The sequence below is a fragment of the Lysinibacillus sp. NPDC097214 genome (assembly GCF_050277945.1).
GTDB lineage: Bacteria > Bacillota > Bacilli > Bacillales_A > Planococcaceae > Lysinibacillus > Lysinibacillus xylanilyticus_B.
Window position 1 is genome coordinate 57,672 of the sequence record NZ_JBNNSS010000011.1, and the last position, 57,671, is coordinate 115,342.

Here is a 57,671-nt window from a genome sequence, read left to right on the forward strand (position 1 = left end):
GAATGACTTTTTCTTATCTTACGCTGCGGTTCATCGAAACTAATATTAAATTGTATTACTTCTTTTCTTTGATCATCTATCTTTATTGTTTAATGATAAAACAAACACCTTATTAAACTAACCTGCCCCGTTAGCCATCCATGAAGCGCAAAAATCAGTACTTCACCACAGAAAATGAAAGATGATTAAAGTTCTTTCATGGGAGTTTAAGTAGAAAAAGGCTCTACTCCTTATTGAAGTAAAGCCCCCGTTAGTGAAATAAGACCATTTATAATAGTTCCTTATTCTTTGTATAAGAACGTTTTAATGAAATAACATTGATAAAAAAAATCCCTATCCCACTAAGTAATGATATACCTAAAGGTTCAAACCAATCATTTGGATTAGAGGGTATCTTAATAAATATCAAATAGAGCGACAAAAAAATAATAACAAACCCAATTGTTTTAAAAACAATGACTCTAAGTTCTTTTTTATATTCCTGTCCTGTTGCAGTATCCGTATATTCAATACCAGATATCGTATATTTACCTAATACATAAATAGGTAAGACAAAAATGGACGACAAAAGAACAGTGTCTATGCTAAAATTATAGAATTTATTGCCAATCAACATCACAATAAGAAAAAGGAACAGTAAAATTCCACCTTCAGAGAAAAAATATAACATCTTCTTTTCCTTATATTCATCGACTGGTATCAAAAAAGATATCCAAGATTTCATTAATCCTCTACCTCCCAAAATAATTCATCTAAAGTTTTATTAAGCTCTTTTGCTATTGCCACACAAAGATGAAGACTCGGATTATAATCTCCTTTTTCTATTAGTCCAATTGTCTGTCTGGTTATACCAACTTTTTTTGCTAATTGTTCTTGAGTAATGGAAGCTTTTATTCGTGTTATTTTTACATTATTTTTCATTATTAACCTCATGAGATGTAATATTTAGCTTGCATATGCAACTTATATATTACATTTATTGTGTGTTAAATGCAACATTTTCCAAAAATTAAAAGAGCCTACACAGCTTTTGTTAACTATTTCTCTTGTTTAACTAATCTGCCCCGTAAGTTGAATAGCAACAATCTTTTCGAAAACAGCCTTATTTTAAAACTTTAGACATAAAACCCTTCATTTCCATACTAAGTGCACTAAGTTCATCAATAATTTCACTAAAGTCCTGAACAAGTTGTGCCTGTTCGTTTGTGGCGCCATTTATTTGAGTCATGTTTTGCTTTAAATTTTCAAGATTATGATTGATGCTTCGAAGAGAGGATTCAATGTTATCGGTAGCAGTAGTTGTTTCAGTAGAAAGTTTGCGAACTTCTTGAGCTACTATATTAAATCCAGCACCATGTTGGCCTGCTCGTGCTGCCTCAATCGATGCATTTAATCCGAGTAGATTTGTTTGACGAGAAATATTTTTTATTAAATCGGTAATAGCATTTGTTTTTTCTGCATCCTCTAAAGCGAATTGGGTCTGTTTATTAATTTCCTCACTAGTTGCGGCTAGTTCCTCCGAATGAGAGGCAATTGTATGTACTTTATCCTGTAGGTTGTGGATAATATCATTCATCGTAAGAATATATTTTTCCATCTGGAGAGAATGATCAATAGGTAATCCAAAGGCTAGTGCGCCTACGATACGCCCATTTTCACGAACGGGAAAAGAAAATCCGTTAAAATCCACACCATAAACCTCTTTTGGTACAGGTGCATCAGTGCTTTTTCCTTTGAGTGGGAGATGTAAAATTGCATCAACCGAGTGAATTTTTTGTCCATTTTTATAACCAGCATCTAACCGTTTTCCAGGTAAATACACAACGATGCTCTCGCTCTCTTTATCTACTAATGCCATCATGGCTTCACCCTTCATAGCTAAATGAATGTAAGGCAATGACGCTGATAATGCTTCAATAATATTCATAATAACCTCCTCGGTATATGTAAGCTCTGTTAATTATAATCTCGTCTTAAAAAAACGTAATTTTTAGAAAGTAACACTTCTTTAATTGTATGAAAAAAAGAAAAGGATAAAAAGACTATCTTAATACCATTATCCTTTTAAATTGTACGAAATTAAGGTCTTATATGTTTAAAAGAGGATTAGATTTGCTTAGTAATGAATATTGCAGGTTTTTATAAAAGTGACAAGTTAATCATCTACCTATTCGCAAATGAATTAAGCAGCACCTGATGGAAATAAAAAAGTAAAGACTTTGTGAATGTTGAGGCGCTTTAAATGAGAGCGAAAGCGAAGCGGCAGCAACAACAAATGTTTTATCTGTGTGAAAGCGAAGCGGCAGCAACAACAAATGTTTTATCTGTGCGAAAGCGAAGCGGCAGCAACAAAGCGCCCAGCCGGAACGGAAATCAACCTCTCGTTTTGCAAAAGAGCATCCTCCATTTTTTTCAATAACATGAGCATCTGATGAAAAAAATTCATTAGGTGTTTTTCTTTCGCAAAAGCTTAACATAGCTTTCTCTTTTTTGGACAACCTAAACTAGAAATAATGGTATGAGGTGATGATCATGAAAATAGAAAGGTCGTCCGAATGGGAAGAAGGCTTTATAAATAAACTAAATCATCTTGAAAAGTGGGATAGTTGGACATTGTACAAGATGAATTATGACATTGTGAAAATGAAGTTAATTACTGATTTCACAGGTTTACAGGCGACAAAGTATTTACCAAACTTAAAGCCGCTTAAGCACCAGTTGGAAGCAGCAGAGACAGTCATTGAGCGTATGAATGGTAAAGCGATTTTAGCCGACGAGGTAGGTCTTGGTAAAACAATTGAAGCAGGTTTAGTTTTAAAAGAATACCTGATTCGAGGACTCGTTAAAAAAGCATTAATATTAGCCCCAGCATCTCTTATTAATCAGTGGGTTGAAGAATTAAATATAAAGTTCCACATTCCGGCAGTAGCTTATAAAAAAAATGTTCAGGTTGAGCGCCATGATGTTCTTATTATGAGTATGGATACGGCGAAGAAGAGTCCTCACAGAGAGCGCATTTATGAGCAGAATTATGACATGATTATAATCGATGAAGCGCATAAACTAAAAAATCATAAAACCCAAATTTATGAATTTGTACAAGGCTTAAAGAAAAAGTTTTGTTTATTATTAACGGCAACACCGATTCAAAACGATGTTTTTGAATTATTTTATCTAATTTCTTTACTTAAGCCTGGTCATCTTGGCAATTATGATACATTTCAATCTGCATTCTCGGCAAGTAAGCATGATTTAGAGCATAATGATTATTTAAAGGAATTAGTGAATCAGGTGATGGTGAGGAATAGGAGGGAGGACACGGGTATTGAATGGACAAATCGCCGTGTTCAAATTGTTCCTATTCGATTTACGAAGGAAGAAGAGGAAGTTTATAATCTGCTCGGAACGCTTCAAAATACAGGCTCTTTTTCAATGATTACATTGCAGAAGGAAATGTGTAGTAGCAAAGAGGCAACGGCTTTAACGTTAACTAAAATGCTTGAAGACAATGCTCAATCACAAGAAATTGAAGATATACTAGCAAAATTAATGGCCTTAGAAGTGAATTCAAAAGCGAAAAAGACACTTGAAATAGTTGAACAGGCCAAGGACAAAGTGATTATTTTTACAGAGTATAGAGCTACTCAAATTTATTTGCAATGGTATTTACATTCTAACGGTATTACGAGTGTTCTGTTCAACGGTAAATATAATAAAAGTAAACGGGATTATATGAAGCATCTTTTTAAGGAAAGGGTGCAGGTTCTAATCGCAACAGAGGCAGGCGGTGAGGGGATTAACCTTCAATTTTGTCATCATGTCATTAACTATGATTTGCCCTGGAATCCTATGAAGCTAGAGCAACGAATTGGTCGTGTACATCGATTAGGGCAAGAGCATGATGTTCATATTTATAATCTGGCTATTGCGAATACGATTGAAGAGAATATATTAGCATTACTTCATACGAAAATTGATGTTTTCGAAAAGGTAGTGGGCGACTTAGATGCGATTCTATCTAACTTTAAAGAATCTGTATAGTGTAAGGGAGAAGGACTATGTATCCACAGCAAGTTCATAGTTATTTACGACAATTTTTTACTGAAAATGATTGCCGTATTGTAGGAGAAGATCAGCATTATCTTACAGTACAATTAACAGTTGATATCGATAAAAGAATAATGAATCGTCCTTTTTATTGGCAATACGTAGAAGCTACAAATAGTGAGGCAAATCCAGCCCAAGTAACTTTCATTACCAATCAAACAGCATCAGCTGGGAGCCTTTATGGCGAAGGTATTCATTTCGGTTCTCCGAGAATGAACCAGCTTTTTCAAGCAACAAGGGAGCTAGGAGCTTATGTTCAGCTTTTTGAGAAGGTGGATTCCGCAATAGGGCAAGTTATCCTTACTCCATGGCTAGGTGTTAATTTTAAAGTGTCGTATTGCTGCGACCAAACGAAAGAAATGCTTTATTCATTTGGCATAAACTTGCTAACGGGGATCATAAATGAGGAATTTCAAGAGACAATATGTACAGCCGAATTTGACACTGTTCCAGCAGATAATGCTTTTCATGTGCAATTTATTATAAAGCCCCTTAGAGCACTTGAAAGATTAAATGCTACTATTGAAAAAATCATTGAACAAGATGACCATTCATGGGCTAATGAAGCAAAAAAACGATGGCAACGTGATCAGCGAGTTCTCGATTATTTTTATGAAGAGGAAGAAGACAAACCAGAATGTTATGAAATAGAAAAGAAGGCATTAGAGGAACAATACGATACGAAAATTAAAATAGAAATTATTAATGGTGGATTATTTTATCTTTATTAAACGAGGAGCTGTCCTAATAGTAGGGACAGCTCCTTGCCATTTTAACTTCTTTTAGCGGGTGTCCAAACACCTGCTGAAATAAAGGAACTCAGTCTAAGAGCGCCACGTCCTGTGGCAACGACTGAGTGACCAACATCACGTTGGCACAAAGCCGATTCGGGACGCAATAATGCCGAGGCATTATTGATTATTCTTCAAAAATACTTTGTAGCTGTGCCAACTTATTATCCCAAAATAAATCAAAGTACTGTAGCCAGTCTTCAATCTCTTTTAGTTTCTCGGCATGTAATGTGTATACTTTTTCTCGTCCCTTTTTCTGGGCAGAGACTAGCTCAGCCTGTTCTAAAATTTTTAAATGCTTCACGACAGCAGTTCGGCTTATAGAAAAATTCTCAGAAATAAGTGAGATCGGTTTATCACTTGAGGCAAGTAGCTGTAGGACATGACGTCTTGTTGGATCAGCGATAGCTTGAAAAACATCATACTTTACAGCAAGTGGTGTCATTGTGATTCCACAACTTCTTTTAATTTTTTGCCGACAAGCATAGTCCAGCCGCCTTCCATTGTTGTACGAATAGCTGCAGCAGGCATGTTCGCTTTAGGAATGATATGTGATGCTTCTTTCCAGCCACCATGAGTTAACGTGAATTCTGTTTGCTCACCAATTTCTTTCAGTTCAAAAGTGACAAACCATCCATCTGTATCCCATGCAAAACGAACAAAATGTGGAGCATCTACTTGTTCTACTCGACATGGTGAAGGGCCAAACGGTGATTGTATTGAAAATTCATGGCCTTCAATTGGCTTAAAATTATTTGGCATAAGCCAAGAAGCAATCTTTTCAGCGTCTGTTACTGTTTCCCATACTTTTTCAATCGGTGCATTGAGTGTAACTGTCTTAACAATATTCTCTAGTTTTTCAGTCATTTAAAATGAACTCCTTTTCAAAAAAATGTAACCTTAAGGTGTTATGAATATATAACACCTTAAGGTTACATGTCAATTATAAATACCTTGGATAAATTTTCATCACGTCTTTTTGTATAGCCTTACATATGTTAAAATTATTTTTATAATTTTCTGATTAAAAGGGAGGGTATTAAAGTGGTGAACATATCTGTCTTTTTATTAATGTGTATTTTATTAATTATTTTGCCTGGTCCGGATACGGCGATTGCAACAAAAAATACACTTACCGTAAGTAGAAAAGGGGGCTTACAGACTTTACTCGGTTCGTGCTGTGGATTATTGATTCATACTTTTGCAGCAGTTATTGGACTTTCCGCGATTATTGTAAAGTCAGCATATGTATTTGCCATTTTAAAATACGTCGGAGCGGTCTACTTATGTTATTTAGGTATCAAAACCTTATGGGCATTACGAGCAATACGTACGCAGCCTCCTGTAGTGCAAGACGAGACCCAAATGGATCATAAATATTCGAAGCAATCATGCTTTAAGCAAGGCTTCTTAACGAACGTTACAAACCCAAAGGTGGCTGTATTTTTTCTCACATTTTTACCTCAGTTTGTAGATGGCAAGAGCGGTACATTTATGCCGTTTCTTATCATGGGGCTTATTTATACTGCGTTAACAGGATTTTGGTTTGTATTTTATGTTTACTTGTTGGATAAAATTAGCGCATTTATGAAAAAGCCGACGACGAAAGCTGTTATCGAAGGATTGACAGGCGCAGTGTTAATTGGCTTTGGCATTAAATTGGCATTAGAAAAAGCCCACTAATTTGTCATTTGAAAAATGATAGAGCTACTTAAATAAGAAAAAATCCATACTATATAAAATGAAGATAAAGTTATTTAATTAACCCCGTTCTAAGTTTAGGACGGGGTTAAAGGTATGGTTTTATAAACAACACTAGAAAATATAAGTTATTTAAAATAATCTAAGCCTTTTTCAACAATAGCGTCCGTTACATGAATCATTTCTATCCTTATTTCCAATAAAGTGTATCCTTAAATTTCTCTGGCTTTTTTACATAGCTTTCGATAATAAATCCACAGTCTGTGCAAATAATGTATTCAACAACTGAACCTATACTAGGCTTATTATCTGGGTACATAACTGCAGGCCCAGTATGCTTACCTTTCCCTAACTCCTTCCCGCCACATTTTGGACATTCAATTACTTTCGTAGAATTCTTCAATTTGAAACCCTCCCCTTATGTATTTTCCTGATATATCCTATTATCTATTAGTACGAACTGTATGTAAAATAGTTCCATAAAATAGCTATTTATCATTTCCTTATTCCAATAGCATTGCATTGGTTGTGCAAGCCACTCCTCTTCTTCTGATGAAAGAGAGAAGGGAAGAGTGGAGTGTCCTGTTTTAATTCAATATTTTTCATTGTACAAGCTAACGTAACGTGAGAAGTAAGAGAAAAAATAATTTCTACAAAAGGGCAATGCATTAAATTTATACGAACGTTTTAACAGTCAATTCAGCTCATTCAAAAGGAAAATAAAAACTTCACGGATAAATATTCCGTGAAGTACTTTATATCCAACTAGAAGAACAGGAAGCCAATGCTAATAATAATGCCGGTGAAGAGTAAAATGAATAAACAGAAGCCCATTATATCTCTAGCCTTTAAGCCAGCAATTGCAAGGGCTGGTAGTGCCCAGAAAGGCTGAATCATATTCGTCCAAGCGTCACCCCATGCGATAGCCATAGCAGTTTTAGCATAGTCGGCACCTAAAGAGGTTGCGGCGTCTAGCATAATAGGAGCTTGCACCGCCCATTGTCCACCACCTGACGGTACAAAGAAGTTAACAAGTCCCGCAGAGAAAAATGTAAACAAATAGAAGGTATGTTCATTTGAAATAGTAACGAACCATTCTGAAAATACAGCAGCTAAACCAGAAGCGGTCATCATACCCATGATCCCTGCATAAAACGGAAATTGAAAAACGATGCCTGTCGTTGTTTTAATAGCATCTTGTGCAGCAGCAAGGAAACGCTGTGGTGTCCCGTGAAAAATGATACCCAACACAATAAAAATCGTATTGACAACATTTAAATCAAGGACAAAGCCTTTCGTCATAAAATGATGTACTAAATATACGAGTCCAATAATAGCAATTAAAATTGTTAAAATATAACTTCTTTCTGAGCGGCTAGCAAAGTTGTTTTCAGGCTTAGGCAACTCTGTTTTTTCTTCTACTAATAAAGCAGGGTCAACTTCTACTGTATCTTCTTCCTTTGGCATCATCCAGCGATTAAAGAACGGTAAAGTGAAGACGATAACAATAACTATAAATAAATTATACGTTGAAAATAATGTAATATTTGTTGGGATGATTCCCATAATATCAGCAAACTTATGACCTTCAGTAGCGATGGATAACGGAATTGAGCCAGCTAATCCACCATGCCAAATAACAAAGCCTGAATAGGCACTAGCAATTAATAAACGATAATCTACTTTTTTAACATGACGAGCAATTTCCTTTGCAAAGAGGGCCCCGATAACAAGCCCGAATCCCCAGTTAATCCAGCAAGCGATTAGCGATACGAATGTAACAATGATAATCGCCATGCCTGGTGTTTTGATTTTACTTGCAATGGATGATAATCCTTTTTTAAAGACAGGACTATTCGCTAAAATGTGACCTGCGGCTAAGACAATCACCATTTGCATTGTAAATGCTAATAGTTCCCAAAAACCATCTCCCCAATATATCACCATATCGAGCGGAGAAGAATCTGTTAATGTAACCCCTAAAAGTAATACTAATACTGTGAGTATAGTGACAAATATGTATGGGTCAGGTAAATATTTTTCCATAATAGCATTTGAAATTCTTGTTAACGTTTTCATGTTAGAAATCCCCCTTCATTTTCTGCCATCCTTTATTGCTAATTGTACATAGGAAAATGAATAAATAAAGATGAAATCGGAATTAAGAACAATAAATAGAACATAATGTAGAAATAAATTTACGATCACTATCGCGGAATATAAATATGATTGAAATTATAACAAAGCCTTATTGCTATTGTGTTTGGTCTACATATTTTTAAGAAGAAGGATAAGTAGAAAATGAGGAGAATTTATTACTAAATAGGGAGTTTTGGAATATTTTTTATACCAAATTAGAATAAATAGGGGGTATCTATATGGAGTTGCGAGATTTAAAAGCTTTTATGACCGTTGTCGAACATGGGAGTTTTTCAAAGGCAGCTAATGAGTGCTTTATGTCACAGCCTTCATTAAGTAAAAGCATTAAAAAGTTGGAGAATGCCCTTCATGTAGAGTTGTTAAACCGATCTACACGCAATATAGAATTAACAGATGCAGGTAGTATTGTCTATAAACAAGGACAAAAAATAATACGCTCAGTACACGATTTACATATATTATTGGATGATTTATCGAACATCAAAACAGGTACGATCAAATTAGGGATTCCGCCGCTAATCGGCACACTATTTTTCCCTGAAATTGCTCGGAAGTTTCATAAGCAATATCCAAAGGTGCATTTAGAGCTTGTGGAACGGGGAGCTAAAATGATCGGAACATTAGTAGAAAATGGCGATGTTGATATGGGAATTGTCGTTATACCTACTGATGATAGGAAATTTTCTGTCCAATCATTTGTAGAAGACCAATTTTTTGTTTTTATTAATGAATCCCATCCACTAGCTCGGCAAGAACATATTCGATTACAGGATTTAAAAAATGAAACATTCATTATCTTTACAGAGGAATTCACACTACATGATTATGTCATTAAATCATGTAAAAGCGTAGGATTTACACCAGTAGTCGGCTATAAAAGCTCGCAATGGGATTTAATAGTGGAGCTAGTATCCTCGAACTTAGGGGTGACACTTTTACCATACTCAATTGCCGCAAAGCAGACGAACAAAAATGTCAAAATTATTCCATTGCTTAACTTTGACATGCCATGGCGTTTAGGCGTTATTACGAAGAAAAATACTTATCAATCTTTTGCATTAAAGCAGCTACTCAGTACAATACGTTCTGACAATTGATTTATGCACTTTTAGAATAAATAGTATTCTAATTAATTCCTTTACTTATAAAATAGTGTTGAGGTAGAATTTTCCTTAATAAACGAGAAATTTTAGGGGGTTTCGATATGGGGAAGGGGAAAGTGTGGAATTCATTTGAGGAGGCCATCGCTGATATTAAGGATGGAGATACGTTAGCCGTAGGGGGCTTCGGGCTATGTGGTATCCCTGAAAAATCAATTGCAGCGCTAGTCCAAAGAGAAACAAAGGACTTAACAGTTGTAAGCAATAACTGCGGTGTGGATGATTGGGGTTTAGGGCTTTTATTAGCAAATAAACAAATCAAAAAAATGATCGCATCTTATGTAGGTGAAAATAAAATTTTTGAGCAGCAATTTTTAAGTGGGGAGCTTGAAGTAGAATTGACACCACAAGGTACGTTAGCGGAGCGCATGCGAGCTGGCGGAGCTGGGATTCCGGGTTTTTACACAGCTACTGGAGTGGGAACACCCATCGCTGAAGGGAAAGAAGTAAAGGTTTTTGATGGCAAGGAATATATTTTAGAAAAAGGTATTGTCGCAGATTTTGCACTTGTCAAAGCATGGAAGGCGGACAAGCTAGGAAATTTAGTTTTCAGAAAAACATCACGTAACTTTAATCCACTAGCTGCAATGGCAGGGAAAATTACGATTGCAGAAGTAGAGGAAATTGTTGAAGTTGGAGAGCTAGATCCAGATCATATTCATACACCTGGTGTGTTCGTGCAGCGCGTTTTGCTAGGTGGTAGTTATGAGAAGCGTATTGAGCGTTTGACGGTGAAAAAGGGGGATTCGTGATGGCTGATACAAGACAAAGAATAGTAAATAGAGCAGTAAAAGAAATACAAAATGGCATGAACGTCAATTTAGGTATTGGTATCCCAACGCTAGTAGCCAATGCAATCCCATCTGATTATGACGTCCTTTTACAATCAGAGAACGGACTTCTTGGCATTGGTCCATACCCAGCAGAAGACGCGGTCGATCCTGATTTAATTAATGCAGGTAAAGAAACAGTCACTGCAGTTCCAGGTGCCTCCTTCTTTGATAGTGCCGAATCATTTGCCATGATTCGCGGAGGTCATATCGATCTGGCTATTTTAGGTGGCATGGAAGTATCTGAAACGGGTGACCTTGCGAACTGGATGATTCCAGGGAAAATGGTGAAAGGTATGGGAGGCGCCATGGACCTTGTAGTCGGGGCGAAAAGAGTAGTCGTCGTGATGGAGCATGTCAATAAAAACGGTGAGTCAAAAATAAAAAAACAATGTGAGCTACCGTTAACTGGAAAGGGCGTTGTGCATAGACTAATTACAGATTTGGCTGTTTTCGATTTTACAGATGAGGGGATGCAGCTTATAGAATTAGCAGAGGGTGTCACGTTAGAAGAAGTAAAAGAGAAGACAGCTGCTTCTTTTAGTGTAACGTTAACTTCATAAATTAAATAAAAACCAGTTCTTTTGATAGAGCTGGTTATTTTTTATTAGGAGTATCGATAAATGGATATACATGAATTAAAGAACGATATTATAAAGCAATTTAGAAAGAAGTCTGTTAAAGAGAGACCATTCATTGTCGCGATTGATGGTTTAGGTGGTGCAGGAAAGTCCACTGTAGCTAACAAACTGGCGGAGGAGCTACAATCGATTTGTGCTGTAGAATCAATCCATATAGATAATCATATCGTTGAAAGCAGTAAACGTTATAATACTGGCCACGCTGAATGGTATGAATACTATTATTTACAATGGGATGTTGAATGGCTTAAAAATAATATGTTGTTACCATTACATAATAATAATTTACAACTCCAACTTCCGTTTTATAATCAATCATCAGATACCGTGAACGATAGAAAAATAAAATTAGAAACGAATAGTATTTTTATAATCGAGGGCGTTTTCCTTTTAAGGCATGAATGGAGAAACTTTTATGATTATCGTTTATTTCTAGATATCCCTCGAACAGTTCGTGAGGAAAGGGTATTACAAAGGGATACCTATATTGGAGATTTTCAAGCACGGCTAAATAAGTATCAAAGAAGATATTGGCCAGCTGAGGCGTATTATTTAGAAAAAGAAAATCCATTTGCAGCTGCAGATAAAATTTGTGATTTTTTAAAGTAGAATTGTCGCTTCGCGGGTATTTACATGGATTGCGCGGGTATTTGTCTCCAATTCGCGGGTATTTCTGAAGAGCATGAAGTTGATTGTGATTTTTCAGACTATTGGCTGTTCTCTAGCTCTATTTTGCCACTATACAATGATAGAAAAGGAGAAAATTAACTATGAGACAACAATGGCCAGATGAATTACAGGTGGCACAGGTACGTGTAGCAAGACCGACTGATAAAATAAAGGAAATTGAGAAATTTTATTGCGAAGGTGTAGGGTTAAAAAAAATCGGCTCTTTTTCAGGACATCGAGGCTACACTGGTATCATGATTGGTCTTCCGAATGCAAGCTATCATTTAGAATTTATAGAGCATATTGACGGAACTCCTTGCCCAGCACCAACAAAGGATAATTTGCTCGTACTATATATTCCAAAGCGTTCAACTATACAGCGTATTGCTGAACGCTTATTGCAAATGGGCTATCCTGAGGTGGAGCCAGAAAATTCATATTGGGCTGAAAAAGGCGTCACGATTGAAGATCCGGATGGCTGGCGTCTTGTATTAATGAACACAGAGGGGATATAAATTCTTTTCAGCAAATGTTTTAAGTACCGAAAGCGAAGTGGGAGGTACAAATTTTTCATTTCCGATACCCTATACGGTATTAAATGTAGCCTTTAAAAGCGGAGGATAGAAAAGGTGTTTATAAGGAAATATATTACAAAAACCTTTATCTGAAGCAATTAAAAAGATACCCCCTTCTGCATACATAAGGGGGTATCTTTTTGTTGAAATGTTCTATTGTCCTAAAGAAGCATCTTGATGATAATGAGTAGCAGTAGATTCAATATCTAGCTGGTTATAGTTCGCCCAATTAACCTTTCTAAAGTCTTCCTCACTAAAGTAAATATTTAATAGCTCTGTCATAGATTTGTTACCGTTAGGCTTCGTTAACGGAGCATACCAACTAATAGCTGGAGTTTTAACACTTGGTAGCTTAGATAGCTCTGCAAATATTTTTGTGGAATCCTTTAGCATTTGATTTTTCATACCTTTTGTCACATCAGTATCTTGTATAGAGATTGATACGATACCATTCTTTTCTTCTACAGTGAATTTATTTTTAACGATAGCTCCTACTATATCTTCAACGGAAGTATTTTTATCGACAGCAACTTCCTTTGGAGCAGTATTTTTCCCGCAAGCTGATAATAAAAGTGTGGCTAGTAAAAATAAATAAAATAACTTCTTCAATGTAATAACCTCCCTTGTTACTACCATATATGCGCAAAATGGAGGTGAATTATACAAAAAGAAGATAGGTTATAAATTCCTTTTTCAAGATTAACATGGAGTTACTTTCAATTGGATTCCAGAGGACAATCCCGACATGACAGTGCATTGAAATAGAATAATTTCTTTATGGATAATATTTATCTTTATTTTTTTCGTTTTAAGTGGGGTTGTAGATGAAGATCAGAAAAACTATTGGAGGCATTGAAAAATGAACTTTTCAAAGTTTAAAAACTGTCTTTTGAAAATAAGCGAAATAATATATTTTGATAACGATGAGTATCTTCGTGAAAAAACGTCTAATCCTTTGAGGTTAAAAGAAATGATAGACATTGCTGAAAATTTACTTGCAAATACAACGAATAAAGATGAGAAATATTTTTTAATGGGAACGCTGGGGAACTTATATAGAATTTATGGAGAACCACAAAAAGCCATTAACATCTTATCAGAATGCATTATAATTGCCTACAATCAGAACGACAGCAATCGAGAAATCGTGTCATTAATACGTCTAGGAGAGGCAATTAAATATAACGGTAATCCAATGGAAGCATTAACAATCTTCAACGATGTTTTAGATAAATGTAAGACACACAATAATTTGTTATATGTGGACTTTGCCATGCAACATAAAGGAAAGTGTTTATTAGAATTAGGGGAAATGGCAGAGGCAGAAAAATGCTTTAAAGAAGCATTAAAGTTAAGGGAACTTAAAGGTGATGTATCACTTATTGAATCTACCCGACAAGCATTAAATTTAACTTCTTTCAGCAAATGACTTTTGTACCGAAAGCGTAGCGACAGGTACAGGCGTTCAAACACCTAATATAAGTTCATTTAAATCAGTATAATTTGAATACAGTTTACAAAAACTTGTAGTAAACGGAGACCATCATTTATGAGGGTCTTTTTTTATACGATAATCTTGTAAGCGTATACACTTTTCGCAGAGTTTTTTCTTTTAACTATTGAATTGCTAGTGAAAACAATGTATAGTGAAGTGATTTGTCTGACGTCTGACCGTCTACATATTTTAAGTTTTAAGATCTATAGCTGTTATTCCAGTTCCAATAATGGAACATAATGAGTGAAACGGCTATCGAACGCGCAAAAATTATCAATATTATTTATGGAGGAACTCATGAGATACTTAATATCCTTTTGTGGATTGCTACTTGTTTTTGGTTTAGCTCTGTTAATGAGTAAAAACAAAAAAGAAATAAAATATAAAAACATAATTATTATGTTGATCATCCAATTTTTATTTGCAGCATTACTGCTAAATACAAAGTTTGGTTATGTTCTAATCAAAGGATTTACAAACGTATTTGATCATTTATTGTCTTACGCAAGTACGGGCATAACTTTTGTTTTTGGTGGTTTAGCGAATGAAGGGGAGTATTCCTTCTTCCTAAATGTGTTATTACCAATTGTATTTATATCTGCATTGATAGGGATCTTACAGCATTTTAAAATTCTTCCTTTCGTCATGAAATGGATAGGTTTACTTTTAAGTAAAGTAAATGGCATGGGGAAATTGGAATCATATAATGCTGTTGCTTCTGCAATGGTAGGTCAATCTGAAGTATTCATTACTGTAAAAAAACAATTAGATAAAATTAGTCCACAGCGAATGTACACATTATGCGCATCTGCAATGTCGACCGTTTCTATGTCAGTTGTTGGCGCATATATGACGATGATTGAACCCAAATATGTTGTAACGGCGATTGTGTTGAACTTGTTTGGCGGATTTATTATTGTTTCAATCATTAATCCGTATACAGTAGAAGATAGCGAAGATATTTTAAAAATTGAAGATGAGCATAAGCAATCTTTCTTCCAAATGCTTGGAGAATATATCATGGATGGCTTTAAAGTAGCCATCATTGTTGGGGCTATGCTGATCGGTTTCGTAGCATTAATGGATTTAATCAATTCACTATTTGATATGATTCTTGGTGTATCCTTCCAAGATATTTTAGGTTATATCTTTGCACCAATAGCTTTCCTAATGGGTATACCATGGGCAGATGCTATTACTGCCGGAGGAATTATGGCAACTAAATTAGTAACGAATGAATTTGTTGCAATGATAAGCCTAGGAGAAGCGGCTAAGTCTATGAGTGCGCACACAGTGGCGATTATTTCTGTCTTCCTTGTATCCTTTGCGAACTTTGCATCTATCGGTATTATTGCTGGAGCGGTAAAAGGTTTGAATGAAAGACAAGGGAATATAGTTGCTCGCTTTGGTTTAAAGTTGTTGTATGGAGCTACGCTCGTTAGTATCTTAACGGCCACAATTGTTGGTTTCGTTATTTAATTTATAAAAAAAGAAGCAGTTGACTGCACTCCAATTGATAGACACATCTATTGGAGTGCAGTTTTTTTATGATTAAAGTGTGTGGTTATTTGCACTTCATTTAAGTGACTTAGAAAATTACAAAGACCACCGTTGTTATGATAGTCTTTTTGTTGGAGAGGTTGTACCTTTTCTAACAAAATGAATAAAAATGAGTAGTATTAGTTGAAATAGTGCAACAATCAAAAATACAATACCCAAAACAATGAATGAGACCATTCTAACTTCAGGAGTTTGAACTACCCCTGTATAATCAACTTCTCTTATTCCAATGAATATGGCCACAGCAGCAAAAATGAATAGCCATACAATATTTATAGCCCACCATATTTTCATACTCAAAATAAATATCTCCTTTCTATTCATAATTGTATTTGTTTTACTACCATAAATTTAGGCTTCTTAATAAACGTCATCCCTACTTTTGGCGATGAATCTTAATGCTCCGATAAATGTTTTTTAATTGTAACACCTTTCCTTTTTACTGGAAAGGAACTTTAGGTGGTGCTACCTCTCAGCCTTAAGACTGATTTCCATATAATTTACAAAAATAAAAGACGAATTAAATATGAACAAAAAAACAGACAACAAATATTAGCTCATTTTGATTAAAAAAAATCACCCTCCAATAATGGAGAGTGGTTCATTCAAAAGCCTTGTGGCTGTATGATTAAAATGTCAGATGAGTGAAAAGAAATTGATTTAGATGTGTATATTCCCCGTATTAAAAGGCAAGTGGTAGCATTTATCAGGGAAAGAGTTAAAAGCGGCCACAGGAGACATATAGGGAGTATATCAAACCTCCCTGACATCTAAGATTTATTAAACAACATTTCTCCATTAAAAAAAGCGCCAGCTAACCGCAGTTAACCAACGCCTTATTTATTATTGTTAAGAAGGTTTTATTTCCATTCCTTCTTTATCTTTGAATTTGCCGATAATAATCATAATAAAATCGATCAATGTCCAGATACCTAGTCCACCCAAAGTTATAATCATTAAAATACCAGTACCTATTTTACCTGCGTAGAAGCGATGTATTCCTAGACTACCTAAAAAGAAACATAGTAAAATCATTGCTATATAGTTTTTTTCTGAAGTTTGTTGTTGCATTTTTATCAATCACCTTTCTTTATGTAGTAATAATTAACTACATTTCCATTCAAAAGTCTATCATTCTTTTACGTTTTTCTCTACTTGAAATAAGTTCCAACTATAGTTAACCAGAGTGTTATTCATTGCTGTTTATTAGGTACGGTAAATTTGCCGATAACAATCATAAACCAGTCGATATTGACCAATATTTTGCTACTCGTGAACCAATCGGTGAAGTGTTATCGGGAGAAGCGTTAGCTAAAGCAGCAATTAAATATATGGAAGAGTTTACTAGTGAAATTTCTCCTGAAGAAGAAGCTGCATTGAGAGGCAAAAGAGGCAAATAATATTAGGTGAGCTTCGTATAATTGCAATGCAAGGATTACTTAATGATGAGATTAAAAAATATGTAACAAGTAACTGCGTATTCATAATGGATATGCTTTTTCTTTTATAAATATTGCAAATAAATATAAGTACCGTGAGTAGATATAAACCATAGAATGGAAACGTTAGAAAACTTACTTCTCCCAACTTTCTCCCAAAGTTATTGCCCAAACAAAAAATCTCCCATAGTTTTCACTATGAGAGAAATGCTTCAAAGCCTTGTGGCTGTATGATTAAATTAAAAAGCCGCGTATGCCGTAGTTATTATAGAAAGTTTTAAACCACCACTCCTCAAAGTGGGTGTTCGCAGAAGCTTTCCTGCTTATCCTCATGCACCATGGTGTGAGGCCCGTCATTCCAACTCCAATAATAAAACTCCCTTTTACAGCTTAAAGGTTAAAACTTAATATTGTACGAACAATGCAGCCTTTAAGGATATAATAAGGCATGTTAAACAAACTTGCAAGTAAGATGGTTTGTACAAAAAAGTCAATGGGCAAGTGACCCAATTCATACATTTCCAAAATGAAATATCTCCAAAAACATGAAACCGATTCATACTTTATTCACAAATGCGAACGAAAAATACGAACAAACTTTACTTAGTAGGGCGGAGTATGTAAGATAAAGGAGCATATATAGGGTTTACCTTCATTCAGTAGAAGGCGCCACACCTCAACAGGTGGTGAGATGAATATGGTTGGATTCCTTTTCAGTGGGTATTCAAATCCCTACTGAAATAGTGGAACTCAGTCTAAGAACGCCACGTCCTGTGGCAACGACTGAGTGACCAACATCATGTTGGCCTAAAGCCTCCGGCGGATGTCACGGATTTTCAAAGGAATGAATTGTGCGAGCACAATTCAAAATCCAGACGCAATTACGCCAAGGCGAAATTGATCTAGAAAATAAGTAAAAGGAGGAAGCAGAAATGGCAGCTTATCCAAATTGTCCAAAATGTAATTCTGAATACACATATGAGGATGGAACGAACTTCGTGTGTCCAGAATGTGCGCATGAGTGGAGTACTGATGGAACGGAGCAAGAGGCAGATACGCTAATCGTAAAGGATGCTAATGGCAATCTACTTGCGGACGGCGATTCTGTTACAGTTATTAAGGATTTAAAGGTTAAAGGTAGTTCTTCAACATTAAAAATTGGGACAAAGGTGAAAAGCATTCGTCTCGTTGAAGGCGATCACAATATTGATTGTAAAATCGATGGCTTTGGTGCAATGAAATTAAAGTCAGAGTTCGTAAAAAAAGCATAATTACTGTAAAAAGAGTCGTGAAATGAAGCGTTCCAGATTGGAAGGCTATTCAAAATCGACTCTTTTTTATTTTTATTCAGTAGGTGTCTAAACACCTACTGAATAAAAATAGAGCCTCTGGATGCAATTACGCCAAGGCGAAATTGATTTTAATAAAAAAATTAGCAATTACTGTAACATTTAGCAAAGACATACGTTTTACTTGTGAAAAAACGAAATGAGGGAGATGACATGGACAGACAGCGGAAAAACGAGCTAGAGCAACTTTATGAAAAATACGCGAAATCGTTATATTATTTTCTGCTGAAGATGTCTGGATCAGTACATATAGCGGAAGATTTAGTTCAAGAAACATTTGTACGAGCCACGGTATCGTTATCGTTTTATAAAGAAGAGGATGTTAGAGCATGGTTATTCAAAGTAGCACGGAACACGTACCTAGATGAATGGCGTAAACAAAAGAGACGAAGGACAATTCCGTTCGCACACTTATTTTGGAAAGATGAAATGCTAAGTCCATATGGGTTACCAGAAGAGGATCTTTTAACGCAAGAAGTATCAGAAGATGTACAGGCGTTGCTGAAATTTTTGCCAGAAAATTACCGAACGATTTTATATTTACGTGAATATGAACAATTCACCTACTTAGAATTGCAGGAGGCACTAGAGCTTTCAGAGGGGCAGGTGAAAATACTTTTGCATCGTGCTCGCAAAAGGTTAGAAGAAATAGTAAAAAAGAATGGAGGTTTTCAACATGACTGAATGGTCGCAGAAGAATGAAAAAAAGATTTTAAGAAAATACCGTTTTACGTTAACATTTCGAGTACTACGTATATTGCTAATATGCTTCGTTATTTATGCTCTCTATTTAGCAGGAGTGTCCATCGCTTTTGATAAAACGCGTCCGGATCTTAAACATGCTTATAATTCTTTAATAGTACTTGAATGGCAACAACCGAATATTAAAGGTCAATATTCTATGGGATTGCCAGCAGAAATAACACCATTTCTAACACAAAAAATGAACTATCCTCTTGAGAAACAGGTAGGAAAGGAAAAAGTAGTAGTCGGCGAAATGCATGTTGAAAAATCTATATTGAATTCTAATTCATCTATGAGTATGGACTTAACGTCGACAAATACATCACAACAATTTAATTTTAATTTACCCGAAGATCCTGTAACGGGAAAAGCAACCGCAGCTCATCTTAATAATAATATATGGAAGACGTTAGAAAAATTACCTGAGGGAACTGTAGCAGAAATGGCATTTTCGACTTCAACATTTAAAGAACCTATAGAATTGGTAAAAATGCTTGCTCCGTACAATGTCCGTATCGTTTGGATGCCATTATATACAGGTGAGTTTAAAACCTTTGAACCAACTGCTTCTGGCCGCTCCAGTGGTTCAATTACAATTTATGATAGAATCGGGTTATCAGGAGGCTTAACAGTTACTGATGATTACTCACATATATCTGAAGCACAGGACTTAACAAGTAATGTTAAAAATAGCCAGCGTTGGATGGTAAGGAATATGGAAAAATTATTGAAAAATGAAAAGAAAAGCTATTATGAGGAATTTCTCGGTTTACACCATTTGCAAGAACGCTATGATTATATTAAAAAGAATGGATTTCAAGCTTATGGTGCTGTTGTAACAGGACCGACAAAAAGTTTATGGATGCTTCAAGATCTAGAAGGTATTTCTAATGAAATGCTAGGGGATGTTGAACTTTTGAATGGGGTTAATTGGTGATAAAGGAAGTTGTCTCAGATACTTGGGACAACTTCTTTCTGCAAGATATAACATTATTTTGTAAACCTACGAAACAAAATAGCAAAACCCGCACCGAATAGGGCAAAAATAGTATGTAAAAGTGCTATGTAGCTAGCTCCAATCAACAGTGTACCGATTTCTGCGAATGAGTAGTAGGTGACATAAAGTGGGTTATTGATATTGTCAATAATGGACCATACGAAAACAGGTACAGAGCTAATGGCAAAAACAATCCAAATATTTTTGTAAAAGAAATAAGTTAGGCAGCCAAAAATCGCGTAAGATATAGCGAAGCTTGTTTGATTACCAAGTAAGGATGAGTTAATGGCAAACATAAAGGATAGTACGATAAAAACAAGATGGAAAAATGTTATCGTTCTTTTCATTAATAAATGATAGCCGAGTGATTGCTTTGAAGTAGCGAGCTGTCGACAATGCTCACAAGTAGCTAAATGTTGTTCGATAAATTCTATAGTAGTTGCTTGGAGCGCTTGTTTTTTATACAAAGGTAACAAATCCTCTACAATTGAACATTCCTGTGACAAAAGCTTCCCTCCAATCGATCTCCTTCCATTATACGACTTTTTGGAGAAAATAAAAAAAGCCTTCCGCGAGTTCATTCGTTCGGAAAACTTGTACATGCACCTATTAATTTGATGTTAATACTTCATTTGTCAAAGCTTGAATATCAATATGTGTTTTTTCCTTCACAGCATCCTTCAGAATTTCAGTACGGAAATAGTGAACCGACGCTTCAAGAGGAATGGTTAAAATCTTAGAAAGGGCTGATTGATACATATGCACAAATTCTTTATCTGTGTTTCCGCGTTTTAATTCAGCAAAGGCCTCATAAAATTGGTCAAGCTTATCAGCAAACTCAAGTAGGCGACCTTCTGTAGTTTTATCCTTACCTTCTTTCATGCGATCAAAGAAGACAGCCTGAAACTCTTGTGGAATCTCATCAATAATAAATTTCTCCATCATTTTTTCTTCCACATGTGCAAGCATTTTTTTTAGCTCTGGGCTCGCATGCTTTACTGGAGTTTTAATATCGCCGATAAACACTTCAGCAAAATCGTGATTGATGGTTTTTTCATATAATGATTTCCAATTTATCGTAGCTCCATTCATTTCCTCAAGTGTGGCAAAAAACATCGCATACTGTGATACCTTCCATGAATGAGCAGCCACATTATGCTCTTCAAATTTGAAGCGTCCAGGGCATCGAATAATACGCTCTAAATCATTAAGACTTGTAAAAAATTGATGAATACCTATAAAAATCACTCCTTTTTGTTCTATATGTGCATGTTACTATAATCCATACCCTCTTTGTACAAATTTCAAACAATTTAACAAGGATTCAATTTGCCGTTTACAAAGGATTCACAATTGGCGATAAAGCGCGCTTAGGTTGAATGCTATAATGAGGGGGGACTGAATCAATTATGCCTCGGCATAATTGCGTCCGGAATCGGCTTTGTGCTAGCGCAAAGAAATCCTTTCTGATTCCGTGAAAAGGGGAGTACGCACCATGATTTCAATTTATACACTTCTTCTTTACATACATATTTTAAGTGCTGTTCTTTCGATTGGGCCTTTGTTCGTTGTTTTAACAATTGTTAAGAAAATGCGTACAGCATCTCATGGAGAAATGTCACCATATATTGAGGCATTTAAAGGAGCAATTACGATCGTCAAGCATTCGGGGCATGTTCTTGTTGCATCCGGTATTTTATTAATGTGGCATGCCGGCTATCAATGGAGTACTTCGTGGATTGTTCTTACATTTCTCGTGATGTTGGCCTCCATTGTTTTTTTAGCAAGGGCGTTCAAACCGACTTTACAGACATTTGATACACCTGCTTATGACCAGCAAAAATTTGCTTCATTGTTACATCGCAAAGCATGGATGTACATTTTGTTATTGCTAATTATGTTATGGCTAATGGTAGCAAAGCCTGTACTTTGGTAAAGAATAAAAATCGCACTCTGAGAGGAGTGCGATTTTTTGATATTTTTAATAAACTATTATGTCGATGAAATAAGGTAAGGTGCCATATTAAATAAAGGTATGACTCTTCGGCAAATCGAGGGGGTGATTTCCGTTCCGACTGAGCGCTTTGTAGCTGCCGCTTTGCTTTCGCTACAGAAAACATTTGTTGCTGTCGCTTCGCTTTCGCACAGAGCAAAGCTTCCTGGGGGCGTCCGATGAGCCGCTTCACTCGCGTTGCTCGCTCCAGGGTCGCGGGCCAACACGATGTTGGTCACGAAGGAGTCGCTCAGTCTCCACTCCAATCAACCACTTCACATAGCGAGTATCTTTTGGCGCGACACTCTAATATAAAACGAAACTACAGCACTCTTGTGCGAAACGAAACATTAGCAATGACGGTACAAATGCGTCACTGTTATAAGTCTTTACTATAGATTAAGGTAAGTAGCAATAGTGTTCACTTTTGAAATGAATAAAATTTATAAAAGTTCTACGCTATTGCTGATTGGAGTGGAAGGCTACTCGACTCCCGTGGGAAAGCGAGACAGGCGAGACCCTGCACGGAGCGCAGCGGAGGAAGCGGCTCGACGCTCGCCCACAGGAAAGCGAGTAGCCTGGAACGGAAATCACCTTCATTCAATGTGCCACAACATTCTCAAAGATCACCTTTAATTTTGTTTTTCATCAATTGCTAAGCAAGCGTTTGAAATAGCTTTTGCGAATAAATATATAACTACCGAAGAACAGGACAAAGAAGCATAAAGAGCTCACCATAGAGACTTGTAAAAATGCTGTTGAAACCATTGCTCGCATGGCAAATAGGGTAGCGAATAACATCGTAATGGCTATCGCGAATGGTACAAATATAAGGATGGCCAGCTCCTTAGAAACAACTGTGAATAACTCTTTTTTAGATAGACCAAGTTTTCGTATGCCTACATACTTTTCTTTTTCCTGAAGAAGTGTCGTTTGTAAATAAAAGTAGAGTATACTCATAGCCGCACTTAAGAAAATCAGACTCAACATAGAGCCGATAAAAAACATAACACTTTTTGTGAACATCTCTACGTCATACAATTCGATTTTTGAAGCTACATAACGCTCCCCATATATAGACGGCATATTCCCACTAACTTCTTTCGCAAGTTCTGTATGTGTTGTCCAATTGTCTAGTTCAAATAAATAAGTTTTATAAACAGGGGAATCTATACTGTTATAAAGATGATCTGGCACAATAAAATATGTTTGCTGGAAGCCAGTGGATAATAAGTTTCGCTCATCAACAGAAGTAAGTTTAAGGTTCTTGAGATAATGATCTTCAACTGTTTTCGTTATTGGCAATAGTTTACGATTGCCAGCAACAGCTATAAATTCATCGTTATTTAAGCTAACCTTTTGATTTTTCAACAGATTATAATTGGAAACTGACATATAACCGAGTCGTTTATCTATATTTGATTTAAATTCAATGAAATATTTTTCTGAATCCACTGTGGACAATTGTTTTTCAAGATATGCAATATCCGCAGCTACCTTGCTTGCGTCAGCTTTAGGATCTGCAATGTATTGAAAACTGTAAGGATAGTTTTCTTCACTATCCTTTTTAACATTATAGTAAGAGCTAAATAAAATGCTTGTACTTAAAAAGACACCGCTTAATAAGAGTGTGATTAAAAATAGCATATTTGCGTGCGATTTCATTTTCGCATTGAGATTGGAGGCCAGTAGCATATTTGTTTTTTGCATATAGGCTGACGATCTCTCAAAAGTTTTTAGCAGGAAGCGCATTCCCTGTGAGATGACTAAATAAATTGTAGAAAGAATACTAACGAAAAACACTGTATAGTAAAGAACTCCGAGGCTCTCTACAATGTCAGGATTGATTTTTAATAAATAAGCTAGAGCAGCAGAAATAATAATACTAATGAATAATAAAGGATAATGTGGTTTTATCGATTTTTCAATAGCAGCATCACTTTTTAATAGTTGAATGGACGCTTCTTTATTAATAAGTCTTGTCATTATTTTTGAAATCACAACGAATAATACAAGGAATAAACCAATCGTTAAACCAATTGCTTTAATAGGTAAATACATACTGAAAGTTTCTGCCTTTAAAACAACCTTGGCACCCATTAAGAAGAGAGGTGCAATGACAAGCCCGAGAATAATAGCTGTAATAATCGCCATGACACCGATTAGAATATTTTCACGAAAGACTAACGTACGAATTTGTTTCATTGACGCACCAGTAATCATAAAAATACCTAGTGTTTTTGTTTTTTTCTTTAAAAAGGCCATGATGGAATAGGCGATATAGATAAAAGAAAACAAATAAACGAGCAAACTCGCTAACATTAATGCAAGGCCAAGTGTTGAGTCGGGATCTAAACTTGCAAGACTCGGATGAAACACAATGACTGTAAATAAAAAGAAAATAATGATAGAGAACATACTGCTAAGGAAATACGAAATATAGGTCCATTTATCACGTAAAATGTTTTGAACAACGATATGATTAAAGCTCATGCTGTCCACCACCTAAAAAAGCAAGTGTGTCCATGATTCCCTGGTAAAATTGTTTGCGATTATGGCCACGATGAATTTCGTTATATAATATACCATCCTTAATGAATATAATACGATTGGCGAAGCTTGCTACATAAGGATCATGTGTAACCATTAAAATGGAAGTTTTCAGTTCAGTATGAATAGAACTAAATAAGTGCATGACATCATTTACTGCCTTTGAATCGAGATTTCCTGTAGGCTCATCTGCCAATAATAAACTTGGTTCATGAATAACCGCGCGAGCAATAGCTACACGTTGTTTTTGCCCACCGGAAATTTCGTAAATTCGCTTTGGCAGAAGTTCTTCAATTCCGAGAAATTGAGATACATGTTTAAGTCGTTGCTGCATTTTATCGGCAGGTAAGCTATCTAAAGTTAACGGTAATAAAATATTCTCTTTCACCGTTAATGTGTGGACAAGATTAAAATCTTGAAAGACAAAGCCTAATTCTGAACGACGGAACTTTGCAAGTTCTTCATCATCTAAAGAATAAGGATTTCTATTATTTATAAGAATTTCGCCAGTTGTAGGGCGATCGATTGTTGACACGCTATTTAAAAATGTAGTTTTCCCACTTCCTGAAGGCCCCATAACGGCTACGAATTCGTTCTCACCAAGCTGAAAATCTATACCTTTCAATGCCTTATATGTGATCTCGCCGATATATTCTTTTTGCAGATTGGTTACTTGTAGGATTGAGCTTCCCATCTTTGAACAACTCCCTTACTTCGATTGAATAGCTTAAGTATAAAGAAGGAGAGGCATTTTACCTATTTGGCTATATGACGTCAATATGACAGCTTTGTCATATTAGGGGCTTACAATTATGATTTTTTCGCGCTATTTGAAAAGTCTATAGAAAAGGTAGTGATGCACTCAGAGGATTGTAAAGTAAAAGGGTGCTCTAAAACAGTCAAAATCTTTTTCACTAAATACAAGCCTATACCTGTTGCTTCACCGCTCGTTCTTCCTTTCACCCCTGTATAAAATAAATCAAAGACACGCAAAATTTCACTCTCGGGAATCGTTTCTCCACAGTTTTTAATGCGTAAAGTAGCCTCATCATAAATGATTTGAATAGAGCTTTCAGACTCACTATATTTAATGGCGTTATTGATGATTTGATAAAGCACGACTTTTAACCATTTACGATCCGAATAAATAATAGTATTTTCAACAACCATCACTTTTGGAAAAACTTCTTTGGCAATGAAATAATCCTTTAAATCGTTAACAACTTCCTTCGTAAGCTCTTTTAATGAGAGTGCTTCTATTTTTAAATCAGCCACTAGATTGGATGTCCGTTCATAAGTTAGTAGCTGATTGAGGGTAAACGTCAGCTTTTCGCATTCATGATCAATTGTTTGCAAGTGCTCTGATTGGCTATTTGTATTAGATTGGACAATCAGTTGAATAACTGACAATGGCGTTTTCATTTGATGAGCAAAATGTGAAATCACAAGCTGCTTTTCCTTTCCTTGCTCCTCTAAATGTTGCTGCTGTGTTAAGTATAGATATTGCATTTGTCGTAGTTTTTGGCTATAGGCTTGCTCAATCATGGCCTGTGGTTCAAACAGATGGAGGTCATCGGTTGTTAATGTGTTTTTCTGTAAATGAGCATAGAGCTTTCTTCTGCGATAATAACGTCCAATCAACCAAACAGTAAATAGGAAGCAAACGAGAAAGATAAAATAAAGATAGTGTGCAGATAAATCGTCCAATGAATGAATGATCCAGGGTAATAATAAAAAGCTTACACAATAAAGAATGATTACACTTAGATGATCCCGAAAGAAAAGCTTCATTCTTCAGCCTCCACTAATTGATAACCAAGTCCACGGATTGTTTTAATTTCGAGTCTAGATTGGATCGCCTCGAATTTTTTGCGTAATCGGCCAATATTAACAGATAAAGTATTTTCTTCGACGAAGGATTCATCATCCCAAATGGCACTTAACAATTTTTGACGTGGAACAACATTAGGATAAGCTTCAAATAGTAATGTGCTAAGCTGCATCTCTTTTAACGTTAACAGGCTCTCGTGTTTCTCGGTGTAAAGACGAACTGTATTAGAATTTAATGTTGTATTAGCAATGGATATTGAATTAGATTCGGAGGAAGCATACTCTCCGTATGTACGACGAATAAGACCATTCACCTTTGCCATAAGCACATCTAGTGAGAAGGGCTTCGTGATAAAATCATCGGCACCATTTTCAATACCGTATACTTGATCGATATCGTTCACACGAGCAGATACAATGATAATAGGGCAGTTGGATAGCTGACGGATTTTGCGCGACCAAAAGTACCCATCGTAGGTTGGTAGGTTAATGTCCATAACAACGAGATGGGGATGAATAGCTTGAAATTCTTCTGCTATATGATTAAATTGTTGGACGGTATAGCATTCAAATTGATATTTTGATAAATGCTCCTCAATAATATTTGAAATATTGATATCGTCCTCTATTATGTAAATTTTGTACATAGTATCGACCTTTCTTTATTGAATATTATCGAAAAATGGATGCTTTATTATATATGACGACGTATATTAGTTGATTGGAGTGGAGACTGGGCGACTCCTTGGGGATCAGCAATAGAGGAACGGAGGCTAAAAGCATCACATCCTGTGATAACGCCTCCGTGACCAACATCCTGTTGGCCCGAGATCCTGCAGCGAAGCGAAGCGGCTCATCGGACGCCCCCAGGAAAGCGCCCAGTCGGAACGGAAATCAACCCCACGTTATGCTGAGTAGCCTTCTTCTTACTTTATATGTTTTTAATGTACCCTGATTTTAAAAAATCCATTAATATTCTGCATTGAATATAGTAATTGTAACTTGAAAGTATAAAAAAGAGCCACCACAAACCCAATTGGGAATGTGGTGACCTCTTTCATTTATTTTTTTGGAATGTGGAAGGTGATAGTTGTTCCTTCATTTAGAGTGCTGTTAATTTGTAACCTCTGTCCGTAAATCCTTTTAAGACGTAAATCCGTATTACGTAGACCTACGCCAGAGTTTGGCGAATGGCTACCGGATTGTAGTTCATCTAATATACTTGAATCGATCCCAACGCCATCATCTATAACACTTACTGCAACATGATCCGGAAAATCTTTTATACGGATACAAACTGTACCGCCTTCTTCCTGTTTTAATACACCATGACAAATTGCATTTTCCACTAAAGTTTGTAAGGAGATAGGGGGAATTTCAATATTGATAGTGTCATCAATATCCCATTCGATGTTTAGTAAGTCTCCAAAACGCTGCTGATTAATATAGAGATATGACCGTACTAGCTCTAACTCATCCTTAAGTGGTACTACTCGCTGTAAATTTCGCACATCGAAGCTTGCATGTAGATACTCACCAAAATGATGCATTAAGTCAATCATTCGATCTGTATCGATCGTACTAAGTGATGCAATTGAATTTAATGTATTAAATAAAAAATGAGGTTGTATTTGGGCCTGAAGCCAAGCTGTTTCCAAATGTAGTCGTTGATTGATGCTATATTTTAAATCGATTAAGGCTCTACTCCTTACCTTTAACTCTAAAGAATTAATAGGCTTCGTCACATAATCATTTGCACCATGGGCGAAACCAGTATAAACATCCTCGGAACAATTACGAGCCGTTAGTATTAAGACAGGTAATTCAAGCAATGAGTAGTGTTCTCGAATGATTTCAATTAATGCATAGCCAGATATATAAGGGAGCATCGCATCAATAATGACTAGATCCCAATCATCTTGCGGTAGCAATTCTAATGCCTTTTCGCTGCTAGTAACCGTAGTAACAGCATATTCTGTAGTTGCAAATAAGCTACGCATAATTGTTAAGTTAACAGGATCGTCATCGACCATTAAAATTTTAAATTGTTTTTCCATTGTCGGTGATGAATTATCTTCTTCAATAGGAAGATGCATGTCCTCTTCCTCTATATAGGCTTGCTCCTCATTAACGTTTTCCTCTGCTAGCGATAAGGTGAAAAAGACATCCGATCCTTTGTTAGGGATAGAATGGATTTGCAAAGTTCCACCATGTAATTCGATGAGCTTCTTTGAAATTAATAACCCGAGACCGATTCCATCATTATTGTCATTTCTCTGTTCGTAAGGGGAAAATAGACGACTTTGGATATCATCATCCATTCCTGACCCAGTATCATGAATATGGATAACCGCCATATTATTTTCTATATGGGCACTGATTTTTATAGATCCTGCACTCGTATATTTAATGGCATTGTGTAGGAGATTAAAAAGAATTTGAATCAATCGATTTTCATCGGCCACTACATTAGGGAATGACCTAGGAATCGTTGAATTCATTTGAATTTGTTTTTCACTTGTTATAAAGCGTAACATATCAAAAACGCCATAAACTATACTTTGGACGCTAACGTTCTTTTTATGGAGATGCAAATTACCTTCCTTTAAACGAGTGAAATCTAGTATGTCATTTAATGTAAAGGACATACTTCTCCCGATATCAATGAGATGCTTTAGGTTTTGTTTATCATCAGCCATAAGCTTATTGTTTGGATTATCATAAATGGACTGTCCTAACGTAACCATTTTATTCATAGGATCCCATAGCTTTTGTGAGCTACTGGATAAAAATTCATCTTTCAAAGCATCATCTTTTTGTAATTTAGCAATCAATTGATTAATCTGCTCTTTATTTTCAAAAAAACGTTTAAACCAATAACCTGAAAAACCGAGAATGATAAATAAATAATCGAAAGGATACATTGGTATATCAAAAGCGCAGATAAATTTGATATACCCCCATATGATGCCGTTCATTGTTCCGAGAGCCGTCAGTGCTATAAAAGCAGTACTCTGTTTTTGATTTTCAAGATACTCTCTTAAAGCGAGTACTACTACAGATAAAAATGGAATGACATAAAGTATAAAGTAAAGGGAAATTATTGTGTATAACCAATTTATCGGTAAGATGACAGTGAAAAATGCTGAAAGGGCGTAGAAAGCAAAGAGCCACTGAAAGCATTTAGCATGATGATATTTAACTAGTAAAACACGCATAAATTGAACAAAGAAAAAAGAAGCCCCGAGATAAATGATAGTAGATAGCTTAAATGTCCATACATAATCGAGATGTAACCAGTTGAGCATGGATTGATCATATGAAATTAATTCATCTGCTAAAGGTAAAAGAAAGCCTATCGTAAACAGTAAAACAATTGGTTTTAGATAAATAAACAAAAACACAAGGCTGCTAAAAAGTGCGAATAATAGTAGCGTTATTGAGATTGTGGCAAGGGATAAATTGTTAATCAATTGGTGATTTGCCATAGCTGCAGCAGAACCAAATAAAATTCTTTTATCAATGATAGGGCCTGCCGATGTATCGAAATTAGATACATGTAAAAGTAAGTCAATTTCAGGCTGCTCATTTGTAAAGTAAAACGTATAAGGTGCGGTTTGACCTTTATGACTATGTGGATCAGTAGCTACAGTTCCTGACTGTTCAACCAGCTTCCCGTTAATATATAATGCTGAAGCGGTTGATACTGAAGGGATCTCAACGGCATAACGATTATCTTTGGGAGCATTGTCATTGAGTAAGATTTTTAAACGATATGTACCGTATCGTTCTGCAGTTGCCTCATGATCTTGCATGGGAATCACCCGGGTAGCTTGTTCAAATGATTGGAGAGACTTGTTGTGATCAGTGTTTATCGGATCTATTAATAATCCGGGATAGTAGAGCCATTCCCCATCTAAGTTAAGAACTTCTTTATCGGATAGCTGATGTTCCCGTAAATCAAATACACCTTCCTGGGCAATCGATTGTTCACTGGAAGGGAGAAAATAGGCAAGCCATAGTAAACGAAGTGTAGTAAGAACTATAAAAATTAAAATAATGAAAAGCGAATGTCGTATAGTCGCTTTTTTTAACAGAGACATAAGAACCTCCAAAATTTTCTTCTTGTATTAAAAGGCCTATATTTACCATGCCATGAAATTTAGAAAATGGAAATAAGAAATTTAAAAAAAGAAAAGCTTTCAGACTGATCAGAAAAAGTTGAATTCCGCTCCGGGCTACTCGCCTTCCTACGCTTTGTTGTTGCTGTCGCTACGTTGCACTGCGCTTTCGCACAGAAAAAACAATGTTGCTGTCGCTACGTTGCACTGCGCTTTCGCACAGAAAACGTTCGCTCCGTGTAGGGGCTCGTCTGCCTCGCTTTCCCGCGGGAGTAGAGTAGCACTCTGCTACAACCAGCTGAAAATGTGCGCACATAGTAAAAAAACGAAAAAATCCTTATATCAATTAATAATAAATCTATATTTTCTAGTTTTAAGTTTTCTTTAAGAGGTGTGACGTATGATGATGGAATTAAATCTCATTGGGAGAAATGATCTATTGTGGGTAAATTCAAGTTGAAGTTATCGTTTGTTATTGTTAGTATGACGGTAATTGTTGTACTTGCGACTTCTAGTATTAGTATTTGGGGTAGCTATCGAAATTTTAATGACATTCTTATGCAAAATAAAATTGTTATGCAGGAAAATTATGTGAAGGAAATGTCCGTCATCACCGAGAGCTTCGTACAAGAAAAACTAAGAGAACCAAATCAAGATAAATCGATCGAGCCTGATGTGGCGCGAGTGATTGACAAGTTACTTGATGAAAGAGTAGTTTCACTTACCGCGTTGATAAAAAGTATAATCGTACCTTCATTAGTAGGATTAGTCATAGTATTTGTATTAGCTGTATGGCTTGCTTCTAAAATTGCACGACCTTTAAAAGAGCTTTCTACTAGCGTGGAGAGAGAAGAAATACAGAAGTTTGAAGAAATTAATGACTGGTTTTACGAAGCACATTCGTTAAAAAAAGTAGTGCAAAACATGGCGATTAGCTCAGAAAGCAAAATAGTTGATTTAACGAATCAGCTGAATGTAGACTCCTTAACAGGAATTCCTAACCGTAGAAGGATGGATCAAATTTTAAATGAGTTAATCATCAATAAAGTGCCACATGCAATTGTTTTAATAGATTTAGATGACTTTAAAAGTATTAATGATACTTATGGGCATATTGTAGGGGATGAAGTTTTAAAAGCTTTCGCCAATCATATGCAAGAGAATATTGAGCAACAGGGCTTGTGCTTTCGATACGGTGGGGAAGAGTTTATGGTGATATTGCCATGGACGACAATAGATGAAGCTTTAGCGTTAGCGGAGAATTTACGCATTAAGCAGGCAATGTTAGATACTGTAGATGGAAGGCATGTTACAATGTCTGCTGGAATTACAGCATTTACAGCAAATATCAAGACGGCTAATCAGATAATTAAAATTGCAGACCAGGCTCTATACAAGGCGAAGCAGTCAGGAAGGAATTGCGTCTGTGTCGTCGGAGAATTGTCTGAAAGAATCATTAAATAAAATATCAGCCAAATTCAAAAAAATAAATTTTTGCTTTTACAATTAATATCTCATCATCATAACGTGAGATTGATTTCCGTTCCGACTGGGCGCTTTGTCGCTGCCGCTTCGCTTTCGCGCAGCAACAGCAGCACCGAGGTTGGTCACGAAGGCGTTATCACAGGATGTGATGGTTTTAGCCTTCGTTCCTCTATTGCTAATCCCCAAGGAGTCGCCCAGCCGTAACGAAGATCAACTTATATACATGGCATAAATTTCAATAAAACTATTATCAATTAGGCTGAATCTTATTAGTATGTTAATCATAGCTATATTCTTTTGGTCAGATTGTGTCTACCCATATTAATGATGAAGAACAGTTGATTTTTCACGGAGAGTGGCGACTCCTGCGGGATGAGCTTGCGCTGAAAGCCCCGCAGGAACGTAGTGACGAGGAGATTGAAGCCAAGCCCGCGGAAAGCGCCAACTCGGAGTGGAAATCAACCTTTGTTATAGTGATACACCTTAGTTTATATTTATTCTTTTGCAATAAGCTGAGGCATTGAGAGTTATCTTCTCGATGCCTTTTATAGATTAAAATTATTCAACAGCTCGGTTGTTTCTTGCTCTGGTAAAATACCAAGATCCGCTATCAAGGTACTTTTAAAGGTATTGTAAACCTTTACTGCACCTGCTCGATTATCAACTTCTATATAGTGCCTCATTAGCTGTTGGATGGTTTTGTCAGAATATGGGTTATGTTCTACTGTTAAAAGTAATATATGCTCTCGTTTTTTTACATCATGAATTGCTGTATAGTGCTCTATTAAATCATAAAGTAAAAGAGTAAATTTGTTGTTCATAAAATTTGCTCTACTAGTAATCCAGGGATAATCTAATGAGGTCATAAATTCACCTTGGTAGTTTTGTATGAACGACTCAGCTCTTTCTACATCTATCTTTCCAGTCTCCGTTTTACCATTTAAAATATGCTCTAAGTCATGAACATCACATTGAAATTCCCCTAATTGCAAAATATAGCCGCCATTTGCATACTGTATGACTTCTGAATAGCCCAATGTTGAAAGCGTAGTGCGTAGATAGGAAACTGTTGTATGTAACTGCACTCTTGCTTTTTTACATTCTGTATCTGCCCATAAAGCTTCGATGATTGTATCACGAGGCACATGGTTATTAAGATTGGAAAGAAGAAAGGCAAATAATTCTTTTGTTTTAAGCGTTCTCCAATGGACTGCTTTGTCATTATGTAAAACAACGAATCCGCCAAAGCATTGTATTGTAAGTGCGGGTTTATTTCGTATTTCTATAGAATTCGGTTTGTTTTCTAGTTGAAGGAGTTCTTGGATTCTGTTAATAGTTGTCTCTAGACGAGCTTTTGAAATAGGCTTTAATAAATAGTCAGTGGAGTGAATTTCAAATGCTTGTACAGCATAGTCCCGATAAGCAGTGACAAATACGATATAAATGTTTTTGTTCCATTCTTTTAAAAGTTGTGCAATCTCTAAGCCGTTCATGCCAGGCATTTCAACATCTAAAAAGGCTACTTGGAAATCTAAGCTTGGCCCCTCTGAAAGCAAACCTTTTACAGTCGTAAAAGATTTAACGACCTCTATTGAATTAAATTCCTTTAACTTTTTCTCCATGTTTATAAGAGCTAATGGCTCATCATCCATTACTATCGCTCGAATCAAAATGGGCACCAACTTTCCAATGTTAAAATTTTCAGTGAAGTAGGTTAAATTGAAATATCAATGACTGACCCTTTATACGGATGTATGGTCGCTTGCTGTTGTGGCAGATCTTTTAATAGTTCAACCGCTGCTGCAGTATTTAGATTGAGCGCATTTTGCATAACACTCATTTGCACAGTATGTTGTAGCTCCATCATCTGAGAAGACATGATTGTATTAATTTCCACTCTACATTCCTCCTTTACCATATTATCGGATAAAAGCACTGATTTTCCAACATATAAAGATTGCAAATAGAGTTCTAATATTTCCTCCATAAAATTGTTTGTTTACCAAAAATATAATTGAACTTGTATATTTTTCCGAATTTTTAGCAATAATTCGTAATATCAGGTCTGTTGTCCTGAATTATTGCTTGTATTCTCTAGCATTAAAAGCCTAACTCTAGTGTGCTAGCAGAAGACTGCGAAATAATAATATGTGGAGGTTACAAAATATGAAAAAACAAGCTTTAGCTTTAGCTGTAACATTGACCTTGGGATTAAGTTTATTTGCCAGTCCGTCATCTGCAAAGGACAAACTCACTTTTACGCCATTCGACGCATTATGGGGAATCTCGAAAATTTACAATTTAACTTTAGAAGATTATGAGCCAATGATTGGTGCAGAAGCGAAATGGTTTTACCCAGAGCAAAGTTTAGATTTAGTCGAAACGAAAAAAGATAATTCAAAGCAAGACCAACATTTTGTCGAGGCCGGGGATACTTTATTTTCAATTGCACGTGTGAATGATGTGTCAGTGGCAGAATTGCAAGAATGGAATAACCTTGCATCTGATGTAATTTATGTAGGTGAATCATTGGCTATCAAAGCATCTGCGGCAAAACCTAAAACGTCCGAAAGCAAACCTAAAAAAGTTGCAACGACATCAAGTAAAAAGCAAGTAACAACTTCAAGTAATAATAAAGTAGCAACATCAAGCGCAAATGCAGTGAGTGCTCCAACGGGTTCGGGCAAAACGTTAACAATGCGGGCTACAGCCTATACAGCGTATTGTCCAGGATGTTCAGGGATTACTGCGAATGGAACAGATATAAGATCCAATCCAAACTTAAAGGTAATTGCTGTAGATCCACGTGTAATTCCTCTTGGTACTAGGGTTTGGGTAGAAGGTTATGGTGAAGCAATTGCAGCAGATACTGGCGGAGCGATAAAAGGCAATAAAATTGATGTATTTATTCCTACCGAGGGACAAGCTCGCCAGTGGGGCGTCAAAAATGTCACTGTAAAAATTTTAGATTAATGTAAGTTGGAGGATATCCCTTGAAATGGAGATATCCTTTTTTGTATTGTTTAAATTTTACAAAATTTACTCCTTAATCAATAATTCGCAAAATCCTCATTGAAATTGCATAAGTGGAAGGATTGTTGGAAACCATCAGAAAGAGGAGGGATTTTCATGAAAAAAATGAGCATAATAATGATTTCTTTATTAGTTTTTGTTGGTGGTTGTGGTTTCTTTGAAAAGAAAGAGCAAAAAGTGGCAGTAAATGCGAACTCTGCAGCAACGGCAACCGCGAAAGTAATTGGTAAAAATAATGAAAGCTATGGCAATGCATATTTTGAGGAAGAGGGTAATGGGGTTAAGATGACACTTGCACTATCAGGATTGCCAGCAGGAATACATGGCATTCATATTCATTCCGTTGGGAAATGTGAACCACCAACGTTTGAATCAGCAGGTCCTCATTTTAATCCAACGAGTAAAGAGCATGGGAAGCTTAATCCTAAAGGATATCATTTAGGAGATCTTCCAAATTTAGAAGTTGGAGAAGATGGTAAAGTGGATTTGACTTTTTTAGCTGAAGGGCTAACATTAGAAAAAAATGCTGCCAACTCATTGTTACGTGATGGGGGCACTACGTTAATCATTCATGAATCTGAGGATGATTATAAAACAGATCCTTCCGGTAATTCTGGTGCTAGAATGGCTTGTGGCATTATTCAATAAGGAAAATGAATCCACTGTATCTGAAGTAAATCACTTTAGATACAGTTTTTTTGTTTTAAGGGTAAAAATCGACAACAAATGATTAATGTCTGAAATAAATCGTCATCATAACGTAGGGTTGATTTCCGTTCCGGCTGGGCGCTTTGTTGTTGCTGTCGCTACGCTTTCGCACAGAGCAAAGCTTCCTGGGGGCGTCCGATGAGCCGCTTCGCTTCGCTGCAGGGTCTCGGGCCAACAGATGTTTTCTGCGCGAAAGCGTAGTGCTAACGTAGCGGCAGCAGCACCGAGGTTGGTCACGAAGGCGTTATCACAGGATGTGATGGTTTTAGCCTTCGTTCCTCTATTGCTGATCCCTGAGGAGTCGCCCAGCCTCCACTCCAATCAACTTGTATACATAGTATTCTTTTTAACAAAGCTAAAGAAGGAATAAATGGTTACTTCGACAACGAACATGCATTTTTTATACATTTGAAAATTAAAATTGTTTTCTTGGAAAAAGAATTTAATAGCTTAATGTAGAAAAAAATGGTGTTAAGAAGTTATTAATTTAACGCGGAAATGTTGGGTATTTGAGGAAAGTGGTATAATTATAAAAGACTGAATTTACAATAAATAGATTGACATTATTATACTATGTTTGCTAATTTTAAATAGATTATTATTTTTAACCAAGGGGGAAGGTTACTGTGAAGAAAAAACAATTCAGGCTATTAATGCTATTAAGTGCCTTTGCGCTATTGATTTTAGCTGCATGTGGGTCTGATAGCGGATCAGGTTCAAAGGACTCGGATAAGGGTGATTCGACAGCATCTGATAAGCCGAACTTTTTGAACTTATTAACAGGTGGAACACAAGGTACTTACTATGCACTAGGTGGAACGTTTGCTGATCTAATTTCTAAAGAAACAGACATTAAAACAACTGCTGAAGTATCTCAAGCATCTGCTGCCAACATGACGGCTTTGCAAGATGGTAAAGGTGAAATTGCCTTTGTACAATCAGATATTGCTTATTACGCTACTGAAGGAACAATGATGTTTGATGGTAAAAAAATCGATACAATTGCTGCGTTAGGTGCACTTTATCCAGAAACAGTACAATTAGTAACGACTGAAGCATCGGGCATTAAATCATACGCTGATTTAAAAGGGAAAAAGGTTTCTGTAGGTGCGCCAGGTTCTGGAACTTACGCAAATGCTGAACAATTACTTGAAATTCATGGTTTAACAATGGATGATATCAAAGCACAAAACCTTGATTTTGGTGAGTCTACTGACGGTCTTCAATCTGGCCAAATCGATGCAGCGTTTATTACTGCGGGTACGCCAACAGCTGCTGTCGAGGCATTGAATGCAACAACTAAAGTAAATATCATCGGTATGGACGCTGGTAAAGCGGATGAGTTAATTGCTAAATACCCTTATTATGCAAAAGATACAGTAAAAGCTGGTACCTATGGTCTTGCAAAAGATACTGAAACAGTTTCGGTACTCGCAATGCTAGCGGTGAAAAAAGATCTTTCAGAAGATGTTGTTTATTCAATGACAAAAGCTATTTATGATAACGCGGGTAAAATTTCTCATCCTAAAGGGGCATTTATCAAAGCTGAGACAGGTTTACAAGGTATTAGTATTGACGTTCACCCAGGTGCTCAAAAATACTTTGATGAAAAGAAATAACAGAACATTTGGAGCTTGAATGTAGGTTTTATCAGGCGGGTGAAAAGTTATTTTTTAAAAATACGAAGAGGCTCGGATTGCGTAAAGCTTCGAGTCTCTTTTCTTCCGTTAAGTCTAAATCGTGAGTAATAGCGAATAGCTTTTTAAGTGGGGGAACAGATGTAGTGCGAAAGAGAAAATTAATTATTGTGTTAGCTTTTTTATGTATTTGCTTTAGTATGGTCATTTTTCTTCCTCTTCAAAAGGTATTCGCATTTACGGAAACACGTATAAATGACCCGGTAGTGCATTATATACCACTTACAACTGAGGATACATTTGATATTAGATACACTCACTCTATTCATAAAACGGATGTACTCGAACATTATAAATGTGTAGATGGAACAAGTATTCAAATGCTAGGGATGGAGTATGAAAGTTTAGCGATCGGCATGCCAAGCTATGCAGAGGAAAATCAAACATTAACAGAACGAAATGGTAAATATTTTTTGCAGTTTGACAATGAGGTTATAGAAAATTTTACGATTTATATAGGCGATTTAGATTTAGATCTTGTATTAGATTACGAGAATTATGAATACGATTTAAAAAAAGATTTGCAAAGGGGAAAGTCCTATTTATTTGAGTTGAAGCGTTTATCGCTTTATGAACAATGGAAAGGAGTAAGGATGAAATGACAACACAGCATAAATCAAACGACGAAGTAAAAAAAGAAGAATTCGAACAAATATCAGCGGAAGAGCAGCAAGCCATACTTGAGAAATATGATATTGAATCCAATGTACGAACGGTATCGGGCGTTATGAAGCATATCATTTTCTTTGGACTTCTAGCATTTTCATTGTTTCAGCTTTACACAGCAATTTATGGCCAATTTGCAGCGCAAATTCAGCGTACGATACATTTAGGTTTTGGTTTAACTTTAATTTTCTTACTATTCCCAGCTCGAAAAAAAGCAGCAAAAAATAAGATCGCATGGTTTGATTATATTTTAGCGGTACTATCTATTGTAGTAGGTTCGTATTGGACGATGAACTATTCAGAGCTTGTTAATAGTAATGGTACCATTACACAAACAGATTTTATTGTAGGTCTCATAGCGGTTGTATTAGTGCTTGAAGCAGCTCGCCGTGCAGTAGGGTTACCGATTACCATCATTGCTATATGTTTCTTAATCTATGCGTATTTCGGACCATACTTCCCAGATTTTATGGCACATAGAGGACAAGATTTTGAGAGTATTGTCAATCTCATGTATTTCACGACAGATGGTATTTTTGGAACACCAATTAGTGTTTCTGCCACATTCATTTTTGTGTTTTTACTCTTTGGTTCATTCCTTGTTAAAACAGGTGTTGGTCAATACTTTAATGATTTAGCGGTATCTCTTGCGGGTAAATTAATTGGTGGTCCTGCAAAAGTGGCGGTATTTTCTAGTGCACTTCAAGGTACGATTTCGGGAAGCTCCGTAGCGAATGTTGTAACATCTGGATCCTATACAATCCCGATGATGAAAAAACTGGGCTATCGTAAAGAGTTTGCGGGTGCAGTTGAGGCGGCGGCATCTACAGGTGGTCAGTTAATGCCTCCGATTATGGGTGCAGCAGCGTTTTTAATGGTTGAATTTATCGGTCGCGGAATTACGTATTGGGATATTGCCAAGGCGGCGGCGATACCTGCATTGCTTTATTTTACAGGTATTTGGATTATGACTCACTTCGAAGCGAAGCGCGTAGGTTTAAAAGGTTTACGTGATGATCAGATGCCAAATCGTCGAGAGGTATTTAAGAAAATTTACCTTCTATTACCAATCGTTGCAATTATCATTTTAATGTTAACGGGTACACCGGTAATGCATGCAGCGCTTTACGGTATTATTATTTCTATTGGTGTTGCGATGTTTAATAAGGAAACACGTTTAAAACCAAAAGATATTATTGATGCATTAGTTGAAGGGGCTCGTACGGCACTTGGTGTCGTAGCAGCAACAGCTTGTGCGGGTATTATCGTCGGTGTTGTTGTGAAAACAGGTCTAGGCTTAAGTTTAGCGAATAGTTTAGTAGAATTAGCGGGTGGTAGTATTATTTTAACGCTAGTTTTTGTAATGATTGCTTCCTTAATTCTTGGGATGGGGGCACCGACAACAGCTAATTATGTAATTACATCAACAATTGCTGCTCCGGCAATCGTGGCATTATTATCACCGAATACACCACAGGAATTAGTACCAGTAGTCGTTTTATTATCGGCACACTTCTTTGTATTCTACTTTGGTATTATTGCTGATATAACACCACCTGTTGCACTTGCTGCTTTTGCGGCTTCAGGAATCTCTGGTGGAGATCCGATTAAAACAGGGGTAAACTCAGCAAAGCTTGCTATTGCGGCGTTTATTATTCCGTATATGATTGTATTCTCACCTGCATTGTTAATGATAGATACAACTATACCTGAAATTATATGGGTAGTCTTCACGGCCATTACGGGAATGGTAGCTATAGGTGCGGGAGTAATCGGTTACTGGTATCGCAAAATGCTTTGGTTTGAACGCATTATTGCGATTGCAGCTGGTTTACTTCTTATCTATCCAGAAAAATTCTCGGATTGGGCAGGTTTAGCCATCTTTATTGCAATGTTTGTTATCCAATACGTAACACAAAATAAAGGTAACGATGATGACAATCAAAATAGTAAAACAAGTGTTACAGCGTAAGTAAGAAGTAAAAGGGCTTAGGACCGACATAATATTAAAAGAATCTGCTCATTTTCTGAGTTAGTAAGTGCATGTCTTGTAGTGTCTACAGGAATTTGCTTAACTTACAAGCTGCAGGAACGAGCAGATTCTTTTTCTTTTGTAGTTGAAACACGAAAGTGGAATAAAAAGCTTATACATAACTGTGCACTTAATTGTCAATAAAATCGATTATCAAAATTTGTTCAAAAACCAGAAAAAGTTGATTTGCATGCCTTTGTGAGGATTGTTAGTGTTGATAATTGTAATAAAGGTTAGCTATTTAAAGGTAGCTAACTTTTATTATATTAAATGAGTTGAAAGGAGATTTCGAAATGAAAAAAGCGAGTTTACTTTTAATGATCATACTTTTAGTCTTTTCTCAATTGTCATTGGGTAATCTATCTGTTCATGCAATAAGCAATAATGAAACTGATTTTGTACAATCGAGAAATTTAAAAGATGAAAATGTTCTAAAGGATGATGAAAATAAACCACCACCAGAAGATGCTTTTATAATAAAGGATCTTGGCGATGGTGTTGCTATTATAAAGCATTATTTTGGTATATCAAAGGATTATATTAATATTCCTGATGAACTCGGGGGCAAACCCGTTATAGAAATAGGGAATGGTGCATTTTCTGGTAAGAGTCTAGCGAGTGTAAAGATTCCGCCGAGTGTGATAACGATTGAGGAACTTGCATTTTCTAGTAATAAATTAACGAATGTGGATATTCCATCGAACGTTAGAACGATAGGGCAAAGTGCGTTTTTTAATAATCAATTAACAAGTGTAAAAATTCCTGAAGGCGTTAAGACGATAGAGTCGGCCGCGTTTTTAAATAATCAATTAACAAACGTAGAGATTCCATCTAGCGTAACAACTATAAAGGACTTTGCGTTTAATAATAATAAGTTAACAAGTATAGAGATTCCGATGGGTGTTACATCGGTAGGATATTCAGCTTTCAATGGAAATCCAATAACGAGAGTAGAAATTCCAGAAAGTGTTACAGAGATTAAAAGTAATGCTTTTTATAATAACAGTCTTGATTTTGTAACGTTTAATGGTTCACATAATTTCCAATGGACTGAAAAAAACTCTCCATTCAATCCACAAAAAAAGGAAGGAAGAACGTTTTTGGGTTGGTTTGAAGATGAGGATTTTACAAAAGGTTGGAGTTACTCAGTAGTAGAACCAATGACAATTTATGCAAAGTGGAGCCATTATGATGTTGCTTTTGATGCCAATGGAGGAAGTGAAGTTCTGTCGATAGTGGTAGCATATAACGAAAAAATGGAAGCTCCGTCGAATCCGATGAAGGAGGGCTACTTATTTGAAGGTTGGTATAAGGATAAAGAACTGAAAGAGTTATGGGATTTCGATCAAGATGTAGTGAAAAAAGATATCACACTTTATGCTAAATGGAAGAAAACAAGCTATGTCGTTACATTTGATGCCAATGGCGGAAGTGAAGTTCCATCCCAATCTGTAGGATTTGGTGAATTAATAAAAGCCACATCCACTTCAGTAAAAGCGGGATACACATTCGGGGGTTGGTATAAAGACAACGGTCTAACAGAGGCGTGGGATTTTGCAAAAGACGTAGTGACAAAAAATGTTACGTTGTTTGCGAAATGGACAAAGGATAACACGTCGGGTGGTGGTTCAGGAGGTTCAGGAGGCTCTGGCGGAGGTTCATCCAATTATAAAATTACCTTTGACTCCAATGGTGGAAGCAAAGTGCCGTCACAAACAGTCGGTTATAACGACCTCGTGAAAGCCCCATCTACTCTAGTGAAAGAAGGCTATCAATTTGATGGCTGGTATAAGGAGGTAGGGCTTAACAATGCATGGGACTTTGCGAAAGGTAAGGTAACTGAAGACACCACGTTGTATGCGAAGTGGACAAAGGACTATATAGTTACGTTTGATTCAAACGGAGGTAGTGAAATTCCTTCGCAAACAGTGCCGTATAAAGCTTTAGTGAAAGCCCCTTCTAATCCGAAGAAGGAAGGCTACCTATTTATCGGCTGGTATAAAAATAAAAAATTCACAAAAGCATGGGATTTTGCAAAAGATGTCGTTACAGAAGACCTCACACTGTATGCACGATGGATGAAGGAAAGCCATGGCTGTGACATTACTTTCAAGGATATTGATCAAAACTGGGCACAAGATATGATTAAAGAAGTTGCCGAGCGATGCATTATTATAGGTTTTCCAGATGGCACTTTCCGACCAAATGATATGATTCAACGTCAACACGTAGTGCTTATGATTGACCGTGCATTACAACCAGCACCAATTCGAGACGTTGAATCCTTTTCGGATGTCCCTAAAAACCATGTGAATTATGAACAAATTACGCGTCTACAACGAGCGGGTATCGTGGATGGTTCAAATGGAGCATTCCGACCAAATGCTTCTATAACACGCGCCGAAATGGCAAAAGTGATAGTGTTTGCATTTGGCTTAACGCCAGAAGGCAATAGTACATTCAAGGATGTCGACCCATCACACTGGGCGAATAGTTATATTGCCGCTTTAGCAGACCATAACATTGCACTAGGTGATGAAAACGGAAATTTTAGACCGAATGAAAACTTAACACGCGCAGAATTTACGGCGATTATGTACCGAGCACTTGGTTTATAAGCTTTACTATGAGGGGAGATGTATCATAATTTGATACATCTCTTTTTTTGATGGAATTTTAATCTAAAAAGTAGATTGGTTTTATGTTTTTTATGCATAATGAGCATCGTTTATTGCTTTTTTTACAAAGATCATTATATAATTAATTTATCAGAAAATTCAATTAAATAAACCAAGGAGGTGATTACATGAAAAAAATTTTTAACTCAAAATTTGAAACGTATTTAATGGATCAGGAAATGGAGCTAAATATGGAAGAGGAAAAAAATGGGGAGCAACTAACAATGGTACATTATGAAGAATATCCAGAAGGTTTTTTTACAAGTTTATAATATTTATTTGAGGGGCTGTGCTAAAGGTAGAAATTACTTTTAACACAGTCCTTTTTTTGAATATATTACCAAAAAATAAGTAAAAAATAATGAGGCTAATCACCAAAATTTGTGGATGACATTTGCTAAAACTGCCATATATAAGTTGATCTTCGTTACGACTGGGCGACTCCTTGGGGATCAGCGATAGAGGAACGAAGGCTAAAACCATCACATCCTGTGATAACGCCTTCGTGACCAACATCGAAGAGCCCAGTCGGAACGGAAATCAACCACACGCTATGGTGGATCCAAAGATGATCGGTATGAAGTTATATTAATAAAATATCTTTATTTTTCATATATATAGGTCTAAATCCATATGTACTTTTAAGAAATCGTTTCATGTATAATGGGAAACAAAAATGCGTATAGAGGTGTCGTTATGTCAAATGCAGTGTTAGAGAAAACAATTTACCAATGGTTTGAACATTTTCATAAATACCCAGAGGTAAGTTGGAAGGAATTTGAGACTACAAAAAAGATCGCATCGATTTTAGATGAGTTTGGCGTATCCTATCGGTTGTTAGGAGATGTTCCAGGGCTAATTGCTGAAATTGGTACAGGTGATGAAATTGTTGCTGTACGTGCAGATATAGATGCTTTATGGCAGGAAGTGGATGGGGAGTGGCGAGCAAACCACTCATGTGGGCACGATGCCAATATAACGATGGTACTTGGCGCTTTATTACTGCTGAAAGATCGACCATTGCAACATCGCGTTCGATTTATTTTCCAGCCTGCTGAAGAGCTTGGAAATGGAGCTTGTGCAGCCTTCGAGCGCGGAGCTGTTGATGGGGTATCGCATTTGTTTGGTGTTCATTTAAGACCAATTGAAGAGCTACCACTTGGCAAGGTTTCGCCTGCTATCCATCATGGGGCAGCTTATTTTTTAGAAGGAACAATACGAGGCACTGATGCCCATGGTGCTAGACCTCATCAAGGGAAAAATGCAATCGATGTGATTATGGCCGTCCAACAAATGCTCAATAGCATACATTTATCACCTTTCGAGCCTCATTCTGCAAAGCTAACGAAGATTGTTGCTGATGGTGGTAGTACAAATATTATTCCAGGAACTGCGAGCTTCTCGATGGATATTCGAGCGCAACATAATAACCAACTAGAATTGCTTCGTAGTCGGATTGAGTTTGGCTTAAACTCGATCCAACAGCAGTTTGAGATTGATATGGACTGGAAATGGATAGATTTCACACCTGGTGCTGAGGTTTCTTCAGTTGCCGCGCGTATGGCTAAAGACGCGATTATTGAAACACTTGGGGAAGAGCATCTAGCAGGGGAAATTACAACGCCTGGAAGTGATGATTTCCATTTTTACACAGTTAGAAAGCCTGAATTAAAAGCAACGATGGTTGGTATTGGTGCGAACTTAACGCCCGGATTACACCATCCAAAAATGACTTTTGAACGAAGTGCATTAATGGATGCTGCGAAAGTACTTGCTTGTGTGTTAGAGAAAAAACCTGAATACGAATAATGATCGCGAGAGAGCTATGTCAAAATTTCTTTGATATAGTTCTTTTTTTATTTTATTTTTTAGCGAAATGTATGAATATTTTGGATTGTCCCTAATAGCTATTTGAAAGCGTTTTTATACGCAAAAATAGTCAAAATTGCTCGAGAAGCATAATTTTTTTGCGTTGACTTTTAATTTTTCGAATATTATGCTAAAAAACATATAAAAATATTTGCGTCTTTGACAACCGAGATTGGCTACTGGTGCAAAAAAGGGGATGGAATATATGAAAAAGGAAATTAGTGCTCGTTGGGCAGTTCTGACTTTTGCAATAATGATTATAGCTATGCTAATAACAGTAGTTGTGTTAGAGCAAAGTCCTCACGTACCACTTATTGTTGGAACAACTGTAGCAGCAATTGTGGCCAAGATGCATGGATTTAAGTGGATGGAAATTGAGGAAATGATGTATAAGGGGATACGTCTAGCTTTACCAGCAATTGTTATTATTATTTTAGTAGGTTTGACAATCGGCGCATGGATTGGCGGCGGTGTCGTAGCGACAATGATTTACTTTGGTTTAAAATTAATTTCTCCAGCTTGGTTTTTAGTAACAATCATGCTGTTATGTTCAATTGTTTCCTTGGCAATTGGTAGCTCATGGTCGACGATGGCAACAATCGGCGTTGCTGGTATGGGGATTGGTTTAAGTATGGGAATTCCTGCAGCAATGATTGCTGGCGCAGTTATTTCGGGTTCATATTTTGGTGATAAGATGTCACCGTTATCGGATACTACTAATCTCGCAGCAGGTTTAACAGGTACCGACTTATTTGATCATATTAAGCACATGCTTTATACGACAATTCCAGCTTTAGTCATTGCAATCGTTGTATTTGGCATTATGGGAAGAAGCTTCGCAGATATCTCAATGAAATCAGAAAGCATTTTAACAACATTAAAAGTAATGGAGGAAAGTTTCGTTATTTCTCCTTGGTTATTGCTTGTACCAGTTGGTGTAATTGTATTGGTAGCGAAAAAAGTACCTGCGATTCCAGCTTTAGTTGTCGGAATTATCTCAGGATTCTTACTACAAATCTTCGTACAAGGCGGCACACCTACAATGGCTGTACATGCTTTACAAGAAGGATTTGTTATTTCAACTGGCAATGACATGGTGGACAACCTATTTAACCGTGGTGGCTTAGATTCGATGATGAATACGGTTTCAATGACAATTGTGGCTATGACATTCGGTGGGGTGTTAGAATATTCCGGCATGTTAAAAGCACTTATGGATGTCATTGTAAAATTTGCAAAATCTACAGGAAGCCTAGTTGCTTCAACGATTGCTGCATGTATTACAACAAATGCTACATGTTCTGAGCAGTATATTTCGATTGTTGTTCCATCACGTATGTTTGCGAATGTGTATCGAGAGCGTGGCTTGCATTCGAAAAACTTATCTCGTGCGTTAGAAGATGGAGGAACACTAACTTCTGTATTCTTCCCATGGAATACTTGTGGAGTCTTTATTTTAGCGACGTTAGGTGTAGGAGCCATGGAATACGCACCATATGCAATTATTAACTTCCTAGTACCTATTATTTCAATTTTTTATGCATATATCGGATTTGCGATTGTTAAGCTGACACCTGAAGAAATGGAAGCAGCAGAGCAGCGCAAAAAAGAGCAAGAGATAGATGATGCTAATATGGTCATGGCTGACTAAATCCAAGAGTTAAAAGTTCACTTTTCTCTGATGATAAGCTCTCGCGGACGGAAAAACATCTGCGAGAGCTTATCAATTTTCAATAGACGGCAAAGTTCAATTCATATATTGTACGTGGGCGACCTTGTTGGTGTGTCATTTCTTCACCAACTACTTTAGCATAGCCGTTATCCACTAATTTTTTAATAATGCGTTCTGTTGTGCGGCGTGTAACCTGTAAATATTCTGCAAGATTATGGGATGTAAATTGAGCTGATTGCCGCTCCCGGCTAAAATGAATGATCTTAGAAATATTTAATGGACTTAAGCTTGTCTGCTTTGCCATTTGTAAAACGTAGGGATCATCGGTTTTTAAAGCTAGTCTTACTTCTGATTTAGGAAATGGACCTAGCAAGTTTTTATGTTCATCAAGTATATAAATTTCACAAGGTTTAGCAAATGTTAATGCATTCTTTGCATTTTGGTTAGCCTCAACTATTGAATGACCATACCCAAATGCTAGCTTAAATGACTGATCGGCTTGTTGTAATAAGTTCTGTAAGTTCTCTTTTTCGAGTGCCTTTTGCAAATGCCCGGCTGTCGTATATAGCTCAAAAGAATACGGTGAAATTTCTTTATAAGTTGAATGTGTAGCTGCGGTGATTTGCGTTAACACGTTATCGTCTATAGGTTTATTTTCAGGAGCTTCCAATAGTCCAACGACAGCTTTCACAGATTCGGATTTTGTAAGAAGGGATTGGGATTTCGTCTCCTCTAAGCATTGTATAATGGAGTTAGTTGCATCTAACATGCGCATTGCCGGTATTTGAAGAGCCTGTAATTCATCAAACACACTATGAATACTCGTTATGACAAAGTCAATGCTTTTGGCATTCCATAAAGCTACATGCTGTTGCAATATAGATTGAGTAGACTCGGTAATAGAAATAGGCTGAATAAATGGTTTTGTACCGGAATACTCTATTTCTGTTAGAACGTTTTCCACAAAAGCTGGATTCATAACATCGATAGAAACTCTGTTTAAATGTATTCCTTGATTTGCTATCAGGGACAGTAAAGTTGTAGAAATGGCCGTCTCATCTTGTTTTATATAATTCCAAGGTATTGGCAGTTCGGACAGTGCAGGCTGGGCATGTAAATAGGGTAACGTTCCACCGAATAAAAGTGCATCACATGGCTTAATTTCCTTTAACAAAACGGGTGCCTCTGTAGGTTGCTTGTAAAGATAAAAATCTATTTGAATATTCTCTATGTTTTGTGCGATACTATTTATACGCTTCATAAATGCTTTAGAGCAGATAACCGCTATTTTAGTAGGCATAGGCAAAGTTCCTTTTCTATATTTTTTCGATAATTAGCGACGTATTAGCGACAACTATATTATACAGGAGACTGATCAAAATGAAAATCCAACAAGTAGAAATTTTTGCAATCCATTTACCACTTACTGATCCATTTATCATCAGTTATGCTACATATGATACGATGCCTTCTATTATTTTGAAGGTTACGACAGACACAGGTATTGTAGGCTACGGTGAAGCTGTACCGGATGAACACGTAACAGGGGAGACGTGGGAAAGCACGTACGCGCTATTAAAGAACCAGCTTGCGCCTGCAATCATTGGAGAAAATCCAATGGCCTTTGAAAAGCTTCACGATAAAATGAACAAAGTAGTGAAGGATGTCCCAGCAGCGAAAGCAGCGATTGACATTGCTTGTTTTGATATTGCAGGGAAAGCGTTACAAGTTCCAGTATATCAACTACTAGGTGGACGTTATCATGAGAAATTCCCGATTACTCATGTATTGAGCATTGGAACACCTGAGGCGATGGCAGAAGAGGCAGCTAATCGTGTAGAAATGGGCTATCAATCATTTAAAATGAAGGTAGGAACAGAGGTAACTCATGATGTTGCTCGTATCAAAGCGGTACGTGAACGTGTTGGTGAGGACATTGCTATTCGTGTAGATGTAAACCAAGGGTGGGTCAATGCGTCAACTACATTACAAGGTTTACGTGCATTGAAAGATCTAAATATCGATTGGTTAGAGCAGCCAGTAGATAGTGAAGATATTGATGGAATGGTAGAGGTGAAGTCAAAATCTGATGTTCCGTTAATGATTGATGAAGGTCTTCGTGGTGTACGTGAAATGCGTGAAATTATTGCAAAGCGTGCTGCAGATAAAGTAAATATTAAATTAATGAAATGCGGTGGAATTTATCCTGCTATGAAACTAGCAGTTATGGCTGAAATGGCAGGCATTGAATGCCAAATCGGTTCAATGGTTGAATCATCAGTTGGTTCAGCAGCTGGCTTCCATGTAGCATTCTCTAAAAAAATAATGACAAGTGTAGAATTAACAGGTCCATTAAAATTCTCTAAGGATGTCGGAAACTTACACTATGAAGTTCCATTTATCTGTTTAAATGAAAAATCAGGATTAGGTGTCGACGTAGATGAAGAAATCCTTAAAGAATTATGTAAGTTCTCAACAATTGTAACAGCCTAAGGAGGCGGCGAAATGGAGAAAATTTATGAAGGTATGCTTGGGGAAACGCCGTTTTTTGTGACACCATTAAATCTTCAGCATTTGCAAGATATTGAAACATTACAGCTTGAGGTTTATGAATCATTAGCAGACCAAAGTATATTACAGCCATTAAGCACGGAGGAATTTGACTATATTTTAAGTGGCAATGGCATGATGATAGGTGCTTACGTAGGGGATGAGTTAATGGCCTTTCGCGCACTATTGAACCCTCCTGTTGACGACGAGCACCTTGGCTATGATTGTGGGATTGGCGAGGATGAATTTCATAAAGTTTTGTATCAAGAAATATCGAATGTCTCACCGACATATCGTGGCTACGGATTACAAAAAACATTAGCCCAAGTTGTCATGGGTCATATCGATTTAACAAAATATGATTATGTATGCTCGACGGTCAAGCCTTATAATATCCCTAGTTTAAAAGATAAATTTTCTCAAGGATTAGTCGTAAAGGGATTAAAAATTAAGTATGTAGATAAGCTACGATATATTTTCTATAAAGACTTGCGACAAGAGCTACCAATCTTTACAGAGAAGAAGTCGATATCGATGGGGGATACAGTTGGTCAGCAACAGCTTTTGAAGCAGGGGTATACAGGTACTTCTATGTATGAGGATCAAAATGATTGGTTCGTCGTTTATGAAAAATAAATAACAGAAAAAAGCCTTACCTTTTACTTATTGTGGGGGTAAGGCTTAACTTGTCGACAAAAGAATAATATATAAATTAAGGTGTATCAATAAACAATGGTTGATTTTCACTCCGAGTTGGCGCTTTCCGCGGGCTTGGCTGTAACTTCTTTCAGCAGGTGTTTGGACACCTGCTGAAAGAAGTTACAGCCTTCGGCGGATGTCACGGAATCGGAAAGGAATTCTTTGTGCAAGAACAAAGCCGATTCCGGACGCAATTATGCCGAGGCATAATTGATTATCCTCGTCACTACGTTCCTGCGGGGCTTTCAGCTCAAGCTAATCCCGCAGGAGTCGCCACTCTCCGTGAAAAATCAACAGCTCCTCATCACTAGTAGGAGTGACAAGCTGATCCAAAATAGAATTATAGCCATGATTAAAAAACAAAGCCATTAATAACAATAAAGTTATTTAATTTTAAAAGCTCAAACAAGCACAACCCCGTTCTAAATTTAGACGGGGTTAAAAATATAGTTGTTTAATTTTTGATGTAAGGTATTTAACTGCACTAACAAGAGCCCCCTGATTGTTTAATAAGGTATACAGTTACAATTTACATTAAAGCAGTTTTTTTAGTTATTAGATTTAGAATTGATTATCTCTCCATCAGTTGTTTGGACCACTAGCGGCTCAACAATTTTATCTAGACCTATCTCTATAAATGGGAGCCCCTCTTTTGCATCTCCCTTATCGACGACCTTAACTGTAATTTCAGTGTTCCCTATGGTCTTTACATCTTTTATTTCCAGATGCTTTCCTTCATGTCTCTCGCCTAATTGAATATGAATTTGTTTCATTCCTTCAGAAATTGTAGATACCTCGTAGTAGGAGGGAGTATCATTGCCAGCCGTTATAACGCCCTCTTCATTGATCCAATAACCTTTATTTAAAGTAATCATCCAACCAATAATAGCAAAAATAAGGACTGGGATTATCAATAAGATTGATTTATCTACTTTGTTAAATTCAGACTTTTTTATGCCTTTCATAAAAGGAAGTAACAACGTCCCGACTATGGCTGCTAACAAAATGCATGCCCCAAGAATGCCGAAGCCCATCCCTTCGAACCCTCCTACTTTGAACAATCCGTATAGGACGATGAGCACAGCAATTAAAAATGTCACAATCGGAGCCAAGTAGAACTTTCCTGTTTTTTTCAATGCTATTAAAGTAAAAAGGAAAATACTTGCCCCTAAAATGAAACCAACTAAAATTATCATTCCCAATTTATTCACCCCATGTATTCGTAGAAAATCGATATCAATGTGTCTAAAAAAAATATAATCCCTAAATCAAAGAGAATTGAAGGTATAATCCACCTTTTAGTAAAAAATACAATCGTGAATACTGATAAAAAAATAGCTACTGGGAAATAGAATATAAAAGTGACACTTTTGATATATTCAAGGGCCGCATCTGCAGACAGTTCCCAGTTGTAAAAATGAAAAGAAGAATATAGGATATAAAATAAAATGAGAGCTCTAATGGAAATAAACAACCATTTAAGACCATGATTAAACTGAACTAATTTCTTTAATGGCTTAATTTCTACTTCTTCATTCCGTTCTAACATCGGATAATTTCCCTCAGCTAATTCATTAAATAATTGTCTACACTCACTACAGTCTTGAATATGTTCCAAAATCACTTCTCGTGTTTCTTGTTCTAACTCATCAAATACAGAGATTAACTCCCGCGAAAGAATATGAATCTTTTGGGAATCCTCCATCTTTTTCACCTCTTTCTAGCCATCTGCTTTCTCATCCTAAATATCTTGGACTTTAATGTAGGGATAGGTATATCCAAAAGTGTACTAATTTCTTGATAATCATAACCATAATGAAACTTAGCTAAAAAAATGGCTTTATCACTCGTCGATAAATAACCTAAGGTAGTTGTAATTTGGGAATTTATGATTGCTTTTGATTCGGGTGTTTGATTATCAATTAATATGCTTTCAATTACACTTTCATCATGAAACAGCGCTGGTTTTCTTTTTTTGTAATGATCGAGGAGTGTATTTTTGGCTACCTTTACTAACCAACTTTTCATATAAGTAACTTCTTGAACTTTCGATGGATCTGTTAAGATTTTTGCAAATAACTCTTGAATGATGTCATCGGCTACGTCATAACTTTTAGTTAATCCAATTAAAAAATTCCGCAAATATGTGTAATGCTCCTCGTAAATCTCTTCAATCACCTCAAATGGATTTTGATTAATCATTTTTATCCTCCGTAAGATATCGCGCACTAAAGAGACGACTCAACTTGGAAAAAGTTTTAATTTTTTTTAGTAATAGAAAAAAAATAAAAAGAATCCAGTTTGAATAAAAGATTGATCAAAATGGATTCTTTTTCATATGAGAGGTAAGGCTTTTTTATTTTATCGGGCAAAATCCACAAGCCATTAAACCAGGTATGTCTTTAGAAAAACAACATGATTTTCGTACTGGGACGTTCACTAAAGTAGTGGGGCTTTGACCTTCTGTATATTGTGCCCACCAAGATTTGTTGGAGAAACGAGCCCATGTTTTAGGATCCTCTAAAGTTTCAATATCCTCCATTGCTTGATCGGCTAGTCCGGGATTAGAAAGCAATACATGATAGTGCCACAGTAAATATCCAAAGAAATTTTCCCAAATAGTGAGAGGGGAAATAGATGTTACTTTACGAAGCTGTTGAACAATAACATGGCCATCATATAGAATCTTCTCAATAACGGCTTGGCGTTCTTTCTCCTCGACATAGCGCCAATCGTTTGGGTTAACAAACATTGCCACTGTAAAACTGTCGAATTCTTTTGCTGCATCAAAGCGAAGCTCGATCGGTTTACCGTCCCACACCTCGTCATAGGCGGCAAGCATGTAGAGTTGCATAGCGAAAAACATACCGTAGCGGCGTGCAAAATGAGAAATAGCCGCTGTTTCCGTTGCTGCATCTGTAATGCCCATCATCAGGTTTAAAAAATCAGGATGGTAAAAGTCTTTATGTATATCAGCTAATGTAAATAATGTCCGCTTTGGTTCTGTCGTATAAATGCTATAGGAATTCAATTGTCGAACTTGATCCATCGTTAATGCTGGCATTGTCATCACCTTTTCTTTCAATCATCTGTTACGTTTATTATAAATTAATCATTTTCGCTTCACAAATGGAAGGCAATATAGTAAAATACATTAAACATATCTGAAAGGTAGGTTTTTAAATGTCACAGCCTCATGCAATTCCAAGGCCGCTCGTTCGACTCAATCAATGGACGATTCTTGTAAGTGTCATTCTAACGTGGATAACAGGTGTCTTTTGGATTTTAGCAATTCCTTTAATAGCAAATTTACTTGGTGTTTTATGCAATTTTAACCCTATTATTCGAGTAGGGAAGCTGTTTCTAAAAAAGGCGCCATCTACATATATACCAGAGGATGCGCAGCAGCAAAAATTCAATTCCAGTATTGCTAGCTTATGTTTAGCAGGTGGAATATTAGGTTACTGGCTTAAATGGCAGGTGGTTGGCTATATCTTTACGGGAATGGTTGCTGTAGCTTCATCGGTAGCAATTGCAGGCTTTTGTGTAGGTTGTTTCCTACATTTTCAGCTAAAGCAATGGCAATATCGTCGCTCGCTGAAGAAGGCATTGTGACATTAATTTCTTTCAGTGGAAAGAAATTAAAAAAACTTTGAGAAATTTTCAGATTAATGTTGACTTTATAATTGATAATGATTATCATTATCGTATAAAGATTATTCCTCGTCTACAATACAGTGTAGAGAGGATGGACTTTAGCTACTTTTCTCCAGAAGTTTGCTAGTTCATGATAACGCTCCTAAAACCCCCCTCATTTTTTGGGAACGTAAAATCTCTAGACGACTCATTCCGTTGTGACTGAGTCGTCTTTTTTTGATTGAAACAGATGGGGATGATTTCATTTTTATAGGAATACTTCGGAGATTTATCGGAATATAATCGCATTTTATCGGAATAATTTGGTGCAGAGATCGAAAGTTAAATATTTTTAAATGTACGCTACATATATTAGTGTTGATTGGAGTGGAGGCTGGGCGACTCCTCGGGGATCAGCAATAGAGGAACGAAGGCTAAAACCATCACATCCTGTGATAACGCCTTCGTGACCAACATCGTGTTGGCCCGAGACCCTAGAGCGAGCAACTAGGGGAACGATGGCTAAGAGCATCACGTCCTGTGATAACGCCTTCGTGACCAACATCCTGTTGCCCTAAGCGGCTCATCGGACGCCCCTAGGAAAGCGCCCAGCCGGAACGGAAATCAACTCCACGTTATGGTGAAGGGGTGATTATGCCATGTTTACTATTAGAAATTTCGAAAACGAGTTGGAGTTCTTTCAAGATATGTTATATGAATCTATCCATATTCTTGAGAATAAACCATCAAAAGAAGTTTTACTCAACTCGCCTGACATAAGAAAATATCATGAAGGTTGGGGGAGAAAGGGAGACAAAGCGTTGATTGCTGTTGACGCAGAAAATAAAACTGTTGGTGCAGTTTGGTACAGATTGTTTGATGACAATAATAAAAGCTATGGTTATATTGATGGCAATACGCCTGAAATAGGAATGGCTGTTTCAAAAGAAGTAAGAGGAAGAGGAGTGGGAACTTTACTGATGCAAAACATAATTCAACAAGCAAGGGATGAAGGATACAATGCCATTTCACTTAGCGTAGACCTTGAAAATAGTTCTGCCATTCATATTTATCAAAAACTAGGCTTTAAAGATTATGAAGTAGTAGGGACATCTAAAACAATGATTTATAAATTTTAGTGTTCTCTAGAATAAAAAAATGTACACTACTAAAAAGTAATTTAGTAATGTACATTTTTACATTTCTTGTCTTTCATATGACTAAGTAGAACTGCTACTAGGAACAGCACTCTTTTTCCCTAGTATCATCGTATAGTAGCTATGTAATAGCATGCCAACAATGATGACACCTAGACCCGCGAGAGCAATTGGATTTGGGAATGCGATGCCGAGCAACAATACTTCACCAATAATGACAAAGAGTATTTCAGTCGATTGTGTTGCTTCAACTGCTGCAAGCTTGCCTTGATGATTGCGAACACGGTCGGTCGCAATGAAAAATAAAGTTGTGGCGATGACGCCGGAGCTTATACCTACAAGCAACGATTGCATCACTTGGTTGATTGAAGGGAGCCCGACCGTTGCCATTGCATAAATGGCTAGAATAACCCATGCGGGCATCGAGGCGATGGTCATCCCAAGAACTCGTTGATATGTATCGATGCGTCCGCCACAGATTTCCATCATTTTGCGGTTACCAAGAGGGTACGCAAAAGCAGCGATGACAACAGGTAAAATGCCAAGCATTAAACTTTCAAATGGAACAGATTGTGCTTGTGGTACTTGGATCAGTAAAATACCGACTAAAATGACACATGAAATTAGTAATGAAATAAGCGGTATTTTTTGACGTACTGTTTTCCCTGCTACTACTGAAACAAATAGGGGAGCTAATAATACGCCTGCGACAATTGTAAATTGCCACGTTCCGGAAACGAGCCATCCAGGACCGAATGCTGCTGCAAATGTCAGTGGGGCATAGAACAATACGAACCCAATAAAGCTCCATAGCAGCCAAGCTACAGGCTGTGCTTTCATTTCACCTGATAGTTGGGAAAAGCCTTTTCGATAGAAGACGATCACAAGTAAAAACGGGAGCATAAAGAAATAGCGTAGGGATGCACTCCATAGCCAGCTACCACCTTGCATTTCCATTGCATGATTCAAGATAAATGTAACAGCAAAAAAAAGCGAGGCTATTATGCCTAATGCAATTTCTTTCATTAAAGTCACCTCAATACCTTTACGTAATTTGAAAATTCAGTCATTACCTCTGAAAAAATTACGAAGAAGGGGTAAACCCTTCTTCGTTACTATTTTCCTTGTTGTTCAAAGAGCTGTACGATTTCAATAATAACTTGTGTTGCTTTTTCCATTGTTTCTGCAGATACATATTCAAATTTACCGTGCATATTTTCGCCGCCTGCAAAAATGTTTGGTGTTGGTAAGCCCATGTAAGAAAGCTGTGAACCATCAGTACCGCCACGGATTGGTAATGTAATCGGAGTAATATCTAACTGTTCCATTGCTGTGCGTGCAACGTCAACGATTTCTTTTACAGGCTCAATTTTTTCACCCATATTATAATATTGATCTTCTATTGTAATGCTTAAAGCATCCTCGCCATATTGGGCTTTAATTTTTGCCGCAGCCTCAAGCATTAATTGTTTTTTCGCCTCGAACTTTTGACGGTCATGGTCACGGACGATATAAGAAAGCTCAGTATGTTCAATCGCACCGTTAAAGCCCATTAAGTGAATAAAGCCCTCATAGCCTTCCGTTTTTTCTGGTACGGCATCAGTAGGCATTTCATTTTGGAAGGCGATCGCCATTGTGATAGCATTGACCATTTTATTTTTCGCAGAACCAGGGTGTACACTCGTACCTTTTGTCACAACCTTTACACCTGCTGCGTTAAAGCTTTCGTATTGTAGCTCGCCAAGTGGTCCACCATCCATCGTATAAGCATAGTCTGCTCCAAAGGCAGCCACATCAAATTTATGAGGACCGCGACCAATTTCTTCATCAGGCGTAAACGCTACACGTAATTTACCATGTTTAATAGAAGGAGTTTTAACTAGGTATTCCATGGCAGTCATAATTTCTGCGATACCAGCTTTGTCGTCAGCACCTAATAATGTCGTACCATCCGTTGTGATTAACGTTTGACCTACATAATTTTTAAGCTCAGGGAAATCTGCTGGCGACATCGCTAGATTTTCATTTAGCTGGATCGTTCCACCATCATAATTGTTAATGAGCTGTGGATTAACGTTTGTTCCAGTAAAATCTGTTGTAGTGTCCACGTGCGCTAAAAAACCAATAGTAGGCACTTTTTTATCTGTATTTGCTTCGAGTGTTGCAAATAAATAACCATTTTCATCTAATGTAATATCTGTTAAGCCTATTTCAGTAAGTTCATCTTTTAGAATATGCAATAAGTCAAATTGCTTTTGAGTTGAAGGAGTTGTTTCGCTTGTGAAATCAGATTGTGTATCAATTTTTGCATAACGAATTAAACGCTCGATTACTTGTTCTTTCATAAGTATGGCCTCCTAATGTGTATGTTTAACTTCTTTCAGAGGGTGTCTAAACACCCACTAGCCTCTGGCGATTCCAGACGCAATTATGCCGAGGCATAATTGATATTATTGTAACACTTTACTTCGGATTTCGGAATATTGAAGGATGCTTAACGCAATTAATATTTGAGCACCGTAATAGGTTAACATAATAACCTCATGTGAAAATGGTAAAGGCATTACAAACTTGTTAATAGATAAATAGGAATCTGATGATATAAATAGTAGAGCTCCAATCGTTGCAAATGTAGAACCTGTTCGAATCGCAGTCCAACCCATCGTTAATATGACCGAAATATAGGCAATGACCGCGATACCAAGCACGACTTCTCCTGATGAAAACACTGTACCTGCAATCCACACGGCCATACTTACCCCGTAAACGAGTAAGACAATCTTCGCCCAAGTAGGTACTTGTCGTTCATTAGTAGAAAAGAAGGCGAAGATATAAAAAATATGCCCGATTAAGAAACTTGTTAGCCCAATTAGAAACCACTGTAGTGTATAATCACCAACCATACAAAAGACAAGTCCGATGACGATCAGTAGTTGATACTTTTTAATGCCTAAATTTTTTGGTGTAGCGGCTAAAATAATGATTAAAAGCATTGGAATGACTTTAAAGATAAGTATCAGGCTTTCTGTAATATGGGAAAAGAAAAAAATATAATAAAGACCAAACAAAATAATACA

General features: G+C 36.7%; 57 protein-coding genes and 1 other RNA gene (1 of these 58 only partly in view). 30 read left to right on the forward strand and 28 right to left on the reverse strand.

Annotation, left to right across the window (positions count from 1 at the left end; genetic code table 11):
• Nucleotides 1–268 precede the first annotated feature (268 nt).
• From ACQKMI_RS20740 to ACQKMI_RS20750, 3 genes are all read right to left on the reverse strand, one after another.
• Nucleotides 269–724, reverse strand: a complete 456-nt coding sequence (locus ACQKMI_RS20740; RefSeq protein ID WP_427491971.1) for a DUF3278 domain-containing protein — start codon at nt 722–724, stop codon at nt 269–271.
• Nucleotides 724–921 carry a helix-turn-helix transcriptional regulator gene (locus ACQKMI_RS20745; RefSeq protein WP_427491973.1) on the reverse strand — a complete coding sequence of 66 codons (198 nt, stop codon included), beginning with the start codon at nt 919–921 and terminating at the stop codon, nt 724–726. The genes ACQKMI_RS20740 and ACQKMI_RS20745 overlap by 1 nt, the downstream gene beginning before the upstream one ends.
• Nucleotides 922–1,102: 181 nt before the next feature.
• Complete coding sequence (locus ACQKMI_RS20750) at nt 1,103–1,927, reverse strand: methyl-accepting chemotaxis protein (RefSeq protein WP_427491975.1); 825 nt, start codon at nt 1,925–1,927, stop codon at nt 1,103–1,105.
• A 315-nt stretch (nt 1,928–2,242) separates the two neighbouring features.
• Here ACQKMI_RS20750 and ACQKMI_RS20755 point away from each other — a divergent pair, with 315 nt between their 5' ends.
• The 3 genes from ACQKMI_RS20755 to ACQKMI_RS20765 all read left to right on the forward strand — a co-directional run bounded on the left by ACQKMI_RS20755 (nt 2,243) and on the right by ACQKMI_RS20765 (nt 4,838).
• Nucleotides 2,243–2,419: a hypothetical protein gene (locus tag ACQKMI_RS20755; protein ID WP_427491978.1), complete on the forward strand. Its 177-nt coding sequence runs from the start codon at nt 2,243–2,245 to the stop codon at nt 2,417–2,419.
• Nucleotides 2,420–2,526: 107 nt separating this feature from the next.
• The gene (locus ACQKMI_RS20760) at nt 2,527–4,041 is read left to right on the forward strand and encodes a DEAD/DEAH box helicase (protein WP_427491980.1); all 1,515 of its coding nucleotides are present in this window, start codon (nt 2,527–2,529) and stop codon (nt 4,039–4,041) included.
• A 17-nt stretch (nt 4,042–4,058) separates the two neighbouring features.
• Nucleotides 4,059–4,838, forward strand: a complete 780-nt coding sequence (locus tag ACQKMI_RS20765; RefSeq protein WP_427491983.1) for a YqhG family protein — start codon at nt 4,059–4,061, stop codon at nt 4,836–4,838.
• Between the two features lie 187 nt (nt 4,839–5,025).
• Here the strand turns inward: ACQKMI_RS20765 and ACQKMI_RS20770 are convergent, their stop codons facing one another.
• Together ACQKMI_RS20770 and ACQKMI_RS20775 are read right to left on the reverse strand one after the other, a co-directional pair.
• The gene (locus tag ACQKMI_RS20770; RefSeq protein WP_427491985.1) at nt 5,026–5,343 is read right to left on the reverse strand and encodes an ArsR/SmtB family transcription factor; all 318 of its coding nucleotides are present in this window, start codon (nt 5,341–5,343) and stop codon (nt 5,026–5,028) included.
• On the reverse strand, nt 5,340–5,765 hold the full coding sequence (locus ACQKMI_RS20775; protein WP_427415116.1) for an SRPBCC family protein: 426 nt from the start codon (nt 5,763–5,765) through the stop codon (nt 5,340–5,342). Before ACQKMI_RS20775 ends, ACQKMI_RS20770 begins: the two co-directional genes overlap by 4 nt.
• A gap of 177 nt (nt 5,766–5,942) precedes the next feature.
• Here ACQKMI_RS20775 and ACQKMI_RS20780 point away from each other — a divergent pair, with 177 nt between their 5' ends.
• Nucleotides 5,943–6,581, forward strand: coding sequence for a LysE family translocator (locus tag ACQKMI_RS20780; protein ID WP_427491988.1), 639 nt, complete (start codon nt 5,943–5,945; stop codon nt 6,579–6,581).
• A 208-nt stretch (nt 6,582–6,789) separates the two neighbouring features.
• Here the strand turns inward: ACQKMI_RS20780 and ACQKMI_RS20785 are convergent, their stop codons facing one another.
• Both ACQKMI_RS20785 and ACQKMI_RS20790 read right to left on the reverse strand, forming a co-directional pair.
• Entirely contained in the window at nt 6,790–7,002 is a 213-nt protein-coding gene (locus tag ACQKMI_RS20785; RefSeq protein ID WP_427491990.1) for a transcription initiation factor TFIIIB, read from the reverse strand.
• Nucleotides 7,003–7,364: 362 nt separating this feature from the next.
• Complete coding sequence (locus ACQKMI_RS20790; RefSeq protein ID WP_427491993.1) at nt 7,365–8,678, reverse strand: short-chain fatty acid transporter; 1,314 nt, start codon at nt 8,676–8,678, stop codon at nt 7,365–7,367.
• A 299-nt stretch (nt 8,679–8,977) separates the two neighbouring features.
• Here ACQKMI_RS20790 and ACQKMI_RS20795 point away from each other — a divergent pair, with 299 nt between their 5' ends.
• The 5 genes from ACQKMI_RS20795 (at nt 8,978) to ACQKMI_RS20815 (ending at nt 12,574) form a co-directional block, all read left to right on the forward strand.
• Nucleotides 8,978–9,856 carry a LysR family transcriptional regulator gene (locus ACQKMI_RS20795; protein WP_427491995.1) on the forward strand — a complete coding sequence of 293 codons (879 nt, stop codon included), beginning with the start codon at nt 8,978–8,980 and terminating at the stop codon, nt 9,854–9,856.
• 107 nt (nt 9,857–9,963) lie between these two features.
• Nucleotides 9,964–10,671 carry a CoA transferase subunit A gene (locus ACQKMI_RS20800; protein ID WP_427491997.1) on the forward strand — a complete coding sequence of 236 codons (708 nt, stop codon included), beginning with the start codon at nt 9,964–9,966 and terminating at the stop codon, nt 10,669–10,671.
• Complete coding sequence (locus ACQKMI_RS20805; RefSeq protein ID WP_427491999.1) at nt 10,671–11,312, forward strand: 3-oxoacid CoA-transferase subunit B; 642 nt, start codon at nt 10,671–10,673, stop codon at nt 11,310–11,312. The genes ACQKMI_RS20800 and ACQKMI_RS20805 overlap by 1 nt, the downstream gene beginning before the upstream one ends.
• Before the next feature lie 60 nt (nt 11,313–11,372).
• Nucleotides 11,373–11,999 (forward strand): kinase, encoded by a 627-nt coding sequence (locus ACQKMI_RS20810; RefSeq protein ID WP_427492001.1) that lies wholly within the window; start codon nt 11,373–11,375, stop codon nt 11,997–11,999.
• 161 nt (nt 12,000–12,160) lie between these two features.
• A complete protein-coding gene (locus ACQKMI_RS20815) occupies nt 12,161–12,574 on the forward strand; it encodes a VOC family protein (RefSeq protein WP_427492003.1) in 414 nt (137 codons plus the stop codon).
• Between the two features lie 213 nt (nt 12,575–12,787).
• On the opposite strand, the gene ACQKMI_RS20820 is transcribed toward ACQKMI_RS20815, so the two are convergent.
• On the reverse strand, nt 12,788–13,243 hold the full coding sequence (locus ACQKMI_RS20820) for a hypothetical protein (RefSeq protein WP_427492005.1): 456 nt from the start codon (nt 13,241–13,243) through the stop codon (nt 12,788–12,790).
• A gap of 250 nt (nt 13,244–13,493) precedes the next feature.
• Here ACQKMI_RS20820 and ACQKMI_RS20825 point away from each other — a divergent pair, with 250 nt between their 5' ends.
• Together ACQKMI_RS20825 and ACQKMI_RS20830 are read left to right on the forward strand one after the other, a co-directional pair.
• Nucleotides 13,494–14,063 (forward strand): tetratricopeptide repeat protein, encoded by a 570-nt coding sequence (locus tag ACQKMI_RS20825; RefSeq protein ID WP_427492008.1) that lies wholly within the window; start codon nt 13,494–13,496, stop codon nt 14,061–14,063.
• 363 nt (nt 14,064–14,426) lie between these two features.
• A complete protein-coding gene (locus ACQKMI_RS20830) occupies nt 14,427–15,608 on the forward strand; it encodes a NupC/NupG family nucleoside CNT transporter (protein WP_323651085.1) in 1,182 nt (393 codons plus the stop codon).
• A 135-nt stretch (nt 15,609–15,743) separates the two neighbouring features.
• Here the strand turns inward: ACQKMI_RS20830 and ACQKMI_RS20835 are convergent, their stop codons facing one another.
• On the reverse strand, nt 15,744–15,983 hold the full coding sequence (locus ACQKMI_RS20835; RefSeq protein ID WP_427492077.1) for a DUF3923 family protein: 240 nt from the start codon (nt 15,981–15,983) through the stop codon (nt 15,744–15,746).
• A 555-nt stretch (nt 15,984–16,538) separates the two neighbouring features.
• A complete protein-coding gene (locus ACQKMI_RS20840; RefSeq protein ID WP_427492011.1) occupies nt 16,539–16,760 on the reverse strand; it encodes a TM2 domain-containing protein in 222 nt (73 codons plus the stop codon).
• A 125-nt stretch (nt 16,761–16,885) separates the two neighbouring features.
• Here ACQKMI_RS20840 and ACQKMI_RS20845 point away from each other — a divergent pair, with 125 nt between their 5' ends.
• Complete coding sequence (locus ACQKMI_RS20845; RefSeq protein WP_427492013.1) at nt 16,886–17,089, forward strand: hypothetical protein; 204 nt, start codon at nt 16,886–16,888, stop codon at nt 17,087–17,089.
• A 279-nt stretch (nt 17,090–17,368) separates the two neighbouring features.
• Here the strand turns inward: ACQKMI_RS20845 and ssrS are convergent.
• Nucleotides 17,369–17,561: non-coding RNA, 6S RNA (gene ssrS / locus ACQKMI_RS20850), on the reverse strand.
• Nucleotides 17,562–18,060: 499 nt separating this feature from the next.
• On the opposite strand from ssrS, the gene ACQKMI_RS20855 reads away from it, so the two are divergent.
• From ACQKMI_RS20855 to ACQKMI_RS20865, 3 genes are all read left to right on the forward strand, one after another.
• Nucleotides 18,061–18,399, forward strand: coding sequence for a zinc ribbon domain-containing protein YjdM (locus ACQKMI_RS20855; protein WP_079563050.1), 339 nt, complete (start codon nt 18,061–18,063; stop codon nt 18,397–18,399).
• A gap of 231 nt (nt 18,400–18,630) precedes the next feature.
• Nucleotides 18,631–19,161, forward strand: coding sequence for a sigma-70 family RNA polymerase sigma factor (locus tag ACQKMI_RS20860; RefSeq protein ID WP_427492015.1), 531 nt, complete (start codon nt 18,631–18,633; stop codon nt 19,159–19,161).
• Nucleotides 19,154–20,158, forward strand: coding sequence for an anti sigma factor C-terminal domain-containing protein (locus tag ACQKMI_RS20865; RefSeq protein ID WP_427492017.1), 1,005 nt, complete (start codon nt 19,154–19,156; stop codon nt 20,156–20,158). Before ACQKMI_RS20860 ends, ACQKMI_RS20865 begins: the two co-directional genes overlap by 8 nt.
• Before the next feature lie 53 nt (nt 20,159–20,211).
• Here the strand turns inward: ACQKMI_RS20865 and ACQKMI_RS20870 are convergent, their stop codons facing one another.
• Together ACQKMI_RS20870 and ACQKMI_RS20875 are read right to left on the reverse strand one after the other, a co-directional pair.
• Nucleotides 20,212–20,724 carry a zf-HC2 domain-containing protein gene (locus ACQKMI_RS20870; protein WP_427492019.1) on the reverse strand — a complete coding sequence of 171 codons (513 nt, stop codon included), beginning with the start codon at nt 20,722–20,724 and terminating at the stop codon, nt 20,212–20,214.
• 103 nt (nt 20,725–20,827) lie between these two features.
• Nucleotides 20,828–21,466 carry a YfbR-like 5'-deoxynucleotidase gene (locus ACQKMI_RS20875; protein ID WP_427415099.1) on the reverse strand — a complete coding sequence of 213 codons (639 nt, stop codon included), beginning with the start codon at nt 21,464–21,466 and terminating at the stop codon, nt 20,828–20,830.
• 247 nt (nt 21,467–21,713) lie between these two features.
• Between ACQKMI_RS20875 and ACQKMI_RS20880 the strand changes: the two genes are divergently transcribed.
• Nucleotides 21,714–22,154, forward strand: coding sequence for a hypothetical protein (locus ACQKMI_RS20880; RefSeq protein ID WP_427492021.1), 441 nt, complete (start codon nt 21,714–21,716; stop codon nt 22,152–22,154).
• 705 nt (nt 22,155–22,859) lie between these two features.
• Here ACQKMI_RS20880 and ACQKMI_RS20885 read toward each other — a convergent pair.
• From ACQKMI_RS20885 to ACQKMI_RS20905, 5 genes are all read right to left on the reverse strand, one after another.
• A complete protein-coding gene (locus ACQKMI_RS20885; protein ID WP_427492023.1) occupies nt 22,860–24,704 on the reverse strand; it encodes an FtsX-like permease family protein in 1,845 nt (614 codons plus the stop codon).
• The gene (locus ACQKMI_RS20890) at nt 24,694–25,455 is read right to left on the reverse strand and encodes an ABC transporter ATP-binding protein (protein WP_427492025.1); all 762 of its coding nucleotides are present in this window, start codon (nt 25,453–25,455) and stop codon (nt 24,694–24,696) included. The genes ACQKMI_RS20885 and ACQKMI_RS20890 overlap by 11 nt, the downstream gene beginning before the upstream one ends.
• A 116-nt stretch (nt 25,456–25,571) precedes the next feature.
• Nucleotides 25,572–26,552, reverse strand: coding sequence for a sensor histidine kinase (locus tag ACQKMI_RS20895; protein ID WP_427492027.1), 981 nt, complete (start codon nt 26,550–26,552; stop codon nt 25,572–25,574).
• Entirely contained in the window at nt 26,549–27,238 is a 690-nt protein-coding gene (locus ACQKMI_RS20900) for a response regulator (protein ID WP_427492029.1), read from the reverse strand. The genes ACQKMI_RS20895 and ACQKMI_RS20900 overlap by 4 nt, the downstream gene beginning before the upstream one ends.
• A 414-nt stretch (nt 27,239–27,652) precedes the next feature.
• Nucleotides 27,653–30,694 (reverse strand): ATP-binding protein, encoded by a 3,042-nt coding sequence (locus tag ACQKMI_RS20905; protein WP_427492031.1) that lies wholly within the window; start codon nt 30,692–30,694, stop codon nt 27,653–27,655.
• Between the two features lie 501 nt (nt 30,695–31,195).
• On the opposite strand from ACQKMI_RS20905, the gene ACQKMI_RS20910 reads away from it, so the two are divergent.
• Complete coding sequence (locus tag ACQKMI_RS20910; RefSeq protein ID WP_427492032.1) at nt 31,196–32,176, forward strand: diguanylate cyclase; 981 nt, start codon at nt 31,196–31,198, stop codon at nt 32,174–32,176.
• A gap of 566 nt (nt 32,177–32,742) precedes the next feature.
• Here ACQKMI_RS20910 and ACQKMI_RS20915 read toward each other — a convergent pair.
• Both ACQKMI_RS20915 and ACQKMI_RS20920 read right to left on the reverse strand, forming a co-directional pair.
• Nucleotides 32,743–33,867, reverse strand: coding sequence for a response regulator (locus tag ACQKMI_RS20915; RefSeq protein WP_427492034.1), 1,125 nt, complete (start codon nt 33,865–33,867; stop codon nt 32,743–32,745).
• 44 nt (nt 33,868–33,911) lie between these two features.
• Nucleotides 33,912–34,094 carry a putative motility protein gene (locus ACQKMI_RS20920; protein ID WP_427415091.1) on the reverse strand — a complete coding sequence of 61 codons (183 nt, stop codon included), beginning with the start codon at nt 34,092–34,094 and terminating at the stop codon, nt 33,912–33,914.
• Between the two features lie 269 nt (nt 34,095–34,363).
• Here ACQKMI_RS20920 and ACQKMI_RS20925 point away from each other — a divergent pair, with 269 nt between their 5' ends.
• The 9 genes from ACQKMI_RS20925 to nhaC all read left to right on the forward strand — a co-directional run bounded on the left by ACQKMI_RS20925 (nt 34,364) and on the right by nhaC (nt 46,531).
• The gene (locus ACQKMI_RS20925; protein WP_427492036.1) at nt 34,364–35,170 is read left to right on the forward strand and encodes a 3D domain-containing protein; all 807 of its coding nucleotides are present in this window, start codon (nt 34,364–34,366) and stop codon (nt 35,168–35,170) included.
• Between the two features lie 156 nt (nt 35,171–35,326).
• Entirely contained in the window at nt 35,327–35,878 is a 552-nt protein-coding gene (locus tag ACQKMI_RS20930) for a superoxide dismutase family protein (RefSeq protein WP_427492038.1), read from the forward strand.
• Between the two features lie 686 nt (nt 35,879–36,564).
• On the forward strand, nt 36,565–37,557 hold the full coding sequence (locus ACQKMI_RS20935; protein WP_427492039.1) for a TAXI family TRAP transporter solute-binding subunit: 993 nt from the start codon (nt 36,565–36,567) through the stop codon (nt 37,555–37,557).
• A 164-nt stretch (nt 37,558–37,721) separates the two neighbouring features.
• The gene (locus tag ACQKMI_RS20940) at nt 37,722–38,237 is read left to right on the forward strand and encodes a DUF1850 domain-containing protein (protein ID WP_427492041.1); all 516 of its coding nucleotides are present in this window, start codon (nt 37,722–37,724) and stop codon (nt 38,235–38,237) included.
• A complete protein-coding gene (locus ACQKMI_RS20945; RefSeq protein ID WP_427492043.1) occupies nt 38,234–40,273 on the forward strand; it encodes a TRAP transporter permease in 2,040 nt (679 codons plus the stop codon). The genes ACQKMI_RS20940 and ACQKMI_RS20945 overlap by 4 nt, the downstream gene beginning before the upstream one ends.
• A gap of 353 nt (nt 40,274–40,626) precedes the next feature.
• Nucleotides 40,627–42,951, forward strand: coding sequence for an InlB B-repeat-containing protein (locus ACQKMI_RS20950; protein ID WP_427492045.1), 2,325 nt, complete (start codon nt 40,627–40,629; stop codon nt 42,949–42,951).
• Nucleotides 42,952–43,139: 188 nt separating this feature from the next.
• A complete protein-coding gene (locus ACQKMI_RS20955; RefSeq protein ID WP_427415084.1) occupies nt 43,140–43,283 on the forward strand; it encodes a hypothetical protein in 144 nt (47 codons plus the stop codon).
• A gap of 424 nt (nt 43,284–43,707) precedes the next feature.
• Nucleotides 43,708–44,820 carry an amidohydrolase gene (locus tag ACQKMI_RS20960; protein ID WP_427492047.1) on the forward strand — a complete coding sequence of 371 codons (1,113 nt, stop codon included), beginning with the start codon at nt 43,708–43,710 and terminating at the stop codon, nt 44,818–44,820.
• A gap of 265 nt (nt 44,821–45,085) precedes the next feature.
• Nucleotides 45,086–46,531 carry a Na+/H+ antiporter NhaC gene (gene nhaC / locus ACQKMI_RS20965; RefSeq protein ID WP_427492049.1) on the forward strand — a complete coding sequence of 482 codons (1,446 nt, stop codon included), beginning with the start codon at nt 45,086–45,088 and terminating at the stop codon, nt 46,529–46,531.
• 79 nt (nt 46,532–46,610) lie between these two features.
• On the opposite strand, the gene ACQKMI_RS20970 is transcribed toward nhaC, so the two are convergent.
• Nucleotides 46,611–47,852 (reverse strand): hypothetical protein, encoded by a 1,242-nt coding sequence (locus tag ACQKMI_RS20970; RefSeq protein WP_427492051.1) that lies wholly within the window; start codon nt 47,850–47,852, stop codon nt 46,611–46,613.
• Between the two features lie 80 nt (nt 47,853–47,932).
• Here ACQKMI_RS20970 and ACQKMI_RS20975 point away from each other — a divergent pair, with 80 nt between their 5' ends.
• Both ACQKMI_RS20975 and ACQKMI_RS20980 read left to right on the forward strand, forming a co-directional pair.
• Entirely contained in the window at nt 47,933–49,045 is a 1,113-nt protein-coding gene (locus tag ACQKMI_RS20975) for a mandelate racemase/muconate lactonizing enzyme family protein (RefSeq protein ID WP_427492053.1), read from the forward strand.
• 12 nt (nt 49,046–49,057) lie between these two features.
• A complete protein-coding gene (locus tag ACQKMI_RS20980) occupies nt 49,058–49,738 on the forward strand; it encodes a GNAT family N-acetyltransferase (protein WP_427492055.1) in 681 nt (226 codons plus the stop codon).
• A gap of 611 nt (nt 49,739–50,349) precedes the next feature.
• Here ACQKMI_RS20980 and ACQKMI_RS20985 read toward each other — a convergent pair.
• The 4 genes from ACQKMI_RS20985 to ACQKMI_RS21000 form a co-directional block, all read right to left on the reverse strand.
• Entirely contained in the window at nt 50,350–50,997 is a 648-nt protein-coding gene (locus tag ACQKMI_RS20985) for a YesK family protein (RefSeq protein ID WP_427492079.1), read from the reverse strand.
• A gap of 11 nt (nt 50,998–51,008) precedes the next feature.
• Nucleotides 51,009–51,506: a zf-HC2 domain-containing protein gene (locus ACQKMI_RS20990; protein WP_427492057.1), complete on the reverse strand. Its 498-nt coding sequence runs from the start codon at nt 51,504–51,506 to the stop codon at nt 51,009–51,011.
• Nucleotides 51,507–51,511: 5 nt separating this feature from the next.
• Nucleotides 51,512–52,003, reverse strand: a complete 492-nt coding sequence (locus tag ACQKMI_RS20995) for an RNA polymerase sigma factor (protein ID WP_427492059.1) — start codon at nt 52,001–52,003, stop codon at nt 51,512–51,514.
• Between the two features lie 154 nt (nt 52,004–52,157).
• A complete protein-coding gene (locus tag ACQKMI_RS21000; protein ID WP_427492061.1) occupies nt 52,158–52,865 on the reverse strand; it encodes a Fe-S oxidoreductase in 708 nt (235 codons plus the stop codon).
• A gap of 119 nt (nt 52,866–52,984) precedes the next feature.
• Here ACQKMI_RS21000 and ACQKMI_RS21005 point away from each other — a divergent pair, with 119 nt between their 5' ends.
• On the forward strand, nt 52,985–53,416 hold the full coding sequence (locus ACQKMI_RS21005; RefSeq protein ID WP_427492063.1) for a DUF4395 domain-containing protein: 432 nt from the start codon (nt 52,985–52,987) through the stop codon (nt 53,414–53,416).
• Nucleotides 53,417–54,096: 680 nt separating this feature from the next.
• On the forward strand, nt 54,097–54,576 hold the full coding sequence (locus ACQKMI_RS21010; protein WP_427492065.1) for an N-acetyltransferase family protein: 480 nt from the start codon (nt 54,097–54,099) through the stop codon (nt 54,574–54,576).
• An 81-nt stretch (nt 54,577–54,657) separates the two neighbouring features.
• On the opposite strand, the gene ACQKMI_RS21015 is transcribed toward ACQKMI_RS21010, so the two are convergent.
• The 3 genes from ACQKMI_RS21015 to ACQKMI_RS21025 all read right to left on the reverse strand — a co-directional run.
• Nucleotides 54,658–55,620 (reverse strand): DMT family transporter, encoded by a 963-nt coding sequence (locus tag ACQKMI_RS21015; protein WP_427492067.1) that lies wholly within the window; start codon nt 55,618–55,620, stop codon nt 54,658–54,660.
• Between the two features lie 89 nt (nt 55,621–55,709).
• Nucleotides 55,710–56,939: a peptidase T gene (pepT, locus tag ACQKMI_RS21020; protein WP_427492068.1), complete on the reverse strand. Its 1,230-nt coding sequence runs from the start codon at nt 56,937–56,939 to the stop codon at nt 55,710–55,712.
• Nucleotides 56,940–57,044: 105 nt separating this feature from the next.
• Nucleotides 57,045–57,671 carry the 3' portion of a lysoplasmalogenase gene (locus ACQKMI_RS21025; RefSeq protein ID WP_427492070.1) on the reverse strand. 24 nt of this gene lie beyond the right edge of the window, so 627 of the gene's 651 nt are visible here — the last part of the coding sequence; its start codon lies off the right edge, out of view; it ends in the stop codon at nt 57,045–57,047.

Coding starts and splice junctions, on each gene's coding strand:
- nhaC (WP_427492049.1), top strand. CDS start 45,086: ATGAAAAAGGAAATTAGTGCTCGTTGGGCAGTTCTGACTTTTGCAATA.
- ACQKMI_RS21000 (WP_427492061.1), bottom strand. CDS start 52,865: ATGCCAGCATTAACGATGGATCAAGTTCGACAATTGAATTCCTATAGC.
- ACQKMI_RS21010 (WP_427492065.1), top strand. CDS start 54,097: ATGTTTACTATTAGAAATTTCGAAAACGAGTTGGAGTTCTTTCAAGAT.
- ACQKMI_RS20910 (WP_427492032.1), top strand. CDS start 31,196: ATGACGGTAATTGTTGTACTTGCGACTTCTAGTATTAGTATTTGGGGT.
- ACQKMI_RS21015 (WP_427492067.1), bottom strand. CDS start 55,620: ATGAAAGAAATTGCATTAGGCATAATAGCCTCGCTTTTTTTTGCTGTT.
- ACQKMI_RS20815 (WP_427492003.1), top strand. CDS start 12,161: ATGAGACAACAATGGCCAGATGAATTACAGGTGGCACAGGTACGTGTA.
- ACQKMI_RS20740 (WP_427491971.1), bottom strand. CDS start 724: ATGAAATCTTGGATATCTTTTTTGATACCAGTCGATGAATATAAGGAA.
- ACQKMI_RS20795 (WP_427491995.1), top strand. CDS start 8,978: ATGGAGTTGCGAGATTTAAAAGCTTTTATGACCGTTGTCGAACATGGG.
- ACQKMI_RS20930 (WP_427492038.1), top strand. CDS start 35,327: ATGAAAAAAATGAGCATAATAATGATTTCTTTATTAGTTTTTGTTGGT.
- ACQKMI_RS20775 (WP_427415116.1), bottom strand. CDS start 5,765: ATGACTGAAAAACTAGAGAATATTGTTAAGACAGTTACACTCAATGCA.
- ACQKMI_RS20840 (WP_427492011.1), bottom strand. CDS start 16,760: ATGCAACAACAAACTTCAGAAAAAAACTATATAGCAATGATTTTACTA.
- ACQKMI_RS20760 (WP_427491980.1), top strand. CDS start 2,527: ATGATCATGAAAATAGAAAGGTCGTCCGAATGGGAAGAAGGCTTTATA.
- ACQKMI_RS20865 (WP_427492017.1), top strand. CDS start 19,154: ATGACTGAATGGTCGCAGAAGAATGAAAAAAAGATTTTAAGAAAATAC.
- pepT (WP_427492068.1), bottom strand. CDS start 56,939: ATGAAAGAACAAGTAATCGAGCGTTTAATTCGTTATGCAAAAATTGAT.
- ACQKMI_RS20950 (WP_427492045.1), top strand. CDS start 40,627: ATGAAAAAAGCGAGTTTACTTTTAATGATCATACTTTTAGTCTTTTCT.
- ACQKMI_RS20860 (WP_427492015.1), top strand. CDS start 18,631: ATGGACAGACAGCGGAAAAACGAGCTAGAGCAACTTTATGAAAAATAC.
- ACQKMI_RS20880 (WP_427492021.1), top strand. CDS start 21,714: ATGATTTCAATTTATACACTTCTTCTTTACATACATATTTTAAGTGCT.
- ACQKMI_RS20980 (WP_427492055.1), top strand. CDS start 49,058: ATGGAGAAAATTTATGAAGGTATGCTTGGGGAAACGCCGTTTTTTGTG.
- ACQKMI_RS20745 (WP_427491973.1), bottom strand. CDS start 921: ATGAAAAATAATGTAAAAATAACACGAATAAAAGCTTCCATTACTCAA.
- ACQKMI_RS20835 (WP_427492077.1), bottom strand. CDS start 15,983: ATGAAAATATGGTGGGCTATAAATATTGTATGGCTATTCATTTTTGCT.
- ACQKMI_RS20945 (WP_427492043.1), top strand. CDS start 38,234: ATGACAACACAGCATAAATCAAACGACGAAGTAAAAAAAGAAGAATTC.
- ACQKMI_RS20985 (WP_427492079.1), bottom strand. CDS start 50,997: ATGATAATTTTAGTTGGTTTCATTTTAGGGGCAAGTATTTTCCTTTTT.
- ACQKMI_RS20890 (WP_427492025.1), bottom strand. CDS start 25,455: ATGGGAAGCTCAATCCTACAAGTAACCAATCTGCAAAAAGAATATATC.
- ACQKMI_RS20995 (WP_427492059.1), bottom strand. CDS start 52,003: ATGATTAATCAAAATCCATTTGAGGTGATTGAAGAGATTTACGAGGAG.
- ACQKMI_RS20770 (WP_427491985.1), bottom strand. CDS start 5,343: ATGACACCACTTGCTGTAAAGTATGATGTTTTTCAAGCTATCGCTGAT.
- ACQKMI_RS20895 (WP_427492027.1), bottom strand. CDS start 26,552: ATGAAGCTTTTCTTTCGGGATCATCTAAGTGTAATCATTCTTTATTGT.
- ACQKMI_RS20750 (WP_427491975.1), bottom strand. CDS start 1,927: ATGAATATTATTGAAGCATTATCAGCGTCATTGCCTTACATTCATTTA.
- ACQKMI_RS20825 (WP_427492008.1), top strand. CDS start 13,494: ATGAACTTTTCAAAGTTTAAAAACTGTCTTTTGAAAATAAGCGAAATA.
- ACQKMI_RS20855 (WP_079563050.1), top strand. CDS start 18,061: ATGGCAGCTTATCCAAATTGTCCAAAATGTAATTCTGAATACACATAT.
- ACQKMI_RS21005 (WP_427492063.1), top strand. CDS start 52,985: ATGTCACAGCCTCATGCAATTCCAAGGCCGCTCGTTCGACTCAATCAA.
- ACQKMI_RS20765 (WP_427491983.1), top strand. CDS start 4,059: ATGTATCCACAGCAAGTTCATAGTTATTTACGACAATTTTTTACTGAA.
- ACQKMI_RS20955 (WP_427415084.1), top strand. CDS start 43,140: ATGAAAAAAATTTTTAACTCAAAATTTGAAACGTATTTAATGGATCAG.
- ACQKMI_RS20800 (WP_427491997.1), top strand. CDS start 9,964: ATGGGGAAGGGGAAAGTGTGGAATTCATTTGAGGAGGCCATCGCTGAT.
- ACQKMI_RS20810 (WP_427492001.1), top strand. CDS start 11,373: ATGGATATACATGAATTAAAGAACGATATTATAAAGCAATTTAGAAAG.
- ACQKMI_RS20755 (WP_427491978.1), top strand. CDS start 2,243: ATGAGAGCGAAAGCGAAGCGGCAGCAACAACAAATGTTTTATCTGTGT.
- ACQKMI_RS20925 (WP_427492036.1), top strand. CDS start 34,364: ATGAAAAAACAAGCTTTAGCTTTAGCTGTAACATTGACCTTGGGATTA.
- ACQKMI_RS20830 (WP_323651085.1), top strand. CDS start 14,427: ATGAGATACTTAATATCCTTTTGTGGATTGCTACTTGTTTTTGGTTTA.
- ACQKMI_RS20960 (WP_427492047.1), top strand. CDS start 43,708: ATGTCAAATGCAGTGTTAGAGAAAACAATTTACCAATGGTTTGAACAT.
- ACQKMI_RS20905 (WP_427492031.1), bottom strand. CDS start 30,694: ATGTCTCTGTTAAAAAAAGCGACTATACGACATTCGCTTTTCATTATT.
- ACQKMI_RS20970 (WP_427492051.1), bottom strand. CDS start 47,852: ATGCCTACTAAAATAGCGGTTATCTGCTCTAAAGCATTTATGAAGCGT.
- ACQKMI_RS20975 (WP_427492053.1), top strand. CDS start 47,933: ATGAAAATCCAACAAGTAGAAATTTTTGCAATCCATTTACCACTTACT.
- ACQKMI_RS20805 (WP_427491999.1), top strand. CDS start 10,671: ATGGCTGATACAAGACAAAGAATAGTAAATAGAGCAGTAAAAGAAATA.
- ACQKMI_RS20990 (WP_427492057.1), bottom strand. CDS start 51,506: ATGGAGGATTCCCAAAAGATTCATATTCTTTCGCGGGAGTTAATCTCT.
- ACQKMI_RS20790 (WP_427491993.1), bottom strand. CDS start 8,678: ATGAAAACGTTAACAAGAATTTCAAATGCTATTATGGAAAAATATTTA.
- ACQKMI_RS20885 (WP_427492023.1), bottom strand. CDS start 24,704: ATGAGCTTTAATCATATCGTTGTTCAAAACATTTTACGTGATAAATGG.
- ACQKMI_RS20900 (WP_427492029.1), bottom strand. CDS start 27,238: ATGTACAAAATTTACATAATAGAGGACGATATCAATATTTCAAATATT.